Source organism: Asticcacaulis taihuensis, from assembly GCF_900100255.1.
In the GTDB taxonomy this organism is placed as follows: domain Bacteria; phylum Pseudomonadota; class Alphaproteobacteria; order Caulobacterales; family Caulobacteraceae; genus Asticcacaulis; species Asticcacaulis taihuensis.
On the sequence record NZ_FMTS01000005.1, the window covers coordinates 1 to 57671 of the forward strand.

51 protein-coding genes (1 of these 51 running past the window's edge) are annotated in these 57671 nt (G+C 59.8%); 23 read left to right on the forward strand and 28 right to left on the reverse strand.

Features of this window, described 5'->3' with window-relative positions:
- Positions 1-352: 352 nt before the first annotated feature.
- Entirely contained in the window at positions 353-973 is a 621-nt protein-coding gene (locus BLO49_RS12390; protein WP_090649065.1) for a hypothetical protein, read from the reverse strand.
- A 330-nt stretch (positions 974-1303) separates the two neighbouring features.
- Between BLO49_RS12390 and sdhC the strand changes: the two genes are divergently transcribed.
- From sdhC to BLO49_RS12415, 5 genes are all read left to right on the forward strand, one after another.
- On the forward strand, positions 1304-1717 hold the full coding sequence (gene sdhC / locus BLO49_RS12395; RefSeq protein WP_090649069.1) for a succinate dehydrogenase, cytochrome b556 subunit: 414 nt from the start codon (positions 1304-1306) through the stop codon (positions 1715-1717).
- Positions 1717-2103 (forward strand): succinate dehydrogenase, hydrophobic membrane anchor protein, encoded by a 387-nt coding sequence (sdhD, locus tag BLO49_RS12400; RefSeq protein ID WP_090649071.1) that lies wholly within the window; start codon positions 1717-1719, stop codon positions 2101-2103. The genes sdhC and sdhD overlap by 1 nt, the downstream gene beginning before the upstream one ends.
- A 3-nt stretch (positions 2104-2106) precedes the next feature.
- On the forward strand, positions 2107-3897 hold the full coding sequence (sdhA, locus tag BLO49_RS12405) for a succinate dehydrogenase flavoprotein subunit (RefSeq protein ID WP_090649074.1): 1791 nt from the start codon (positions 2107-2109) through the stop codon (positions 3895-3897).
- 13 nt (positions 3898-3910) lie between these two features.
- Entirely contained in the window at positions 3911-4684 is a 774-nt protein-coding gene (locus BLO49_RS12410; protein ID WP_090649077.1) for a succinate dehydrogenase iron-sulfur subunit, read from the forward strand.
- A gap of 142 nt (positions 4685-4826) precedes the next feature.
- Complete coding sequence (locus BLO49_RS12415) at positions 4827-5147, forward strand: 2Fe-2S iron-sulfur cluster-binding protein (protein ID WP_090649080.1); 321 nt, start codon at positions 4827-4829, stop codon at positions 5145-5147.
- A gap of 33 nt (positions 5148-5180) precedes the next feature.
- Here BLO49_RS12415 and BLO49_RS12420 read toward each other — a convergent pair whose 3' ends face one another.
- A complete protein-coding gene (locus tag BLO49_RS12420; protein ID WP_090649083.1) occupies positions 5181-6260 on the reverse strand; it encodes a glycosyltransferase family 4 protein in 1080 nt (359 codons plus the stop codon).
- Positions 6261-6534: 274 nt separating this feature from the next.
- On the opposite strand from BLO49_RS12420, the gene BLO49_RS12425 reads away from it, so the two are divergent.
- From BLO49_RS12425 to BLO49_RS12440, 4 genes are all read left to right on the forward strand, one after another.
- Positions 6535-7194, forward strand: coding sequence for a TetR/AcrR family transcriptional regulator (locus tag BLO49_RS12425; RefSeq protein ID WP_090649712.1), 660 nt, complete (start codon positions 6535-6537; stop codon positions 7192-7194).
- 101 nt (positions 7195-7295) lie between these two features.
- Positions 7296-7838: a hemerythrin domain-containing protein gene (locus BLO49_RS12430; RefSeq protein ID WP_090649086.1), complete on the forward strand. Its 543-nt coding sequence runs from the start codon at positions 7296-7298 to the stop codon at positions 7836-7838.
- Positions 7839-7932: 94 nt separating this feature from the next.
- Positions 7933-8310 carry an aspartate 1-decarboxylase gene (gene panD, locus BLO49_RS12435; RefSeq protein ID WP_090649089.1) on the forward strand — a complete coding sequence of 126 codons (378 nt, stop codon included), beginning with the start codon at positions 7933-7935 and terminating at the stop codon, positions 8308-8310.
- Between the two features lie 242 nt (positions 8311-8552).
- Entirely contained in the window at positions 8553-10424 is a 1872-nt protein-coding gene (locus tag BLO49_RS12440) for a ribonucleoside-diphosphate reductase subunit alpha (RefSeq protein ID WP_090649092.1), read from the forward strand.
- A gap of 169 nt (positions 10425-10593) precedes the next feature.
- Here BLO49_RS12440 and BLO49_RS12445 read toward each other — a convergent pair whose 3' ends face one another.
- From BLO49_RS12445 to BLO49_RS12490, 10 genes are all read right to left on the reverse strand, one after another.
- The gene (locus BLO49_RS12445; RefSeq protein ID WP_090649094.1) at positions 10594-11616 is read right to left on the reverse strand and encodes a type II secretion system F family protein; all 1023 of its coding nucleotides are present in this window, start codon (positions 11614-11616) and stop codon (positions 10594-10596) included.
- Positions 11617-11629: 13 nt separating this feature from the next.
- Positions 11630-12628 (reverse strand): type II secretion system F family protein, encoded by a 999-nt coding sequence (locus tag BLO49_RS12450; RefSeq protein ID WP_090649097.1) that lies wholly within the window; start codon positions 12626-12628, stop codon positions 11630-11632.
- 3 nt (positions 12629-12631) lie between these two features.
- A complete protein-coding gene (locus BLO49_RS12455) occupies positions 12632-14260 on the reverse strand; it encodes a TadA family conjugal transfer-associated ATPase (RefSeq protein ID WP_415500376.1) in 1629 nt (542 codons plus the stop codon).
- 10 nt (positions 14261-14270) lie between these two features.
- A complete protein-coding gene (locus BLO49_RS12460) occupies positions 14271-15773 on the reverse strand; it encodes a cellulose synthase operon protein YhjQ/BcsQ (RefSeq protein ID WP_090649100.1) in 1503 nt (500 codons plus the stop codon).
- Positions 15774-15786: 13 nt separating this feature from the next.
- A complete protein-coding gene (locus BLO49_RS12465; protein ID WP_090649103.1) occupies positions 15787-16491 on the reverse strand; it encodes a CpaD family pilus assembly protein in 705 nt (234 codons plus the stop codon).
- Between the two features lie 9 nt (positions 16492-16500).
- On the reverse strand, positions 16501-17943 hold the full coding sequence (locus BLO49_RS12470; RefSeq protein ID WP_090649715.1) for a type II and III secretion system protein family protein: 1443 nt from the start codon (positions 17941-17943) through the stop codon (positions 16501-16503).
- A 224-nt stretch (positions 17944-18167) separates the two neighbouring features.
- Positions 18168-19109: a Flp pilus assembly protein CpaB gene (gene cpaB, locus BLO49_RS12475; RefSeq protein WP_090649106.1), complete on the reverse strand. Its 942-nt coding sequence runs from the start codon at positions 19107-19109 to the stop codon at positions 18168-18170.
- 402 nt (positions 19110-19511) lie between these two features.
- Entirely contained in the window at positions 19512-20030 is a 519-nt protein-coding gene (locus tag BLO49_RS12480; RefSeq protein WP_170828332.1) for an A24 family peptidase, read from the reverse strand.
- A gap of 63 nt (positions 20031-20093) precedes the next feature.
- Positions 20094-20270 carry a Flp family type IVb pilin gene (locus BLO49_RS12485; RefSeq protein WP_090649112.1) on the reverse strand — a complete coding sequence of 59 codons (177 nt, stop codon included), beginning with the start codon at positions 20268-20270 and terminating at the stop codon, positions 20094-20096.
- Positions 20271-20379: 109 nt separating this feature from the next.
- The gene (locus BLO49_RS12490; RefSeq protein WP_090649115.1) at positions 20380-20562 is read right to left on the reverse strand and encodes a Flp family type IVb pilin; all 183 of its coding nucleotides are present in this window, start codon (positions 20560-20562) and stop codon (positions 20380-20382) included.
- 382 nt (positions 20563-20944) lie between these two features.
- Here BLO49_RS12490 and BLO49_RS12495 point away from each other — a divergent pair, with 382 nt between their 5' ends.
- From BLO49_RS12495 to BLO49_RS12505, 3 genes are all read left to right on the forward strand, one after another.
- Positions 20945-21403: a pilus assembly protein N-terminal domain-containing protein gene (locus BLO49_RS12495; protein ID WP_245679012.1), complete on the forward strand. Its 459-nt coding sequence runs from the start codon at positions 20945-20947 to the stop codon at positions 21401-21403.
- 176 nt (positions 21404-21579) lie between these two features.
- On the forward strand, positions 21580-22050 hold the full coding sequence (locus tag BLO49_RS12500; RefSeq protein ID WP_245679013.1) for a TadE/TadG family type IV pilus assembly protein: 471 nt from the start codon (positions 21580-21582) through the stop codon (positions 22048-22050).
- Position 22051: 1 nt separating this feature from the next.
- Positions 22052-22636, forward strand: a complete 585-nt coding sequence (locus BLO49_RS12505; RefSeq protein ID WP_090649121.1) for a TadE/TadG family type IV pilus assembly protein — start codon at positions 22052-22054, stop codon at positions 22634-22636.
- Here BLO49_RS12505 and BLO49_RS12510 read toward each other — a convergent pair.
- From BLO49_RS12510 to bioB, 4 genes are all read right to left on the reverse strand, one after another.
- Positions 22633-24018 (reverse strand): anthranilate synthase component I family protein, encoded by a 1386-nt coding sequence (locus BLO49_RS12510; RefSeq protein ID WP_090649124.1) that lies wholly within the window; start codon positions 24016-24018, stop codon positions 22633-22635. The genes BLO49_RS12505 and BLO49_RS12510 overlap by 4 nt on opposite strands.
- 326 nt (positions 24019-24344) lie before the next feature.
- Positions 24345-25862 carry an AMP nucleosidase gene (locus tag BLO49_RS12515; RefSeq protein WP_090649127.1) on the reverse strand — a complete coding sequence of 506 codons (1518 nt, stop codon included), beginning with the start codon at positions 25860-25862 and terminating at the stop codon, positions 24345-24347.
- 158 nt (positions 25863-26020) lie between these two features.
- Positions 26021-27382, reverse strand: coding sequence for a hypothetical protein (locus BLO49_RS12520; protein WP_090649130.1), 1362 nt, complete (start codon positions 27380-27382; stop codon positions 26021-26023).
- Positions 27383-27439: 57 nt separating this feature from the next.
- Positions 27440-28435 (reverse strand): biotin synthase BioB, encoded by a 996-nt coding sequence (gene bioB / locus BLO49_RS12525; protein WP_090649133.1) that lies wholly within the window; start codon positions 28433-28435, stop codon positions 27440-27442.
- Between the two features lie 89 nt (positions 28436-28524).
- On the opposite strand from bioB, the gene BLO49_RS12530 reads away from it, so the two are divergent.
- Together BLO49_RS12530 and ahcY are read left to right on the forward strand one after the other, a co-directional pair.
- Positions 28525-29376, forward strand: coding sequence for an aspartyl protease family protein (locus BLO49_RS12530; RefSeq protein WP_090649136.1), 852 nt, complete (start codon positions 28525-28527; stop codon positions 29374-29376).
- An 80-nt stretch (positions 29377-29456) separates the two neighbouring features.
- On the forward strand, positions 29457-30848 hold the full coding sequence (gene ahcY, locus BLO49_RS12535; RefSeq protein ID WP_090649139.1) for an adenosylhomocysteinase: 1392 nt from the start codon (positions 29457-29459) through the stop codon (positions 30846-30848).
- 107 nt (positions 30849-30955) lie between these two features.
- On the opposite strand, the gene phnD is transcribed toward ahcY, so the two are convergent.
- Positions 30956-31999: a phosphate/phosphite/phosphonate ABC transporter substrate-binding protein gene (phnD, locus tag BLO49_RS12540; protein WP_090649142.1), complete on the reverse strand. Its 1044-nt coding sequence runs from the start codon at positions 31997-31999 to the stop codon at positions 30956-30958.
- A gap of 310 nt (positions 32000-32309) precedes the next feature.
- On the opposite strand from phnD, the gene BLO49_RS12545 reads away from it, so the two are divergent.
- Positions 32310-33590 carry a type III PLP-dependent enzyme gene (locus BLO49_RS12545; protein WP_425388805.1) on the forward strand — a complete coding sequence of 427 codons (1281 nt, stop codon included), beginning with the start codon at positions 32310-32312 and terminating at the stop codon, positions 33588-33590.
- 125 nt (positions 33591-33715) lie between these two features.
- Here the strand turns inward: BLO49_RS12545 and BLO49_RS12550 are convergent, their stop codons facing one another.
- A complete protein-coding gene (locus BLO49_RS12550; protein ID WP_245679014.1) occupies positions 33716-34771 on the reverse strand; it encodes an AraC family transcriptional regulator in 1056 nt (351 codons plus the stop codon).
- Positions 34772-35308: 537 nt separating this feature from the next.
- Between BLO49_RS12550 and BLO49_RS12555 the strand changes: the two genes are divergently transcribed.
- Positions 35309-36364 (forward strand): 1,9-bis(guanidino)-5-aza-nonane synthase, encoded by a 1056-nt coding sequence (locus BLO49_RS12555; protein WP_090649148.1) that lies wholly within the window; start codon positions 35309-35311, stop codon positions 36362-36364.
- A 447-nt stretch (positions 36365-36811) separates the two neighbouring features.
- Here the strand turns inward: BLO49_RS12555 and BLO49_RS12560 are convergent, their stop codons facing one another.
- Positions 36812-38557, reverse strand: a complete 1746-nt coding sequence (locus BLO49_RS12560; RefSeq protein ID WP_139159687.1) for a hypothetical protein — start codon at positions 38555-38557, stop codon at positions 36812-36814.
- 329 nt (positions 38558-38886) lie between these two features.
- Between BLO49_RS12560 and BLO49_RS12570 the strand changes: the two genes are divergently transcribed.
- The 3 genes from BLO49_RS12570 (at position 38887) to BLO49_RS12580 (ending at position 44724) form a co-directional block, all read left to right on the forward strand.
- Entirely contained in the window at positions 38887-39909 is a 1023-nt protein-coding gene (locus BLO49_RS12570) for a LacI family DNA-binding transcriptional regulator (RefSeq protein WP_170828333.1), read from the forward strand.
- A gap of 403 nt (positions 39910-40312) precedes the next feature.
- Positions 40313-43111, forward strand: a complete 2799-nt coding sequence (locus BLO49_RS12575) for a TonB-dependent receptor (protein ID WP_090649157.1) — start codon at positions 40313-40315, stop codon at positions 43109-43111.
- Positions 43112-43206: 95 nt separating this feature from the next.
- Positions 43207-44724, forward strand: a complete 1518-nt coding sequence (locus BLO49_RS12580) for a tryptophan halogenase family protein (protein WP_090649160.1) — start codon at positions 43207-43209, stop codon at positions 44722-44724.
- Here BLO49_RS12580 and BLO49_RS12585 read toward each other — a convergent pair.
- Genes BLO49_RS12585 through BLO49_RS12595 form a run of 3 tightly spaced genes read right to left on the reverse strand, consistent with a single transcriptional unit; the run spans position 44721 to position 47678 of the window.
- The gene (locus tag BLO49_RS12585) at positions 44721-45563 is read right to left on the reverse strand and encodes an alpha/beta hydrolase (RefSeq protein ID WP_090649721.1); all 843 of its coding nucleotides are present in this window, start codon (positions 45561-45563) and stop codon (positions 44721-44723) included. The two genes, BLO49_RS12580 and BLO49_RS12585, sit on opposite strands and share 4 nt — an antisense overlap.
- 4 nt (positions 45564-45567) lie before the next feature.
- The gene (locus BLO49_RS12590) at positions 45568-46329 is read right to left on the reverse strand and encodes a DUF1365 domain-containing protein (protein WP_090649163.1); all 762 of its coding nucleotides are present in this window, start codon (positions 46327-46329) and stop codon (positions 45568-45570) included.
- On the reverse strand, positions 46329-47678 hold the full coding sequence (locus BLO49_RS12595) for an NAD(P)/FAD-dependent oxidoreductase (protein ID WP_090649166.1): 1350 nt from the start codon (positions 47676-47678) through the stop codon (positions 46329-46331). The genes BLO49_RS12590 and BLO49_RS12595 overlap by 1 nt, the downstream gene beginning before the upstream one ends.
- A gap of 155 nt (positions 47679-47833) precedes the next feature.
- Between BLO49_RS12595 and BLO49_RS12600 the strand changes: the two genes are divergently transcribed.
- From BLO49_RS12600 to BLO49_RS12610, 3 genes are read left to right on the forward strand one after another with little or no spacing between them, the layout of a single operon-like run.
- Positions 47834-48457: a sigma-70 family RNA polymerase sigma factor gene (locus BLO49_RS12600; protein WP_090649169.1), complete on the forward strand. Its 624-nt coding sequence runs from the start codon at positions 47834-47836 to the stop codon at positions 48455-48457.
- Positions 48454-49122 carry a ChrR family anti-sigma-E factor gene (locus BLO49_RS12605; RefSeq protein ID WP_090649172.1) on the forward strand — a complete coding sequence of 223 codons (669 nt, stop codon included), beginning with the start codon at positions 48454-48456 and terminating at the stop codon, positions 49120-49122. The genes BLO49_RS12600 and BLO49_RS12605 overlap by 4 nt, the downstream gene beginning before the upstream one ends.
- A gap of 3 nt (positions 49123-49125) precedes the next feature.
- A complete protein-coding gene (locus BLO49_RS12610; RefSeq protein ID WP_245679015.1) occupies positions 49126-49551 on the forward strand; it encodes a DUF2177 family protein in 426 nt (141 codons plus the stop codon).
- Here the strand turns inward: BLO49_RS12610 and BLO49_RS12615 are convergent.
- From BLO49_RS12615 to BLO49_RS12635, 5 genes are all read right to left on the reverse strand, one after another.
- Positions 49541-50446, reverse strand: coding sequence for a hydroxymethylglutaryl-CoA lyase (locus BLO49_RS12615; protein ID WP_090649177.1), 906 nt, complete (start codon positions 50444-50446; stop codon positions 49541-49543). The genes BLO49_RS12610 and BLO49_RS12615 overlap by 11 nt on opposite strands.
- 163 nt (positions 50447-50609) lie before the next feature.
- Positions 50610-51776 (reverse strand): isovaleryl-CoA dehydrogenase, encoded by a 1167-nt coding sequence (locus tag BLO49_RS12620; RefSeq protein ID WP_090649180.1) that lies wholly within the window; start codon positions 51774-51776, stop codon positions 50610-50612.
- 240 nt (positions 51777-52016) lie between these two features.
- Positions 52017-53726 (reverse strand): acetyl/propionyl/methylcrotonyl-CoA carboxylase subunit alpha, encoded by a 1710-nt coding sequence (locus tag BLO49_RS12625; RefSeq protein ID WP_090649182.1) that lies wholly within the window; start codon positions 53724-53726, stop codon positions 52017-52019.
- Positions 53726-54493: an enoyl-CoA hydratase-related protein gene (locus BLO49_RS12630; RefSeq protein WP_090649185.1), complete on the reverse strand. Its 768-nt coding sequence runs from the start codon at positions 54491-54493 to the stop codon at positions 53726-53728. The genes BLO49_RS12625 and BLO49_RS12630 overlap by 1 nt, the downstream gene beginning before the upstream one ends.
- Before the next feature lie 25 nt (positions 54494-54518).
- Positions 54519-56126, reverse strand: a complete 1608-nt coding sequence (locus BLO49_RS12635) for a carboxyl transferase domain-containing protein (protein WP_090649188.1) — start codon at positions 56124-56126, stop codon at positions 54519-54521.
- Positions 56127-56318: 192 nt separating this feature from the next.
- On the opposite strand from BLO49_RS12635, the gene BLO49_RS12640 reads away from it, so the two are divergent.
- Entirely contained in the window at positions 56319-57191 is an 873-nt protein-coding gene (locus BLO49_RS12640; protein ID WP_090649191.1) for a LysR family transcriptional regulator, read from the forward strand.
- On the opposite strand, the gene BLO49_RS12645 is transcribed toward BLO49_RS12640, so the two are convergent.
- Positions 57102-57671: the end of an SAM-dependent methyltransferase gene (locus BLO49_RS12645; protein ID WP_245679016.1), read on the reverse strand. 711 nt of this gene lie beyond the right edge of the window; only the last 570 of its 1281 coding nucleotides appear in the window; its start codon lies beyond the right edge, outside the window; the stop codon is at positions 57102-57104. The genes BLO49_RS12640 and BLO49_RS12645 overlap by 90 nt on opposite strands.

Here is a 57671-nt window from a genome sequence, read left to right on the forward strand (position 1 = left end):
GCCTGTAAGCGGACGACCAGACCATCGATCTCAGGCGCAGACTGACCGCAGGTAAAACTCTCACCCAAGGGACGCAGGTGAACATCCAGACGATCCTTGGACACATCGATACCAACATATATAAGCGTTTCCATCCTGACCCATCCTTGCATAATCGGGATCGGCAAGGCCGTCCCTGGCGACTGTTCGGGGTTGATGGAAAACGGAAGGCGACCTGGCTCCTAACGGGATGAAACCCCAAGGGGGACACGGTCTGCCTACCGCTTCCAGCGCTGTCCACAAAAGAACAGATGGAAATAACTTACAAGGGGGACCGCGCCGAAGGCGTGGTGGTGGGGTGTCTTACTTGAAATCAGTTCCCCATCCGGACCTGAGACATGGTCACCGGCGTCTTTATGCCCTTGGGATCAAGCAAATAGCCGCGCCACAGCGCATCGCCGCCCTGGGTCAGGTGCAGGAGCGTGGGCGAGCGCGCACCGCCGGCATAATAGGTGACCTCCATGTCGCGGCCGGTCATGTTGATGTCCGACACAAAGCCGGAACTGTTCATGCCGAAGCCCGCCAGCATGGAGCGCCACGCCCCTTCGATCCGGCCGCTGACGGCGTTTTCACTGCGCAGTTCGAGGCCAAGCAGCTTCTGGCCATCGGCACCGGCCACCACCCACGAGCCTTCCATATTGCCGATCTGGCTTTCCTTTGAGCGCAGGGCCGAAAGCAGGCCGGAATCGTAGCTCAGTTCGCGCGAATCCTTTGGGCCTTCGTAGTTGCGGCGGTAAGCATCAACACTGACGGCCGCGCTGGACATCGAGGTCTGCTGCGTTGGGGCCGGGGGTGTTGCGTTCGCTACGGCCGGGGCCTGTGGGGTCAGGGCCTGCTCCACCGTGGTGGCTGCGGGCTGGGTATCCGGCAGAAGATCGTCCTGGGCGGCGCTCGGCGTCATCAGGGCGGCGGAAAGGATCAGGGCGGAAATCACTAGGCTGTACTCTCTTACTGCGGCAATGTCGGAAGGGGGAAGCTGTGCGCGGTTCAGGATGAGCTAATCAGGCGCAACTTAAGAAGTTATTCATCAGATAAGCAAACCATAAAAATTTGTCCAAGCTGGGGCGAAAGGGGAATCACATCGTCGTGAAGCCTGTTAATGCGGATGCGAAGCGTTTGCGTAAATGATCTGCAAAAAACGACTTTTCGTATTCAAAGCTTGATTGACACAGCGCTTTCAGGGTCTAAAAGACCGGCAAGTGTAACGTTTCCGGCTACGGCTATTCTGCCGTCCCGTACAAGACATTGGTTAAGGCCACATCATATGTCTCAGACTCCTCCCCAAACGCCACCAAGACCTTTGTCACCCCATTTGCAGGTCTGGCGCTGGCATATCACCATGTTCAGTTCGATCATGCACCGCGTTACCGGCTCGGCTTCGGTCGCCGGCGCGATCCTGGTCGCCGCCTGGCTGGTCGCGCTCGCCGTGGGGCGCGAACACTATACCTGCTTCCTGACGCTGGCCTCGTCGCCGCTCGGTCTGCTGGTCTGGTTCGGCCTGTCGCTCGCCGGCTTCGTTCACCTGACCGGCGGCCTGCGCCATCTGATCTGGGATACGGGCGCCGGCTTCGAGCCTAAGAAGGCCGACCAGATCGCCCTGTGGACCATGATCCTCGGCGTCATCCTCACCCTCGCCTTCTGGGCGGTCCTCTTCACCACCGGCAAGGTGACCCTCTGATGACTACCGATCGTAATGTCGGCGCCAAGAGCGTCAAATCATGGAAACAATCGGCCCATCATGGCGCCGGAGAATGGCTGGCCGAACGCGGCACCTCGCTGGTCCTGATCCCGCTGACCCTGTGGGCGGCTTACGCGGCCTTCACTGTCGCCGGCGGCGGTTTTGATGCGGCCGTGGCCTTTGCCCGCGTCCCCCTTAATGCCGGCCTGATCGGCCTGACCATGCTGATCTCGGTGTGGCACATGTATATGGGCATTAAGGTCATTATCGATGACTACCTGCAAGGCGGCCTGCGCGGCTTCACACTGTTCCTCAATATTCTCCTGAGTGCGGCTCTCCTGATTGCCACCGGCTACGCGCTCTTCGTTCTGCACCAGGGGGCTTAACTCATGGCCAAACCGTACAACATTATCAATCACGACTATGATGTGGTCGTGGTCGGCGCCGGTGGGTCCGGCCTGCGGGCCGCGCTTGGCGCCGGTCAGGCCGGTCTGAAAACCGCCTGTATCACCAAGGTTTTCCCGACCCGCTCCCACACCGTGGCCGCCCAAGGTGGCGTCGCCGCGAGCTTAGGCAATATGGGCGAGGACAAGTGGGAATGGCACATGTACGACACCGTGAAGGGGTCGGACTGGCTGGGCGATCAGGACGCCATCGAATACCTGGTGCGTAACGCGCCCAAGGCCGTCTACGAACTGGAACACTGGGGCGTGCCCTTCTCGCGCACCGAAGAGGGCAAGATCTATCAGCGTCCGTTCGGCGGCATGACCCGCAACTACGGCGAAGGCCCGGTGCAGCGTACCTGCGCCGCCGCCGACCGCACCGGCCACGCCATGCTGCACACGCTTTACGGCCAATCCGTGCGCAACAATGTCGAATTCTTCATCGAGCATTTCGCGCTTGATCTGATCATGGACGACGGTGTGTGTCGCGGCGTGACCACCTGGCAGCTCGATAACGGCGACATCCACGTCTTCCGCGCCCACCTCGTCATTCTGGCCACCGGCGGCTATGGTCGTGCCTATTTCTCGGCCACCTCGGCCCACACCTGCACCGGTGACGGCAATGCCATGGTGCTGCGCGCCGGCCTGCCGCTCCAGGACATGGAATTCGTGCAGTTCCACCCCACCGGCATCTACGGCTCCGGCTGCCTGATCACCGAAGGCGCGCGCGGCGAAGGTGGCTACCTGACCAATTCGGCGGGCGAGCGCTTCATGGAACGCTACGCCCCCTCCGCCAAGGACCTGGCCTCGCGCGATGTCGTGTCGCGCTCGATGACCATGGAAATCCGCGAAGGCCGCGGCGTCGGCCCGAAGAAGGACCATATCTTCCTGCACCTCGATCACCTGCCGCCGGAAATCCTGCACAAGCGCCTGCCAGGCATCTCGGAATCGGCCAAGATCTTCGCCGGCGTCGATGTGACCAAGGAACCGATCCCGGTTATCCCGACCGTCCACTACAATATGGGCGGCATCCCGACCAATTATCACGGCGAAGTCCTGACCCTGAAGGACGGCAATCCCGATACGGTCGTGCCGGGCCTGATGGCTGTCGGCGAAGCGGCCTGCGTGTCGGTGCACGGCGCCAACCGCCTCGGCTCCAACTCGCTGATTGACCTCGTGGTCTTTGGCCGCGCCGCCGGCCTGCGCGCCAAGGAACTGGTGCAGCCGGGCGTCGCCCACAAGGATATCGGCACGGCGCAGGTCGACAAACACCTGGCCCGCCTCGATAAGTTCCGCAATGCCTCGGGCGCCACCCCCACTGCCAAACTGCGCCTGTCCATGCAGGAAGCCATGCAGAAGGACGCCGCCGTCTTCCGGACCGGCGAAACCCTCAAGGAAGGCGTCGCCCGCCTGGCTGAAATCCATGCCGCCTCGAAGGACATCGGCATCAAGGATCGCGGCCTGATCTGGAACACCGATCTGGTCGAGGCGCTGGAATATGACAACCTGATCAATCAGGCGGTCGTCACGGTCAATTCGGCCGTCAACCGTGAGGAAAGCCGTGGCGCCCACGCCCGCGAGGACTTCCCGAACCGCGACGACGAAAAGTGGATGAAGCACACCCTGATGTGGATCGATACCGATACCGGTCAGGTGAAGACGGACTTCCGTCCGGTCCATACCTACACCATGACGAATGATATCGCCTATATCCAGCCTAAAGCGCGCGTGTACTAGGAGCGTATGAGAAATGGTTGAACTGACACTTCCCCGCGATTCCAAGATCAAACAAGGCAAGCGCTTCAAGGCCGCGAAGAAGACCAAAACGACGCGCACCTACAAGATCTATCGCTTCGATCCGGATGCCGGCGAGAACCCGCGCTGGGATACCTATGAGGTCGACTCGGCCGATCACGGCCCGATGCTGCTCGACAGCCTGATCTACATCAAGAACAACATCGACTCGACCCTGGCTTTCCGCCGCTCATGCCGCGAAGGCATCTGCGGCTCGTGCGCCATGAATATCGGCGGCCGCAACACCCTGGCCTGCACCAAGGGCCACGATGAATTCTCCGGCGATATCACCATAGCCCCGCTGCCGCACATGCCGGTGGTCAAGGACCTGATCCCCGACCTGTCGGGTTTCTATAACCAGTACGCCTCGATCGAGCCGTGGCTGGAATCGAAGACCCCGGACCCGGAAAAGGAACGCCTGCAAACCCCGGCGAACCGCGACAAGCTCGACGGCCTTTATGAGTGTATCCTGTGCGCCTGCTGCTCAACCTCGTGCCCCAGCTACTGGTGGAACCAGGACAAGTATCTCGGGCCGGCGGCCCTGCTGCAAGCCTATCGCTGGATCGCCGACTCGCGCGACGAAAACACCAAGGCGCGCCTGGAGTCGCTCGAAGACCCGTTCAAGCTCTATCGCTGCCACACCATCATGAACTGCGCGCAGGTCTGCCCGAAGGGGCTCAACCCCGCCAAGGCGATCGCCGAAATCAAGAAGATGATGCCCGCGAAGTAAGGCATGGGGGAAACGATCTTTCCCCCATGTACCCCCTTTGCGATGTGGAAAAAATTTTCTCGGGGCGGCCCGTCGAAAATTTTTGCATTTTGCTTTAAGAGCCGAAGCCAGGCTTCGGCTCTATTTATTTGAAGTGACTATCATGGCCAAGATCACCTATATCGAACACGACGGCAAAGAACACATCATCGAGGTCAAGCCGGGCCAGAGCGTCATGGAAGGCGCGGTCAAGAACAATATCCCCGGCATCGATGCCGATTGCGGCGGCGCCTGCGCCTGCGCCACCTGCCACGTCTATGTAGATCCGGAATGGGCCGACAAGACCGGCACGGCTTCGGTTATGGAAGAATCCATGCTCGATTTCGCCAACGACCTGCAACCGACCTCGCGCCTGTCATGCCAGATCATCGTGTCGGATGCGCTCGATGGCCTGATCGTGCGGATGCCAGAGAACCAACACTAAAGAAAGCCAACACTAAAGCGAAACAGCCCTGAATCAGGCGGCGTTTGTCTTCTTGCGGCGGATTTTACGCGGCAACTGGCGCAGCTTCGTCCAAAGCTTGGTCTTTGCCGGTTCCGGATAGGGTTCGAGATTGCGGATAAATTCCGCGGCGCATTCCGGCCACGAAAACTTCTCGGCATAGGCGCGCACCGCCTTGCGGTCGATCTGCAACGCCTCTTCGATCGCCACCTTCAGGTCGTCATTGATGGCGCCGGCGCCGGAACCCGGAATGAGGTCGATGGGGCCATGCGCCGGGAAGGCCGCCACCGGCGTGCCGGCGGCCATGGCCTCGGTAATCACCAGGCCGAACGTATCGGTCAGAGACGGAAAGACGAAGACATCCGAGTCGGCATAGGAGCGCGCCAGGTCTTCGCCAAAGCGCGGGCCGGTAAAGACCACCTCCGGATATTTCGCCTTCAGTTCTTCCAGTTGCGGGCCTTTGCCGACAATCACCTTGGTGCCGGGCAGGTCGAGCTTCAGGAAGGCTTCGATGTTCTTTTCCACCGCCACGCGGCCGATATAGGTCATGATCGGGCGCGGCAAATCGCCGAAGATCGGCTCCAGGTTCGGACGGAAGGTGACCGTATCGACGCCGCGCGTCCATGGCGAGATATTGGTGAAGCCGCGCGATTCCAGGTCTTTTTGCAGGGTCGGCGTCGCCACCATCACCCGGCCGGAGGGCTTGTGGAACCAGCGCATGAAGGCATAGCCGACGCTTAAAGGTATAGGCAGGCGCGCCGAAACGTATTCCGGGAACTTGGTGTGATAGCTGGTGGTGAAGGGCAGCTTGAATTCCTGGCAGACGCGCCGGGCCGCCATGCCAACAAAGCCCTCGGTGGCTATATGAATGGCGTCCGGCTCGTAATCGAGGATGATTTCGCGCACCTCTTCATAGCAGCCGAGCGCCAGCTTGACCTCCGGATAGTCCGGCCAGGACACAGTCTTGAACTGGTTGTAGTCGATGATGTGGAACTCGTGGCCGAGCTTTTCGCACTCCTCGATGGTCCGCCTAAGCGTCGTCACCACGCCATTGACCTGGGGTTCCCATGCATCGGTTGCCAGCAAGATACGCAATTCGTCAGTCCTCAGGGCGTTTCGGATGTTCCGCCTTCAATGCCGGTTGTCTCGCTGTTTGGCAAGACCAAAGCCGGCGGCGACCGGATTGTCGTCACGCGAAGGCGAATTTTGCATTTGTGCGGCGCACAAACGCGAATTGTAAGGAAGCGATAAGGGAATTGATCGTTTGCCGCTTGCCTAAAGGTCAAAAAGCTTTATTTTTAAAGTCAGGAACCCCCTCAGGGCGCCGGATAATTCAAAGTGGTGCATGGGGCGGAAAAAACAGGCAATCATGGCAGAGCGAGCAAGAACAACGCAGGTGCGAGATAAGGATGGGGGCGCCAAGGATACGCCCAAATCACGGCGCACGCGCATCCAGATCCTGGAAACCGCCATGCGCCTCTTCGCCGAGCTAGGCTATGATCGCGCCGGCAATGCCGCCATTGCCGAAGCCTGCGGCTTGACACGCGGCGCCATGCTCTACCATTTCCCGACACGCGAAGACCTTGTCGAAGCCGCCGCCTGGCATATCCATGCCGCGCGCGAAGCCGCTTTCGAGGCCGAGGCCAAGAAGCTGAAACCCGGACAGGACGCGCTTGATGGCGCGATCGACGCCTATTGGCGCCTGCTCGATTCCGTGCCCTTTGCCGCCTTCCTGGCGCTTGAGCGTGCCGGCCGCCAGGATGCCGATGTCGCCAAGGCGATCAAACCGGCGCAGGAAGCCTTCGATAATGCCGCCATGGGCCGCGCCACGCCGGGCTTTATCATGGCCGGCAATGATGCCCGCTTCCAGGCCAGCCGCGACCTGGCCCGCTTTGCCCTCGATGGAATGCACCGCGCCGCCCTGACCTATGAAAATGAGGCGCGGATCGAGAACGTGCTGACCGTGATCAAGCGCGCGATCCATATGCTCAACCGGAAGGGCGACGTCACCGATCTGTGGGGCGAATAGCCCTCACCGGAAAATTATAATCGGCGTTCATATGCCCCACCGCTTTCCAACACATGAAGGCGTAGGGTCCGGGCTTCACCTTACATTGGGAGCCACATACCATGAGCACAACCGACGCCATCGCAATGCTGAAAGCCGATCACCGCGCCGTCAAGGAACTGTTCGAGCAGTTCGAAAAAGCCGAGACGAAGCGGGAAAAAGCCAAACTCGCCACCCAGGCTATGACCGAACTGAAGATCCACACCCAGATCGAGGAGGAACTCTTCTACCCGGCCGTGCGCAAGGCGCTGAACAAGGCCATCGGCAAAGCAGAGGCGACCAGCCTGATGGACGAAGCCGATGAAGAGCACCATGTCGCCAAGTTGCTTATCGCCGAACTGGGCACCATGAAGGCATCCGACGATCACTGGGAAGCCAAGTTCACCGTCCTGTCCGAAAACGTCCTGCACCATGTAAAGGAAGAAGAGGGCGAGATGTTCCCGCAGGCGCGCAAGCTGGATATCGATTATGACGCCCTGGGCGCCGAGATGGCGGCGCGCAAGGAAGAACTGAAGGCGGAGGGTGTTCCTACCTTTGCCGAGCAGACCCTCATTGCCGAATCCGGCATTGCCGATTCCCCGGCTGAAATGACGCGTATGCACTGACGATGATTATGCGCGCCCCAACCCCGAGAAACTTGACCCCGCGGGGTTGGGGCGCGCATAAGCGCGGCAGTCCTGTCACTGTCGAGTGTTTATCATGCGTCACGTCCTGCGTTCCAAGATCCACAATGCCTACGTCACCGAAGCCAACCTCGCCTATATCGGCTCCATCACCATAGATGAGGCCCTGATGGAGGCGGCCGGGCTGTGGGAAGGCGAGCGCGTTCTGGTGGTTTCCAATACCTCCGGTCACCGACTGGAGACCTATGTCATCCGGGGGGAGCGCGATTCCGGCGTCATAGCCATGAACGGGGCGGCGGCACATCTGATCAATGAGTCGGAACAGATCATCATCATGGGGTTCGAACTGTCGGACAAGCCGATTATCCCCAATGTCGTGCTCGTCGACAGGCACAACAGACTTGACCGCTATCTGTCAGAAACGCCGCATACGATTCTCCCACAGGAATCGTGAATGAGGCGAAAAAGCGTCCGGCTTTCGCAAGCCCTTGAGCGGTATGGAAAAAGCCGAAATTTAACTTCTCATTAACGAAAAAGTTCGCCAAAACATCGACTTGATCCTTGACGAAAACTCTGGCCTATGGCCCCTTATATAGACGGGCGGGCTGACGCAGACACTAGATATAGTTGTTAACGTCTCCCATATGGGTAGCTCCGGGTCCGGAGCGATTTCGAGATTTCAAGGGTAGAGTGACAATGTCAGCGAACGAAGCAGTCAAGCGTGAAACAGTGGCCGCCGGTAAGGTTAACATGGCTGTCCGCCCGAAGGAGCGCGCCGAGTTCAAGCTGGTCACCAAGGTTGTCACCGATCCGTCGCGCGATGCGCTGCTGACCGACTTCGGCAAGACCACGCTCGATGACCGTTACCTGATGCCGGGTGAAACCTACCAGGACATGTTCGCCCGCGTCGCCACCACCTATGCCGACGACGCCGATCACGCCCAGCGCATCTATGATTATATCTCGCGCCTGTGGTTCATGCCTGCCACGCCGGTGCTCTCCAATGGCGGCGCCAAGCGCGGCCTGCCGATCTCGTGCTTCCTCAACGCCGTGCCCGATAATCTCGAAGGCATCGTCTCGGTGTGGAACGAAAACGTTGCCCTGGCCTCTAACGGCGGCGGCATTGGCACCTACTGGGGCGGCGTCCGCTCGATCGGTGAAAAGGTCAAGGGCGCCGGCCAGACCTCCGGCATCATCCCCTTCATCCGCGTCATGGATTCGCTGACCCTCGCCATTTCGCAGGGTTCCCTGCGCCGCGGGTCTGCCGCCGTGTATATCGACGTCTTCCACCCGGAAATCGAAGAGTTCCTCGAAATCCGCAAGGCATCGGGTGACTTCAACCGCAAATCGCTGAACCTGCACCACGGCATCGGCATCACCGATGAATTCATGGAAGCCGTGCGTGATGGCGCCCAGTTCGGCCTGCGCTCACCCAAGAACAACGAAATCGTCCGCTTTATCGACGCCCGTTCGCTGTGGCAGAAAATTCTGGAAATCCGCCTGCAGACCGGTGAGCCCTACCTGATCTTCTCTGACACCGTGAACCGCGCCATGCCGGCGCACCAGCGTGAGCTGGGGCTGAAGGTCCGTCAGTCGAACCTGTGCTCGGAAATCATGCTGCATACCGGCATCGACCACAAGGGCCGCGACCGTACCGCCGTCTGCTGCCTGTCGTCGGTCAATGCCGAGACCTTCCTGGAATGGCGCGACCAGCCGGGCTTCGTCGAAGACATCATGCGCTTCCTCGATAACGTGCTGGAGGATTTCATCCAGTGCGCGCCGTCCTCGATGGACAACGCCGTCTATTCCGCCATGCGCGAACGCTCGGTCGGTCTCGGCCTGATGGGCTTCCACTCCTTCCTGCAAAGCCAAGGCGTGGCCTTTGAATCGGCCATGGCCAAGTCGTGGAACATGCGCCTGTTCAAGCACCTGCGCCGCGAAGCCGACAAGGCGTCGGTCAAGCTGGCCGAAGAGCGCGGCGCCTGCATGGATGCCGAAGAGCGCGGCGTCATGGAGCGCTTCTCGCACAAGCTGGCCATCGCCCCGACCGCCTCGATCTCGATCATCTGCGGCGGCACCTCGGCCGGCATCGAGCCAATCCCGGCCAATATCTATACCCACAAGACGCTCTCCGGCTCCTTCGCCGTCAAGAATCCGTATCTGGTCGATCTGCTGGAAGAAAAGGGCCTGAATACTTCGGAGGTGTGGGATTCGATCGTCCAGCACGAAGGTTCCGTCCAGCACCTGGACGCCCTGTCGCAGGATGAAAAGGACGTCTTCAAGACCGCCTTTGAAATCGATCAGCGCTGGGTAGTTGAACTGGCCGCCGACCGCACGCCGGAAATCTGCCAGTCGCAGTCGCTGAACATCTTCCTGCCCGGCGATGTCGACAAGTGGGATCTGCATATGCTGCACTGGACGGCGTGGGAGCAGGGCGTCAAGTCGCTCTATTATCTGCGCTCCAAGTCAGTCCAGCGCGCCTCGCACGCCGGCAGCGACACCAAGGAAGCCGTCGAAAAGATGGACACGCCGAAGACGGACTATGAGGAATGCCTGGCCTGCCAGTAAGTTGAAAGACGCGGGGTCACGGACCCCGCACCCCGTAGGCCAGTCAGAGCTTGATCCAACTTTATAATTCAATAAAAAAGGGCCTCCAAATGAGGCCCTTTTTTATTGAATTGCATAGACGATCCAGACTTGGTCGACTTACGGGGTGTGGGGCCTGTGGCCCCACGTCTTATTTCTTCTGCTCGGCTGCCGGGCGGTCGCCGATCATCGGCGCGGCATGATCTTTCTTCTGCATGTCGGTAATGCGCAGGACGACAGGGCCCAGAATGACCAGGAACAGCACCGGCAGGAAGAAGACGATCATCGGCACGGTCAGCTGGGCCGGCAGGGCGGCGGCTTTCTTCTCCGCCGCCGAAAGGCGCATTTCGCGGTTTTCCTTGGCCATGACGCGCAGGGCGGTGCCTAGTGGGGTGCCGTATTTCTCGGCCTGGACCATGGCGGTACACACGGCCTTGATGCCGGGGTGGTTGGTGCGTTTGGACAGCCCCTCATAGGCCATCCGGCGTTCCGGCAGGTAAGAGAGTTCGGCCACCAGCAGGGAGAGTTCCTCGGCCAGTTCGATGGAGGACGGCCCCATTTCGGCGGCCACCTTTTGCAGGGCGGTTTCGATCGACATGCCGGCTTCGACCGAAATCAGCAGCAGGTCGAGCGAATCGGGAAACGCCTGCATGATCGAGGTCCGGCGCTTGGTGGCCAGGTTCTTGATATAGATATTCGGCGCATAATAGCCGATGACGAAGGCGCCGACCGTAATCAGCAGCTTGATCTGTACCGGATAGTGACCGATATCAATCACGAACATCTCAAAGGCGGCGATGGCGCCCAGCACGAACGGCATGGCGAAGCGGAAGAAGTAGAAGGTCGAGACCGGCTTGGGACCGCGAAAACCGGCCGTGGCCAGGTTATCGACCACCTTGGGATCTTCCAGCAGAGTCTTGAGGTTCAGCTTCTCGACCAGGGCGCGATACGGGCTGGTGTCGGTATGGCGCAGGCTGGAACCTTCCTTGACGGTTTGGCGCGAGAGGCGGCGCAGTTCGTCGCGGCGGGTGGCCACGGACTTCATGCGCTTATCGAGCTGGTCGCCAGAGGTCAGGCTCTGGCCGAGCGTCAGCAGGCTAAAAAAGGCGAGGACGGCGACGAAACCGAAGACCAGGTTGCCCGGCGTCATGATAAAGGCGGCGAAATCGGTCATGTGTGTGCCCGCCCTAGAATTTGAAGTTGATCATCTTGCGCATCATCATGATGCCCATGAACATCCAGGTCGCGCCGCCGAGCAGCATCAGTTGCCCGCGCGTATCGGTAAACATCGGCGCAATATATTCCGGACGCACGACCGAGATCATGATGCCGACGCCCGGTGGCAGCACACCGATGATCGAGGCCGAGGCAATGGCTTCGGAGGAGAGTGCCTTGATCTTTTCACGCATCATCTTGCGGGCGCGCAGCACGGCCGACAGGTTGCCGAGCGCTTCGGAGAGGTTGCCGCCTGTCTTCGCCTGGATAGCGATGACGATGGTGAAGAAGCGCAGTTCCGGCGCGGGAATATGCTCGCTCATCTTTTCAAGCGCGCCGTCAAGCGACATGCCGACACCGACATTTTCGACCAGGCGCTGGAATTCCGGGCCAAGCGGCGCGCTGCATTCCTTGGCCACCAGCTTCAGGCCGTCGTTGACCGGCAGGCCGGACTTGATGCCGCGGGTAATGATATCCATGGCGTTGGGAAATTCTTCGGTGAATTTCTTGATGCGTCGCGCCGCCATCATGCCGAGCACCCAGCGCGGCAGGCCATAGCAGGCGGCGAAAGCGGCGCCGCAGGCGATCAGCAGGCGCAGCAGGAAAGGCATGTGCCCCAGCGCCAGCAGCGGAATGACGAAGGCCACGGCGCCGAGGATGCCGCTGTAGAGCCAGAACTTGGTAATATCCGGGCTCACACCGGCGTGCAGCATCCGCGCGCGCAGGGTCAGGCGCGCCTTGCGTTCGCGCTTGTCGGCTTCCTTGAGCTGCTCGGTGATCTGCCGGCGGCGCTCTTCGGGTGTCTTGGCCTGGGCCTTCTGGCGCTGTTTGGTGCGGGTATTGCTGCCGAGGCCGATAGTCTGGGTTCGTTTGGTCAGTGCCGCCGAACCTCCGCCCCCGCCGGTGAAGGCGAAGCCGAGGCTGGCGATGATCACGAAGCCCAGAAAGGCGATCAGGATGGTCATGAGCATGGGCTATTCCGATGCATCCAAGGCTTCGGCCAGTTCACGCTCAAGGCCGTAATATTTGGCGCGGTCCCAGAAGCGCGGGCGGCCGATGCCGGTGGAGCGGTGGCGACCGATGATCTTGCCCTGCTTGTCCTCGCCCTCGATTTCATAGACGAACAGATCCTGGGTAACGATGACATCGCCTTCCAGGCCCAGTACCTCAGTGATGTGGGTGATGCGGCGCGAGCCGTCGCGCAGGCGGGCGGCCTGGACGATGACATCGATCGAGCCGACAATCATCTCGCGGATGGTGCGCGAGGGCAGGCCGTAGCCGCCCATGGTGATCATCGATTCCAGACGCGATACGGCTTCGCGCGGGGAGTTGGCGTGCAGCGTGCCCATCGAGCCGTCGTGGCCGGTATTCATGGCCTGGAGCAGGTCAAAGGCTTCCGGGCCGCGGACTTCGCCGACGATGATGCGTTCGGGGCGCATCCGCAGACAGTTCTTGACCAGGTCGCGCATGGTGATCGTGCCCTGGCCTTCGAGATTGGGAGGGCGCGTTTCCAGACGCACCACATGCGGCTGCTGGAGCTGGAGTTCGGCGGCGTCTTCGCAGGTGATGACGCGTTCGGTCGGATCGATGAAGGCGGTCAGGGTATTGAGCAGGGTGGTCTTGCCGGAGCCCGTACCGCCGGAAATCAGCACATTGCAGCGCGAGGCGCCGATGACGCCCAGCACGCGCGCCCCTTCCGGGCTGATGGAGGCGAACTCCACCAGGTTGCGCATGGTCAGCTTGTCTTTCTTGAACTTCCGGATGGTGAGCGTGGGGCCATCGAGCGCCAGCGGCGGCGCGATGACGTTGACGCGGGAACCATCGGGCAGACGGGCGTCACACACCGGCGAACTTTCATCGACGCGACGGCCGACCTGCGACACGATGCGCTGGCAGATATTCATCAGTTGCTGGTTGTCGCGGAAGCGCACATTGGTGAGCTGCACCTTGCCGCCGACTTCGATGAAGACGCGTGTGGCGCCATTGACCATGATGTCGGCGATGTCGTCGCGCGCCAGAAGCGGTTCCAGCGGGCCGTAGCCCAGAACGTCGTTGATGATGTCCTGGACGAGATTGTCCTGTTCGGCCACCGACATGGAGACGTTCTTGATCGCCACCAGTTCGGCAACGATATCGCGGATTTCCTCGGAAGCCGCCTTGTGATCGAGCGAGGCAAGCTGGCTCAGATCGATGGTATTAAGCAGGGCATTGAAGATCGCCGTCTTGGTGGCGTGGTAATAGTCAGACTGCTCACGGACGATTTCGGTGACCGCCTGCGCCTGGTGCATCTGCTCCAGGCCCTTGCTCAGTTTGTTGGGGGCGAGTTTTGCCTTGGCGGCCGCAGCGCCAGTATCCGCACCGACACGTTTTTCCTGACTGAGTTCGGGCAGGGCGGTGCGCGGCGTGGCGGTATTCTGGGCGGGCGTCTTGCCATCCAGGGTCTGCGGGCGCGTGGCGATATCCGACCGGGCCGAGGCGGGCGGCGGGGCCGCACTCAGAGCCTGGGCGCGGATCTCCAGCTGCGACGGGCCGGACCGGGCCGCATCGGCGAGGGCGCGCGTGCCTGCCCCTTGAGCCCCTTCGGTCGGACGTTTACCAAACACGTTCAGAACCTCACTTCTTAAACAGATTGCCCAGGAAGGAGGACGATTTCTTGGTTTTAGGTTCCGGATTGCGGCCGGTGATGCGGGCCGTCAGTTGCGCCATGGCGTCGGCCACCTTGCCGGCGGGCGCCACCTCGCTCAGCATCTGGCCGTTGTTCGACGCCTGGCCGAACAGCTTGGCATCGAAGGGAATCAGGGCGCAGGGCTCGATACCGAGCGCGGCGGTGAAATCCTTGACCGGAATTTCCGGACGGCCCGGCATCTCGGTCTGGTTCAGCACCAGTTTCGGCGCGGCGTCATTGGGGCGCGAATGCTTGAGCAGGTCGATGATGTTCTTGGCATTGCGCAAGCTCGCCAGGTCCGGCGTGGCCACGATGACGACCTCATCGGCGGCGATCAGATTCGCTTTCAGCCAGGGTGACCACAGGTGCGGCAGGTCCATGACGATATAGGGCGCGGCCGAGCGCACCTTGCGCGTCACCTCGTCATAGGCGTCCTGGTCGGCGGTGTAGTCCTGGTCGAGGGCGGCCGGCGCCGAGAACAGCGACAGGCGGTCGGTGCATTTAGCGAGCATCCGGTCGAGCAGCACGGAATCGAGACGATCCGGTTCGTTCAGCGCCTCGGCCATGCCCTGCAGCGGGTCCTGGTTGAAATCGAGGCCGGCGGTGCCGAACGGCAGGTCGTAATCGACGATGACCGTATTCGACTGCATCTGTTCGCTGAGATTGTAGGCGAAGTTGTGGGCGATGGAGGAAGAACCAGCGCCGCCGCGCGCGCCGACAAAGGCGATGGTGCGGCCGACGAAGGGCGTTTCCGGATCGTTGAAAAGGGTGGCGATCGACTTGATCAGTTGCATCGGCTGGACAGGTGCAACCAGATAGTCGCTGACGCCCTGGCGGATCAGTTCGCGGTATAGGGAAATGTCGTTGTGTGCGCCGATGACCACCACCTTGGTATTGGCGTCGCACACCTCGGCAAGCTGGCCCAACTGATCGAGCAGGTCGCGGCCGCGCGCGGCGCTTTCGACGAAGATCAGCGAGGGCGTGGGTTCGTGGCGATAGGTTTCGATCGCCTCGGCAATGCCGCCGCGCCGGACCAGTGACTGGGCGCGTGTCATGCGGCGGTCGAGTGCCGCCGCGTCACAGGCCGCGACCGAGGCTTCATTGTCCGGGAAGAAATGAATGGCGATGCGCGGAATGGAAATCGCGCCGATATCCTCGTCATCATGGCTGAAATGCAGGCCGGCCGGCTCGCGCAGGCTCAAAGGGGCGGCTGACCCGGAGGCCGGGGCCGCGAAAGCCTGGCGTTGCAGATCGGCAGGCAGCGCTTCCGGCTCGTCATCGAACGCGTCGGCGAACGGATCGCGCGCCGGGGTTTCCGCCGCATACGAGGCCGCGTAGCTGTCCACGGCATAGTCGTCCTCGGCATCGAGCCTGGCCTTGTAGTCGACGAACTCGTCGTCGAGGTCATCAAGGCTGTCGAAGGGGTCATTATGTTTGGCGGGATTTGCCATGATCTGCCTTGCTCTACTTGATCGCGTTGGAAATGGCGCCCGTGGCGTTGTCATCCTTCGCCGAAGACGTGACGTCGCCCTTGCGGTACTTGTCGAACACCACGGAGCGACGTCCCATGTCCGCCGATGTGGCGGCCCTCGGTGTCTGAAGATCGCGCGGATCGGCGATCTGGGCGGCCAGGTTGGAAGAAACGGCGCAGCCGAAGTTCTGGTAAGGCGTGTTGTTGCGCGTGGCCGCCAGGTTTTCCCAGGTCTGACCGCAGGCATAGGTGCGGGCGCGGTAATCGACGATATTGACTGTGACAATATCGGCGGCTTGGCCCGCCTGGCTCAGTTGCGACAAGCTGGTTGCGGCGACATCGTGATCGACCAGATAATCGCCGACCGTGCGTCCGGCGGCGATAGCGGCCGGATCGCCACTGGTGATGATTTCGACATTTACCGGCGCGCCGGAGGTCCAGCCTGCCTTTTGGGCGATCTGGTCGAGCGCCGTGCGCTGGTTGCCCGACAGGCCGTTCGGATTGATGCGCAGATTGATGGTCTTTGTCATCGTCTGCGCTTGGAGCGGATACTGCTCGGTGGGCGTCGGCGCCGTCAGGGCCATGCCGCCCGCCGTGCCGGAATCGGTGGCGCAGCCGGTCAGCGACAGAACCGCCAGTGAGGCGGTGAGCGATAAGGCTAAAGGACGTAAGACCAAAGAACGTAAAAGATGTGTCATGTCTGTGTCCTATTCAATCACGTAGCCGACGGGCGCCTGATAAGGTTCGGGTGCCTGCCCGGAAGCAACGGCGGCCGGTTTGACGATCTTGTTGAGCGTGCCCATGAAGGTGGCGCTCATGTCGCCGGCGGCCTGCAGGTTGTCGGCCGGGGTCTGCATGGCGTCGGGGTTGGTGGGGTCGACGATATAGGGCGTGACCAGCACGACCATTTCGGTTTCGTCATTGAGGAAGTCACGCGAACGGAACAGCGAGCCCAGAACCGGCAGGGAGGTCATGCCCGGCAGGGAATCGAGGCTTTCCTTGAATTTCGATTGCAGCAGACCGGCGATCATCAGGGAAGACCCCGACTGCATTTCGACGCTGGTTTCCGCGCGCCGGACGCTGAGCGCCGGAACGGTGACGCCGCCGGAAACGGTGAAGGCGCCGGTATTGGTCAGTTCGGAAACCTCGGTTGATATCTTGAGCGAGATGCGGCCGCCAGAAAGCACGACCGGTGTAAAGCCGAGACCGACACCAAACGGCTTAAATTCGATACTGACGCGGCCCTGGTCGTCTTCGCCGGTCGGCACGGGGAATTCACCGCCGGCCAGGAACTTGGCCGATTCGCCGGAAACCGCCGTCAGATTGGGTTCGGCCAGGGTGCGGGCCAAACCGGCATGTTCAAACGCTTCGAGGCAGGCATTGCTGCTGGTGCCATAGTTCAGTTTGCCGGCATTGGTAACCGTGGTGGTCGTGCCGCCGTTCGTGGTTGTGGTGGTCGTAGAGCCGTCAAGGGTCGCCGTCTTGGCCTGTCCATAGCAAAGGCCCTTGCTGCCCTGATAACCGCCATTGGCGCCATAGGAATTGGAACGGCCAAAGGAATAGGATTTGGTGCCGTCATTATAGGTAATGGAACTGGACAAGCCCAGTTGCTTGATCGAGGAGCGGTTGACCTCGACAATACGCACCTTGAGCGTCACCTGATCCTTGCCGGCTATGGTCATCAGGTTGAGCACATTATCCGGAGAGCCGGCGAAACTGGCGGCCAGGCGGCCGATCTGGTCGGATTCGCCGGCATCATGCGCAATGCCCGACAGGACGACATGGCCATTGACGCTCTGGACCTCGACATGGGTGCCGGGGAAGAGGCGCTGGACCGCGTCGGCCAGGCCGTCGGTCGGGGCATCGACTATGATCGAGAGGTTGAGGATCTGGCGGCCCATGCCGTCGAAGAAGATGGCGTCGGACTGGCCATTGGCCACACCCAGCACGAAGATGCGGCGCGGCGTGCGCAGCACGGCATCGGCGACGGCGGGATTGGAGACGAAGACATCGCTGGCGTCGACCGGCAGGTCGATGACCGCCGACCGGCCTTTGGAGAGGTTCAGAACCTGCGTCTTGACCGAAGCGGTTTGGGTATGGACCTGAAGGCCGCCGGCGGACGCCGCCGCGGCCATGCCAGGTAAGGCCATGCCGAAGAGGGCCGTGCCAAGGATGAGGCTAGTAAGGACAGTCTTGATCCTCCCCTGCGCAGCGGGAACCTTCGTTCCGAAGGAGGTGTCGAGCAAGCGAAGCGCGTCGAGACGGAGGGGGGCTTTCCACCGTCGATTTGCCCCCTCCGTCACGGACAAGCCGTGACACCTCCCCCGCTGCGCAGGGGAGGATGAAGGGGATTCGCTCTTTTTCCACGGATATCTCATCGTGACACCATTACCTCTGTGGTCTGGTCGGGTCGGAAGACGCGCACCGACTTGTCGCCGGCGCCGGTGGGCGCAGCGGCCACCGCACCGGAGGGACCGGCGGCATCGGCATAGGAGCGCAGCATAAGGGACAGGGTGCCGGACGCCTTGGCCAGGGTGACGACCTGGCCGTCCGAGGGCGATACTTCGAGCGTGGCGGTGGCGCCGATGACGCTCTGCTTGCCTTCCTCAACATTGACCTGCTGATCGATGGCCAGCACGCGGATATTGCGCAGGACCGGCTGGACCGAATCGATCGTGCCGCCGCCCGTCGTGCGCGGCGTCTGGTGGGTGACCAGGATATCGACGCGGTCGCCGGGCAGGATGAAGCCGCCGGCGGTATTATCGACGCTCACCGGCACGGCCAGGGCGCGCATACCGGGGCTGAGCATGACGGCCATATAGCCGCCCTCGTCGGCGCGGACGATCTTGGCGTCGATGATCGGCTCATTGGCGAGAATGGCTTCGCGCGTCACACCGCCAACATAGGCTTCCTTGGTGGGAGACGGCGCTACCTTGTCGGCAACAGCCTGAACCAGTTCACTGCCGGGCTTCTTGACGGCGACCGGGCCATCCTTAGGGGCGCCCTTCTTGGCCGCCGCATCTTCGCTGCCGGCAGCCGGGGTCGCGGCGGGCGCGCCGCCATCGACAATATAGGCGGGGTTCAGGGTATTGACCGGCCAGTCCTGCCAGTTGAGATCGGCCTCGGTGATGCGGGCGCCGGCGGGCAGATCGCGGGCGGCGACGAGCACACGGACGGTCGGTTGCGCCGGTGGCGCCTGGACGGAGGCTTCGGCCTTGTGCGATCCGTTGCCGGCCATCATGCCGCGCACCAGAAAGGCCAGGATCAGCGCCGCGATGGCCGCGAGACCGATAACGGCGTAGCGTGACGTCTTCATTGACCCCATATCCCCTGAGAAAATCTGACTCTGAGAAAATCCGGCAATCCGCGCCATGCGGGCCAAATCATCTGCGAAATTGAACTTAAGGAATCTTCGCTTAAGGTTAGTTAACGTCCGCCTAAAGAAAGTGTGCGGGGGCATAATTCTTTAGATTCATGGAGATTCCCGGATTTTGGCATCCGGGACAGAAATCTAACATCTGATGATTTTGAGTTCGCTCATTCTTGATCCTCCCCTGTCGCGCAGCGAACGGGGGAGGTGGCGGCGCGAAGTCGCCGACGGAGCGGGCAATCTCCCGCCGGCTTGCCCCCTCCGTCACGGCCATGAAAAGAGCATGGCCGTGACACCTCCCCCGCTTCGCAGGGGAGGATCAAGAGACCTATCCAAAATCGTCACACCTTAGAGCGTTGGCAGCGGCAGCAGGCCGCTCATGAAATCGCTCTGCCACAGGGCGGCGATGCCGCCGACACAGATGGCGATGCCATAGGGGATGCCGCCTTTTGGCTCCAGGTGCTGACCGAGCCAGTGCGGCAGTTTGGGGGCGTACAGCGAAAAGAACTGACGCAGGGCCAGCAGGCCCAGGGTCAGGACGCCGCCGAAGATCGCCGTATAGAGAAGCAGGGCGACAAAGCCGTGAAGGCCAAGCCACAAAGAGGCCGCCGCGATCAGCTTGGCGTCGCCGCCGCCCATGAAGCGCAGGGCGAAAAGCGTCATGCCAAGCACCAGCCCGGCGAGACCAAGGCCGAGATGGATACCCCATTGCGACAGGCTGAGATGGGCCAGCAGGCCGACCGGCACGAAAAGCACCGCCAGGCCAAGGGTCAGGCGGTTGGGAATGGTCATGGTGGTGAGATCAGATACCGCAGCCCAGAATAGCGCGATCGGATACAGACAGGCCAGCAGTATAGTTATTGACACGGACAATACCTCGAACGGGTTGGGTGGCCGTGTATGAGTAGCAGCTCCGGGTTAAGGATGTGCTTATTTGGCAGCTTGTGTAGCGGTGGCGACGGTATCACCGATCTTGTTATATAAGATCCCCGTGGCCTCGGTATAGTGATGTATGGTCGTGACAATGGCCAGAAAGATCAGGCCGGCGATCAGGCCGTATTCGATTGCTGTTGCGCCACTTTCATCCGCCAGGAATTGCTTGAACATCGGTCTGCACCTGCAAGTGTAGGGGCTAAAAGAACAGGCCGCAGACAATTGCTCGTCTGCGGCCTGCGTCGGTTAATCCATCTGGATCGACCTAGTAAAACGCTTAAGCTTAGGCTGCAGCGTTTGCATTTGTGACCTTGGTCGAAATCTTGTCGAATGTCACGCCGAGGTTGGAGCCGACAGCGCCCAGAACGGTGATCAGGGCGACGGCGATCAGAGCGGCGATCAGGCCATACTCGATGGCGGTGGCGCCGGATTCGTCCTTGGCAAAGCGATTGAAGAACTTGGTCATGTGATTTCTCCTGGATAGATTTTAAAGCAAGTGAACCATTTCGTATCGGGTACCGAGTAAACGGCTCATTTGCCCCCGAACACGAGATCAAATTAGCAAGCCATGATTAAAGTGAAGTAAACAATCAAATGAAAATAAAATTATTCTATAGTTAATCTGCAGTTACTATTAAATTGAATTAACCTTAATTTGATTTAACGATATTTATCGTTGTATTAACGGGAATTTTTTCGCATTAATATTACGTTTAGCAAATTTAAACAAATCTTATTTAGCCTGTTTCCTAACGCGGGCCTTACGCATGATCCTTATAAAGACACTCAAAGGACCGAAACGGTTTCGGGCGACCTGCGAAAAACGAGCCATTTGGATAATGAGACACATGAATATCAAATCGACTGGCATGATGGCTTTGGTATTGGCCGCCGCTTTCCTCTGTTTGGGCATGGCTTCGAACGCTTCCGCCGCCCAGCGCCTGGTGGTCGAGAAAAACCATTCGGCACGCATATCGCTGAGTGGTGCGGCGGGTTCGGTCATTGTCGCCAATCCGGATATTGCCGATGTCAATGTCATCGATTCCCGCACTGTATATATTGTCGGCAAGGGCTTCGGTAATTCCAGCGTCATCATTACCGACCAGATGGGCCGGCCGCTGTTCGATGGCGAGGTGGTGGTCACCGCTTCGCAAAAGGGAGCCATCACCGTTTATAAGGGGTTGACCCCGTCATTGATGGTCTGCTCGACGATCTGTACCTCTGAAGAGGGCGGCAGCAGCAATGCCGGCGCCACCTCGCCGGTTGCGTTCGGCACGATCGCGGCGGCAACGGGCGTTACGCCGTAAGTCCTGTCTCCCCAATCGGTGACAATTGTAAACCGGTTTTAACGGACTATTGACCGAGACCCTGTAATCTGGGCGCGACTATTGAGAACAGGGGCGCGAAAACCATTATGCGAGCCAGGCTTGCGGACCTTTGTAGGGCCATTCGGGGCCTGAAAGACACGCGCGGTTCCACCGCCGTGGAATTCGCGCTCGTGGCCGGTCCACTGATCTTCCTGATCTGTGCCTGTGCCGAACTGGCGCTGATCTTCCTGGTGTCGGTGACGCTCGATAATGCCACGGACAGGGCCTCGCGGGATATCCGCACCGGCCTGACCACCAATGCCAATACCAGCGTTGAACAGTTCAAGCAGAAGATATGCGACAATATGAGCTGGCTGGGCGGCAACTGCATCAGCAGCCTTCAGGTCGACGTTCAGACCTACAGCAGCTTCGCCGACCTGTCGAATGCGCCGCCGCCGATCGAGGACGGCAAGTTCAAGGCATCCAGTTTCAACTTCAACATCGGTCCGGGCTCCAGAATCCAGATGGTGCGGGTCTATTATGAATGGCCGCTGATCACGCCCATGCTCGATGGCGCCCTTTCCAAGCTGGGTAATAACGATGCGGTTGTCTCCGCCAAAGCCGTTTTCAGAAACGAGCCGTTTTAACATGCTCTCCCTGCGCCGCCTCAACCGTATCGTCACGCTGAAAGCCTTCGGCAAGCGCTTTGCCGGCGATGGCAAGGGTGTGTCAGCCATTGAATTCGCCCTGGTCGCACCGGTCCTGATCCTGCTTTATCTTGGCATGGCCGAACTGACGCTGGGCATGATGGCTGCACGCCGCGTCTCGCATCTGGCAGCCACGGTGGGCGACCTAGCGGCGCAGTCGCAGACCCTGACGCCGACCAATATCACCGATCTGTGGGCGATCGGCGCCAACATGCTGGATCCTTTCCCGACCAGCGGCACTTCCTTGAGAATCCGCCTGACATCGGTAACCATGCAAAGCACGAAAAAGGCGACGGTGGACTGGAGCGAGCCTTCCAACTGGACCAAGCATACCAACAGTGACAAGGCGATCACGGATATAACAACTGATCAGATTGCGGTCGGTGAAAGCCTGATCCTGACCGAGGTGGAATACGATTACGATTCACCCATCGGCAATTTCTTCAAAACGGGCACCGTCTTCAAGGACACCTTCATGCACCATCCGCGCAATGGCTCGGAGGTCACCTGCCCGTTGTGTCCCTAACTTTCAAGAACCGACCTGATCAGGGACAACTTGGTTTCGGTCTCGATGCGTTCGGCTATCGGATCGCTGTCAGCCACTATGCCGCCCCCGGCCGCCGCGCGAAAATGCCAGCCCGCATCGTCCTTTTCCAGAGCCAGGGTGCGGATCAGCACGTTTGAATCCATCGCGCCGCCGGCGTCGATAAAGAACAGCGATCCGCAATAGGGGCCACGCGCCGCCTCCATCTCGCAGATCACCTTCATGGCCTGCACCTTGGGCGCGCCGGAAATAGAGCCGGGCGGGAAGGTGGCGCACAACACATCCGCCGCCGTCTTTCCGGGCTGAAGTTGTGCCGTGACGGTCGAGACGAGATGGTGGACATTGGGATAGGACTCCAGCGCGTTCAGCGCGGTGACCTTTACGCTGCCGATCTCGGCTACCTTGGAGAGATCATGGCGCATCAGGTCGACGATCATCAGGTTTTCGGCACGGTCTTTTGCGCTGGCGGTCAGTTCGCGGGCGAGGGCCGTGTCTTCATCCGGCGTTTTGCCGCGCGGGCGGGTGCCCTTGATCGGGCGGGTTTCCATATGGCCCAACGCATCCAGCGCGATAAAGCGTTCCGGGCTGTTGGACAGGACCGCCCGATCACCGAGGGTCACAAAACCGCCGAAAGGGGCTGCGCCCCGGTTATGCAGCGCCGCCATCAACCGTCCAGGTGTGGCGTTGCGGGCCAGCCGGCCGCTCCAGCCACGCGCCAGGTTGGCCTGGAACAGGTCGCCGGCATGTATCTGCCGCACCAGCGCCGCCACCTTGTCTTCATGCACCTCGTCCGGCGTTTCAAGATCGAGCGGTCTTTCGGTAAAAGGCGCAGTGTGCGGATCGGATGCGGGTGTTGCGGCATAAAGCGCCGCCAGGGCGTCGCGCGCGGCTTCGGCGTCGGCCAGTGTGGCGCCGCGTCCGATAGCGGTCAGGGTGCGTTCATGATGATCGAAAGCCAGAACCGCCGGATAGCACAGCATGATCAGTTCGGGCCACGGCTGGCGGCCTTCGATGCGGAACGGCCGGCGCTTCATGCCCTCCAGCCGCAGGCCCAACTCGAAGGAGGCCATGCCGACCAGACCGCCGGAAAACGGCGGCAGATCACTCCGGTAGAGATCGGCCGTGATGGGGGCGGTCGCTTCGCGCAGAAACTCAGCCGTTTCGCGCGGATCGTCATGTGCGAGCTGCCACTTCGCAGCGGGTTGTGCCACCAGGTAGCTGTACCGGCCGAGGGCACCGCCATCGGACAGGAAGCCGGCCGCAAAGGCGTGCTCCAGCCAGCCTTCCAGCCGTGCGCTCACCGCCTCGTAAGGCAGGTTTTTTTGCGCAGCAATAGAAAGGGAGACGGCCGAAAACGGCAACATTCACAGCAACTTGATTCGATAGTGAGGGCCAGAAGGCGCACAATGATATCAGGATTTAACCCCTGTCGACAAGCCCGCGTCAGATGACGCCCGCCCGCACCGGTTAAGTCCTATGGATGGAGGTCCATTGATCTGACTGGAGCGGTTTGCCTTAACAGCAACCCGCTCCTTTTTCTTTTGATCCTCCCCTCTTGGAGGGGAGGTGTCGAGCAAGCGTTAGCTAAGTCGAGACGGAGGGGTAAAACCACAAATGCCGTTGCCTGTTGTTTACCCCTCCACCGCTTCGCGGTCCCCCTCCCCTCCAAGAGGGGAGGAGCTTAATGAAATTACCTGAACGGCGGCTCGTCGAAGGCCCTGAGCTTGCGGCTGTGCAGCTTCGGGCCGAAATCGCGCAATATGCCGACCGTCTCGATACCGATCCGGATATGTTCGGCGATTGCGCGCTCATAGAAATGATTGGCCTGGCCCGGCAGCTTCAGTTCGCCATGCAGCGGTTTGTCGGACACGCAGAGAAGCGTGCCGTAGGGGACACGGAAGCGATAGCCCTGCGCCGCCAATGTGGCCGATTCCATGTCGATGGCGATGGCGCGTGACTGCGAAAACCGCCGGGCCGACAGCGAATATTTCAGTTCCCAGTTCCGGTCATCGGTAGTGACGACGGTGCCGGTGCGCAGGCGCTTTTTCAGGTCTTCGCCATCCTGACCGGTGACGCGCACCGCCGCCTGATGGAAGGCTTGTTGCACTTCGGCGATCGGTGGGATGGGAATTTCGATCGGCAACACATCGTCCATCACATGATCGTCGCGCAAGTAAGCGTGGGCCAGCACATAGTCGCCGATGCTCTGTGAGGCACGCAGGCCCCCGCAATGGCCGATCATGAGCCAGGCGTGCGGACGCATGACGGCCAGATGATCGGTGATGTTCTTGGCGTTGGACGGGCCAACGCCGATATTGACCAGCGAAATGCCCTGCCGGCCAGGCGCCATCAGGTGATAGGCCGGCATCTGGTGCTTGCGCCACGAGGAGCTGGCGATCAGGGCCTCCGGATCGGGCGTGTCCCTGGTGATGGTGAAATTGCCGCAGCAGGAGAGCGCGGTATAGGGGCTGTCTGGTTTTTTCAACTGCTCCAGCGCGTAGGCGACGAAGACATCGACATAGCGGTTATAGTTGGTCAGCAGGATATAGCCCTGGGTGTGCTCGGCCGGGGTGCCGGTATAATGCTTCAGGCGGGCGATGGAAAAGTCGCTGCGCAGGCCGTCGAACAGCACCAGCGGATGGTGGCCTTCGGCGTCGATAAACGAAATGCCGTCGGCTACCTCATTGCCGATCAGGGCCAGTTCGGTGGCCGGGAAATGGCGGGAGAGGTCAATGGCCGAGACGCTGTTGAGATCGAGTCCGGCGCCATCGAGCACATACGGATAGGGGATTTCCTGATCGGACAGCGAAACTGTGCATTCGGCGCCATAGTCGCGGATCAAAAGATCGAGCTGTTCCTCGATATAGTCGCCGAAAATATCCGGGCGGGTGATCGAGGAGGAATAGGTGCCGGGACGCGAGAAACGGGCATAGGCCCTGTTGACCTCCGGATGGCGGTTGGCCATGACCAGCGCCTCGTCTTCGTCATCGAGTACACCCTTCCAGACGATGGCCAGCTTGGGATAGCAGTAACGCCCGGCATCGCGTAAGGGCCGCGAAGGCTTCTGGCGGGTGGCGAGATAGGCTTGCAGGTCGGCCTGGAGGGCGGCCACGGCCTCGTCATAGATCTGGCGCAACTGGCGGACAATTTCGCTTGCAGCGATTTGGGGGGAAGTCTGCGGCGTAGTCGTTTTCTTTTCTTTTTTCATGCCTTTTGCATAGCACGCCGAACGTCAATTTTCTATGACGCCCATCGGCCGCAGGCGCAGTTCGCGCAGCAAATGGACGTCGGTGCAGGGCACTATTTGATAAAATAATCAGGAAGAAAGAGTCTCAGCTTGACGGCTAATTTCACTTTATAATAGACTCACTGAGCGCTCAACTTCATAACGAAGTCGATGATTGGTTTGATCCAATATAGAAAGGCATATTTTTCACTGAAAGCAATTATAGTCGCACTGTTATTTATCAGCCAACTCAGCGCCAAAATGCCAATAGTACTTTTCATGCCATCTTTAGCAATTTCTCCAAACAAGGAAGCGGCCTTTCGCGGAACCGATGAAATGTACCTAAGTCCCTGGCGGCAAACCTCTGATATAACATTGGAAATGCCTTGAAAGATACCGTAATCTAGTTTGCTTGAATTGCCTAAATCTCGCTTATCCGCTTTTAACTCGTCGAGTAATTCAAGAATATCATGATCGAACAGCGGCACTTCCAAAAGCCCATAAAATACCTCAAGAATCTCCGTACTATCTTTTATTTGCTCAATTTCAGCAGATTCAGCATATTGCTGCCAAGCTTCAAAATTTCTTAGAAAAATTTCGCATTGTAGAATCGCGCTAACAACTTGTCGCGACAAGAAAGCCCCGAACTCTTCTGAAATTGCATCCTTAAAGGATTCCGCAACCCCTACATACACCCCGAATCGGATCGGTGAAAATGTCGTCGACTCCTTAGATATTTCATTCACGCACTTTTCGAAGGCTTTTAGCACACGTTTATCGCAGTTGGAGCGATTCAATTCCTCCAATGTGTCGGTTAAAACTTCACCCAGTGCCGATGCGGCGTCAGTAATTGAGGCATTGCTAACGCGAGATTGAAACCTTGCTGGTACTTTGCGCTTGAATGCATGTTTAGTCGCAACTACTTCGAGCGGAGCTGGCCGTTGTGGCGGAAGAGTCTGAAGTAATTCTGATAACTCGCCTACTTGGAGTTCAGTCACATCGATTTCAATTAGTTCCTCGGCGATATCGAACAACGCTTCTAATGAATCTTCTAAATTTTCTAAAAACGAAGCGCCTGAATCTAATATAGATTCATTTGAATCAAAAATATTTAAAACTATACCTGAAGCGTTTAACTCAGTAATGACTTCATTCAAAGTAGATACGCAGGTTTCAATTTTTGAGAAAAAGTACTCTTTATGATCGCTGTATCCATGCTTGGCGACAATATGATCCACTTTTTCACGAGCATTATCAATATCAGATAGATAATTCCAGAAAGCGACATCAAATTCGTCAAACTGACCTGTGAACGCGCTAACATCTTTAAATATACGCTTAGCCACTTCGTAGCTTGTTTGATCATTCGCCCCAGCTAAGCTTCTCCTTACCCATTCGTAAAGAGTTCGGTAGCCGTCAAAGACAGCAGTTTGCATCTCTATAAAGCGAGCAACTTTACTTCCAATTTCGCTTTGATTTGATGTTTTTATTTGAGTAGCCATTGGAGGCTCCTGACCACTTGGTGCGCTTGGTAAGTAGCTCCATCTGCGAATCAAATGCTATGAAATATTCGCATTTGTAGCCATTCTCATTGGCTTGAGATTGAGCACCTGCAGCAAATGGGCGTCGGTGCCGGGCTGCGGATTGGGCGTGGTCAGGAGGGTGTCACCGATAAAGATCGAGTTGGCGCCGGCCAGGAAACACAGGGCCTGAAGTTCCTCGCTCATTTCGTTGCGACCGGCCGAAAGGCGCACCATAGACTTCGGGCAGAGAATACGCGCCACAGCGATGGTGCGGACAAACTCGATGCCGGAAATGCCACCATCGTTGCCGACCTTATCCCCCAGAGGTGTACCCGAAATGGCAACCAGGTTATTGATCGGAATGGAATCCGGATGGTGAGGCAGCGTGGCCAGTTGATGCAGGAACGACACCCGGTCCGCGCGCGCCTCGCCCATCCCCATGATGCCACCGCAGCAGGTCTTCATGCCGACATCGGAAACCGCCTGAAGCGTATCCAGCCGTTCCTGATAGGTGCGGGTGGTGACCACCTGATCGTAGTATTCCGGCGAGGTATCGAGATTGTGGTTGTAATAGTCGAGCCCAGCCTCTTTCAGGGCACGTGCCTGATCCGGGGTGATCATGCCGAGCGTGGCGCAGGTCTCCAGACCCATTGCCTTGACTCCGCCGATCATGGCGGCGAGCGCCGGCACATCGCGGTCCTTCAGGTCGCGCCACGCCGCACCCATGCAGAAGCGCTGTGCGCCACCCTCTTTCGCGGTCCGCGCTTCGGATAGTACCTTCTCGACCGCCATCAGCTTGCCGGCTTTCAGGCCGGTATCGAAATGGGCCGATTGCGAACAGTAGCCGCAGTTTTCGGCGCAGCCGCCGGTTTTCACCGAAAGCAGTTGCGACAACTGAACTTCCGATGGATCGAAACTCTGGCGATGCACGCTTGCCGCCTGGAAGACCAGTTCCATGAAAGGCAGGTCGAAAAGGGCAGCGATCTCGTCCTTGGACCAATCGTGGCGGAGTGTAAAAGCGGGTGCGTTCATCATCAAATCCTTAGCTTTGCGCCTTGATTAGTCCAATTGCGCCATGCCGGCACCCAAATTCTGCTCATTTCCGTCGATAACCTGCTGTCATGACCCTCGATCGCCGCCAAATTCTGACCACCCTTACAGCCATTGGTTTTATGGCGCCTGCGGTTCGCGCCGAGGAACTGGGCTTTAATCTGCGCCTGACCAATGAGGGGCTGGTCATGCCGGTAATGGTCCGCAGGCAACCCTTACGGGGTATCCTCGATTGTGGGGCCAGCGCCACCCTGATGGATGCCGGCGTCGCTGAAAAACTGGGCCTGATCGCTGTCAGTGAACGCCGCGGGCAAGCGGTCTATGGTCAGATCACCGCCGGAGAAAGTGCGCCCGTGGTTATTCGTGCCGGCGATGCCGCCTATACCGTGCCGGTCATGATCCTGCCGATGAAACAGGCAGGCCTCACTTCGGACATGCTGATCGGCCGCGATATTCTGAACCACTATCCGCTCGATCTTGATGGCCCCGCACGCCGGGCCAGTTTCCGCCGCCCGCGGCCCGCCGTCGGCATGAGGGGCCTTGACCTGTCGCGGAGTCCGAACGGCGCCCTTGTGGTGGATATGGAATTGGAGGGCCGTCCGGTCCGCGCCAGCCTCGATACCGGGGTCAGTGCTCCCCTGATCTTAAAACGCGACTGGGCCGAGCGTCACGGCCTGCTGGCGGGGCGCCCGCAATCGACGACCCTGGGCGGCGATGTCAATGGCCTGCGTGAACTGATCCTTAGCCCGGTGCGCAATATCCAGATTGGCGGCACAGCCTTCCATGATCTCACTGCGGAAATTTCCGACAATGTGCTGGAACATGATGTCACGGTCGGGCTCGATGTGCTGCGCCGCCTGCATACCTACTGGGATGTGCCGGCCGGAAAGCTGTGGCTGGCCCCTTCTGCCGGGCACATATAAAGATATCTTTATATGTTTATTGCCAATTCGCTGCCGGATCGCTATAAGCCGTCTCATATCTCTTGAAACGGAATCCGATCATGGCCGACTTTATTGTAAAAGACCTCTCGCTCGCCGCCTTTGGCCGCAAGGAAATCGACATCGCCGAGGGCGAAATGCCGGGCCTGATGGCCACGCGCGAGGAGTTCGGCAAGGACAAGCCGCTGAAGGGCGCGCGCATCGCCGGTTCGCTGCACATGACGATCCAGACCGCCGTGCTGATCGAAACCCTGCAGGCCTTGGGCGCCGAAGTGCGCTGGGCCTCGTGCAACATCTTCTCGACGCAGGACCATGCCGCCGCCGCCATCGCCGCCAAAGGTACGCCGGTCTTCGCCATCAAGGGTGAAACCCTTGAAGAATACTGGGACTATGCGCACAAGATCTTTGAATGGCACGACGGCGGCTATCCCAACCTTATCCTCGATGACGGCGGCGACGCCACGCTTCTCTGCGTTTTGGGCCCGAAGGCCGAACAGAACCCGGCCCTGCTGGACAATCCGCAGAACGAGGAAGAGGAAGCGCTCTACAAGGTCATGAAGCGCTACCTGAAGGAAAAGCCGGGCTTCTATTCGGCCATCCGTGACGCCATCAAGGGCGTTTCCGAGGAAACCACCACGGGCGTTCACCGCCTCTATGCCATGGCGCAGAAGGGCGACCTGCCGTTCCCGGCCATCAATGTCAATGACTCGGTCACCAAGTCGAAGTTCGACAACCTCTATGGCTGCCGCGAATCCCTGGTCGACGCTATCCGCCGCGCCACCGATGTCATGCTCGCCGGCAAGGTCGCCGTGGTGCTCGGCTATGGCGATGTCGGCAAGGGCTCAGCCGCTTCGTTGCGCAATGGCGGCGCCCGCGTCATCGTCACCGAAGTCGACCCCATCTGCGCACTGCAGGCCGCGATGGAAGGCTATGAGGTCCGCACGGTTGAAGAGGTGGCCTCAACTGCCGATATCTTTGTCACCTGCACCGGCAACAAGGACGTGCTGCGCCTGGAACATATGCGCGAAATGAAGCACAACGCCATCGTCTGCAACATCGGTCACTTCGACTCGGAAATCCAGATCGCCGCCCTGCGCAATTTCAAGTGGGACGAGATCAAGCCGCAGGTCCACCATGTCGAATTCCCGGATGGCAAGAAGATCATCGTGCTCTCCGAAGGCCGCCTCGTGAACCTGGGCAATGCCACCGGCCATCCGTCCTTCGTGATGTCGGCTTCGTTCACCAACCAGACCTTGGCGCAGATCGAGCTGTGGGTGAACGGCAAGACCTATGACAAGTCGGTCTATACCCTGCCGAAGCACCTCGATGAAAAGGTGGCCCTGCTGCACCTGGCCAAGCTGGGTGCGAAACTGACCGTGCTGAACCAGGAACAGGCCGACTATATCGGCGTGCCGGTCGATGGCCCGTTCAAGCCGGATCACTACCGTTACTAAGCCGGCATGGACCGGTGCAAAGGTGAACGCCTTTGCACCGGTGATTTGCTTGCGCTCTTCTGTGGCGAACGGCCACCAGGGGGCACACTGACCTCGATGGCTTAGCCTCAGTTCGCAGATAAAGAGGCCGGCCGCGCATCGGCGGGTGCCTGCGGGGCGGTGGCGGCGTCCGCGGCGCGTTTGTCAGCGCGGGCTTTTTCCAGCCGCTCTTTTGCCCTGGCGATCAGCGCCTTGTTTTCGGCCCGCTCGGCCTGCATCAGCTCGACCGACGCCTTCATCAGCCGGATGGGAATGAAGTGGTCGTCGTCCTCCGGCGCGAAGCCCCCCAGTTCCAGCGCTTTCAGGATATTGCGCTGCCGGTCGCCTTCCGCGCCCGGCGACCGGCCATAGCTCAGGAAGAAGGAACGCAGCTTTTCACGTGTTACCGGGTCGAGATCATCCCGATAGATCAGCACGTCTTCCGGCAGGGCCTCTGACGCCCAGATGACCTTCACCCTGGCAAAGCGCTCTGGGGCGTTTTTCCGCAGGGCCTGGAGGATATCGGTATCGACGGCCACGGCATTCAGCTTGCCGGATATCACGCCGTCGATGTTTTCATCCGCCGTGCCGGTCATCACAGCCTTGAAGCAGGTCTTCATATTGATCCGGTTCGGCTGGAAGAAATAGTAGAGCGGCGCCTGTCCCGAAGCGGCGGCCCGGCGTTCACCAAGGCCAAGGGTGAGCTTGCGATTGCATTTCAGCAGGTCTTCCGCCTTCAACTTCGAGGCGGCCGGCACAATGATCAGGCTCTGGTAGGCGGTGATCCCTTCCGCTCCGGCGAAAACAGCGCCATGGCCGCGCCCCAGCACCTCGGCGCCGCTCAGGTTGGTGAACCAGCCCGCCTGGGCCTTTTTCGTCTGGAACGTCAGCACCTGGGCGTCGTAATTGGCGGAAGGGACAATTTTCACCTTCAGACCGGTCTGTTTTTGAAGGTCCGCCACGACGGGCGCCCACAGGGCCTGGGTTCGCACGTCATCGCTGGAGAGGACGGAAAAGGCGATTTCGCGGCGGGCTTCGATGCCGTTTCCCAGACGCTCGCACGCGGACAGGCCAAGGCACGCCGTGATCAGCGCGCCCGCCAGGGCCTTATGTGATAAAGCGTACAAGGTCATGAACCGCCATCCCCCTCCCGTTTGAAACCTGACCGGCCCGAATTAGATCGCCCCCGGAATCATATGGGGCATCTTACCCTGCTGGCAACCGGTTTGATGGGCGTGCGGCCGGTCCGGTGCAAATTTTACATCCGGGTCGGGTTTATCCCTTTACATGCGCAACTATTCCACTATTTTATGCGCCACTTCCGGCGGACCCCGAGTTCAAATGGTCCTGCCTCATTTCCTTCGCAAAGATATTGTATCTTTGAGAGAATTGAGGCTCAGGCATCGCTGCTAACGCCGGTCTGGGTTTAACTTATCTAAGGGTATGCTGGTGGAAAACTACCAAACAGCCCTGGACCTGGTCCGCAAGCAGCCTCCGGAACGTCCCGTCGCCCTCGTGCGACGCGCGCCCGTCACAGTTGCCGCGCAATGGTTTCAGGCAAATTTCAAAGGCGATGTGTTCTACGCCGTAAAGGCCAATCCGTCCGTCTGGGTTCTGGAAACCCTGTGGGCCGCCGGTGTGCGTTCCTTCGATGTCGCCTCGATCCAGGAAGTCGAACTCGTCCGCTCCACCCTGCCGGCGGCGCGCCTGGCCTTCATGCACCCGGTCAAGAGCCGCGTGTCGATCGCCCGCGCCTATTTCGATTTCGGCGTCCGCACCTTTTCACTGGATACGCACGAAGAACTGGCCAAGATCCTGGAGGCCACGGGCAATGCCAAGGATCTGAACCTGGTTGTCCGCCTCGCCACCTCCGGCGAAGGCTCGAACCTGCCACTCACCAACAAGTTTGGCGCTCAGACGCACGAAGCGCCATCCCTGCTGCTGGCCACCCGCCAGGCGACGCAGGACATGATGGGCATCTCCTTCCACGTCGGCTCGCAATGTATGCGCCCTACCGCCTATGCCGCCGCCATGGCCGCCGCCTCGCGGTCGCTGGTCCGCGCGGGTGTGTTTGCTGATATCGTCGATGTCGGCGGTGGCTTCCCGTCAGTCTATCCCGGCATGATCCCGCCCGCGCTTTCGGAATATATGGACACCATCAACCGCGCCTTCAACGAGATGAAGGTGCATGAGGAAACCCAGCTCTGGGCCGAGCCCGGCCGCGCCCTCGTGGCGGAATCGACCTCGGTCCTGACCAAGGTGGAACTGCGCAAGGGCGACGCGCTCTATCTCAATGACGGCTCCTACGGCAATCTGTTCGACGCCACCCACGCCAAGTGGCCCTTCCCGGTACGCCTGCATCGGCCTGATGAGACGCATGATGACGAGCAGTTGAAGCCCTTCCGCTTTTACGGCCCGACCTGTGATTCCATCGATTCCATGCCGGGTCCGTTCTGGCTGCCGGCGGATGTCAATGAAGGCGACTATGTCGAGATCGGCATGTTGGGCGCCTACGGCGTCACCATGGGCACGCGTTTCAATGGCTATGGTGAGACGGAAACCGTCTTCCTCGATGACGCGCCGATGGCCTCGCTGTTCGGCCTGGGGCCGCGCAGCCTGACCAATCCGCGCGGCTTCATGGAATCCGACGACAACAAGGTCGTCCGCCTCAACCGCCCGAAAGGCGGCAAGCGCGGCAAGAAGCGCGTCAAGGCGAAGGCATAACTTATGGGGTTTGGGGTCCGTGACCCCAAGTCCTGTCCTGCCCATTAAAAAAGCCTCGCCTTTAGGGCGGGGCTTTTTTAATGGATAGAAGAAGATGTGGGGCCATAGGCCCCACGCCCCATAAGTCAGCCGGCGCCAGGCCCCTTGCGCCGCGTCTGCGAGGGCGACTCCCCGAACAACTGCGTATAATACTGCGCAAAGCGGCCAGCGTGCGGAAAACCGTGATCCGCCGCCACCTCGGCAATCGGCCGCGTATCATTCGGATCGCTCAGCGCCTCGCGCGCCATTTTCAGGCGCAGGGTGCGCAGGTAGGCGTGCGGCGTCACATCCATATGCTGGCGGAAGCTGGTTTCCAGCGTGCGGACGCTGATATTCGCCGCCCGCGCCACAGCCACCATGCTCGGATTGCTGCGCGCCTCGCGGTGCATGAAATCTCGCGCCAGTCGCAGATAGTTCGGCATCGGACCGCCCTTATTGGCCTGCATACGTTCGCTGTAGCGATGCGGAATGCTTTCAAGCAGCAGGTGACTGAAGGTTTCGACCAGGCGATGCTGCAACGACCCCGACAGGTCGCGGCTCTGGGCTGTGAAGGCATCCGAACACAGGGTCTCCACCAGCCGCGACAGAACCCGCGCCTTTGGCGTGGCCAGGTCGATCACCGGACCCAGGTGCAGATCACGCTCGACCGGCAACTGAAGGATATCGAACAGGAAACGCTGGACCCACGCATAGGACAGCTTGATGAGGTAGACCTCGCAGGTCTCGCCATCGGCGGCATGAGAAATGCGCGTCTCGGTCATCGGCTGATAGATGATGGCATGACCGGGCGCTATCTTCTGCACCGCCGCGTCCTTGTGTTGCAGCGATAAGGCGCCTTTGACCGGCATGACGATCACCACGTCATAGCTGGCCTCGCTCTGCAACTGGACAAAGCCGGAGCTTGAAATCAGCCGCGCCATGATGGCGTGGGCAGCCGCCCCGGTGTCATGCGGCTTGAGCACGCCCAGATACATCTGCCAGGTGAAATCGGGACCATCCAGATCGCGCGCGCAGCTCCAGTCGAAGAACTTGCAGATACTTTTCTGGAAGCTGTCGAAGTCACTGCCTTCGCATTGCCAGGTCTCAATGGAATCCAAAGGATTGCCCTGCATGCGGTTTCGTTCCAGCCCGTAATCTGTCATCTGGCACCTCGCCAGAAAGAATCGATATGGAAGTAAATCAAAAGAACCTCCCTTGAAAGGGAACGGCTATCCGATAATAAACCGGGAAGGCCGTATTCCGAAAAAAACGTCTAGTCTTCCGGAATAATCCACAGCACCATTAAGTACAATTCGATCTACGATCGTAATTTAAAGCAATTTTCCTAAATTATCCATAAAACGAATGCGTTTATCCAAATTTCGTCTGACATTTCTTATATATATTAAATTCACTCAAATAAAGACGATCACACTGTTTTAACGCCAACTTATACGCCCGGCTTGAGGCAAGATAATGACTTACCATTTCCTTATAAAGTAGGACCGCATTGCCCGACCGCGTCGATCACACCGACGCCACAAACATATGTCACAAGAATTGCAAAACAGCCGGCTATGGTCTATAGGCCGCCACTTCTGAATACCCTCCCCATCGCACCGTCTGGGGGATAGCGGGTAAATGACGGGCGTCCACCTTTATCCACCCCGCACCGGGGCGCTTCTCAAAGGAACGCAAACATGAGCGCAGATACCACTCCCCAATCCAACATGAAGGCATCGCTGCTGGCCGAAACGGTCGAGCACGTCGATATCACTTCGTATGACGCCCGTCCGATCATCGACTCGATGCGCAAGATGTCGTTCTCGTCGCGCGATACAGCCCGCGCCGCCGACATCTTCAACATGGCCCTGGCTGACAAGGGTTGCTCGACCTGGCTGATCCTGGCCGGCTCCACCTCGGCCGGCGGCTGTATGCACGTCTACCGTGACATGGTGAAGTTCGGCATGATCGACGCCGTGGTCGCCACCGGCGCCTCGATCGTCGACATGGATTTCTTTGAAGCGCTCGGCTTCAAGCACTATCAGGCCGCCGGTCCGGTGGACGACAATGTGCTGCGCGACAACTATATCGACCGCATCTACGACACCTATATCGACGAAGAAGAACTGCAGAACTGCGACCACACGATCCTGGAAATCTGCAACCAGTTGGAACCGCGCCCCTATTCGTCGCGCGAATTCATCTGGGAGATGGGCAAGTGGCTGGCCGCCGGCAATGCCAAGAAGGAAGGCTCGCTGATCCAGACCGCCTATGAGAATGGCGTGCCGATCTTCTGCCCGGCCTTCGTCGATTCCTCCGCCGGTTTCGGCCTGGTCAAGCACCAGAAGGAACGCATCGCCGCCAAGCAACCCTACCTGACCATCGATGCCGTGGCCGATTTCCGCGAGTTGACCGACATCAAGATCGCCGCCGGCACCACCGGCCTGTTCATGGTCGGCGGCGGCGTGCCGAAGAACTTCGCCCAGGACACCGTCGTTTGTGCCGAGATTTTGGGGGTCGAAGCCGACATGCACAAATATGCCGTGCAGATCACCGTGGCCGATGTTCGTGACGGCGCCTGCTCGTCCTCGACGCTGAAGGAAGCCGCCTCGTGGGGCAAGGTCTCGACCACCTATGAGCAGATGGTCTTCGCCGAAGCCACCACCGTTGTGCCGCTGATCGGTTCCGACGCCTATCACCGCGGCGCCTGGCAGGGCCGTGAAAAGCCGCGCTGGGCGAAACTGTTCGCTTAAGAGGCGATTCCGGCCTCACGCAATATTCTGTTCAAAAAAGCGTGAGACCGGGAGATTATCCAATAAAATGCGGAGATATTTTGTGCATCGCACTAGCATTTTCCGCATAAAGTATTAAGTAAGGGTTCGAAGCTATAACTCATAATATGAGCAGGCTTTACTGCCTGATAGCTATAAGTTCGTCACCGGGATCATCCCCCCCCTCGAAACCGGTGGCATGCGACGGAGACCATTGCCCCCCAATGGTCTCCGTTTTGCGTTTAGCGTATGCGGCAATGGTCGTGACCGTTGCGTCCCATCAGGGTCTCGCTAACGTTTTGCGTTTTTGGACCATTGCGCCCCATCAGGGTCTCTCTGACGTTTTGCGTTTATGGGTTATGGTCGATGGAGATCATTGAACTCAGGGTCTCACTCAATTTTTGCGTTTCGCCATCTAAAAGCGCCTCGCTACGGCTTGCGGCGATAGATTGTGAAATTGTCCCAGTCCCCCGATACGCGCGACACGGCCCGGTAATGTCGGGCCAGTTCGTCGGTAATCGCGGCCTCGCGCTCGGGCAACCGGCAGCCCATGAAAAAGCCCCTGTCTGAGACCACCAAGAAATCCGGCTGCGTGGAAAAAGCCACCGCCAGCGGATCCTTGTCGGGCGTCGGAAAGGTACACATCAGGTGCATGGCATTGAAATATTTTGCTTTCGGCAAGGCGCCCGCCATAAGATAGACGTAATGACCTCGACCGGTGACCAGCAGATTGTCGCCCGGCTTCAGGCCGTTTGCCTTCAGACTTTCGGCCGCGCGCACATTGCCACGATAATCCGGCGGGCCGAAGGGCCCAGGATTGAAAAGCGTGTAACCCTCGACAACGAAGGGCTGAATGACAGCGGCCAATAGATAGAGCCCTATCCCGATGACGCGCCACTGCGCCTTGAAGCCTATTCCGTGATACAATACGGCGCAGAACAGAATCAGGGTCGGCGGCACAAGTGTAAAGCCGTACCAGATGACCAGTGACTGATTGACCAATATGCCCGCCACAGCGGTCACATACCAGATTATGATCAAATGTATGAATGAGGAAGACAGAGCCGTTTTCAGTCGCGGCAAGCGCATTACCGCCAGCAAAGCCCCCACCGTGATGACCAGCATGGGCTTGTAAAAAGCGGGAAAATGCCAGAGCCGAAGCAGGAAGCCCAGGTGCAGGGTGTCAGGCTTTTCGGACATATCGACCTGGGACCGGTCAAGCGCCGTCAAAACGACGGTATCGAAAGCGTCTCTAAAGTGTCCGATTGCCGCAAAATAGAGGCCAAAGGCAATAGTTGGCACTGCCCCCATGACACAGAAAAGGGCAAGAGATTTAAAATCCCTTTGGCGCCATGAATGCCAGGCCACCCAGCCGAACAAGCCAAGGGCTGTAAAGGCCGCTGTCTGCTTGACCATAACGGCGCCCCCCATCATGAGAGCGGCCAGGGCCAGCGCAATGAGGTGCTTTCGGTAAACCTCCCCCTCGACCCTGCCAATCTGGGCAAAGGCTTCGATGGTGAAGGCCGCCTCAATCAGTTGCGTGGGCGAGGATACGCCCATCAGGAAAAGGGAATAGAGCGGGTAAAGGGCAGCCACAAGCAGGGCCAGCCGCCTTGAGCTGGCGTGGGCGACCAGCCTGAACAGCCCAAACGCCCCCCACAGCGTAGTGAGCATCTCAACCGCTTTGATGACGATCAGATGGGCACCAAACAAGACCTGAAAGCCCGCCAGTATTGCGAATATGCCAGGTGCCTTAATGTCATAACTGGCGATATAGGGCGGCTCTCCGTTGAGCCAGCGCGAGGCAACCACGCTGTAGAACGCCTCATCGTCGTGGATCACATGCAAAAAAGGCAGGCGCACGATCAGCGTCCAGAGCAGCAGGACAATAAAGACCCACAAATAAGGCCGGCCGGAAACCCTTTGTCGTGCAGTAACAAAAAGACTTTGGAGACTGGACATGACACCTGCGACGGAAAGAATTGACCGCCATATGCGCAGAAAAACGTAAAAATTTAGGGTCGATAGCAGGGCCCCTAAGCCGCAGATAATTAACCCGGCCTTAAAATGCGTTAACCATTTAAATACCTGATTCTGTGTAGGGTTCAGGCATGACCACACCCATCCGGCCCTCCCTTGCCCAAATGCTGAATCCGCAGCCACCCGCAGCCGCAAAACCGGCGCCGGCCGCAACCGGATTTGCCAACGCGCTCCAGGCGCAGAAAGCCTTTTTTCAGCAGGTTAGCGCGCCCAAAATCACGCCCGCCACCTATACGGCGGCCGATGTCGCCAAGGCCACCGGAAGTGCCTCCCCTGCGCCGGCGCAGCCGCCCGTCGCGCAGGACACCAGCCAGCCTCTGCGCCGGCCCGGCTCTTACCTCAACATCGTGGTTTAGCCAGTTTTAGCGTAGCGCATTTTTTTCAAAAGATTGAAAGCGCTTGCTTTCGCAAGGAAAATTGTGTTCTCTAAACGGAAATCCGCTTAAGCGGACGGGGATTTAGGGATGATGGACACCATATCAGGCAAGGTCAGGCTTGAAGATATCGCACGGATCGCCGGCGTATCGGTCGCCACGGTTTCGCGCGCCCTGAACGATTCCCCCGCCGTCAACCGCGTCACCAAACGGCGTGTCTGGAAGATCGCCCGCGACCACAATTACGTCCTGAACCAGGACATGCCGATGTCGATGTCCGGCTCGCAGGCCACCATCGCCATTGTCATCCCGCCGCCGCATGGCCGCGAAGGCCGGTTTTCCGATCCCTTCTATCAGGAACTGATTTCGGCGGTGGGCGAGGCCGCGCGCGATATGGGCTGCGACCTCCTGCTGTCACACCTGACGCCGAGAAGCCAGAACGACCTCGCCACCCTGATGGCCAATATCAAGGCCGACGGCGTCATCTTCCTTGGCCAGAGCTACCTGCACGACCGCTTCAATCACCTGGCCAACTCAACCAACAAGTTTATTGTCTGGGGTCAGGAAATCCCCGGCCAGAAATACTGCACGGTTGGTTCCAATAACCTTCAGGGCGGCACGCGCGCCACCTCCCACCTGGTACGCCTGGGGCGCAAACGTATCGCCTATTTCGGCGAGACGGAAGGCGTGGAGATGAAGCTGCGCTATCAGGGCTACCTCAATGTCCTGTCGGAGAATGACCTGGCGCCCGATCCGCGCCTGGTTGTTTCGACCCATTTCGAAATCGCCTCCGCCGAGGCCGCCGTCCTTAACCTGATCAACAAGGGGATCAAATTCGACGGCCTCTTCGCCTGCTCCGATATCATCGCCTTCGGCGCTATCCGCGGCCTGATGCGCGCCGGCCTGCGCGTACCGGAAGATGTCTCCGTGGTGGGGTATGACAATATCACCCTGGCCAGCCTCACCCATCCGTCTCTGACCACCATATCCCAGGATCTGGCGCGCGCCGGCAAGCTGATGGTCTCCAAGCTGATCGGCTCCATTTCCAATGATGAGAGCCATTCGGAAATCGTCTCCACGGAGCTGGTTGTCCGCGAATCCTGCGGCGGCTGACATCTCACATTCGTTCCGTCAGCGGTAAACGCTGTCATGACCCGTAGGATGTTAGCGCTATCTTTTGCATATTTTTGCAATTTTTTGCGATTTTCGTCAAAAACAAATCGACAGACTTCCGCCCGCATATAGCGTAATAATCGGGATATTATACGATATTTTCGCCTAAATATGCCCCAAATTTCTCAATTTCGTATCTTGAAAGCCACATGATTACGAAATGTACAGGTTTCCGTCTGCAAAATTTTGCAAGGCATTGCAAAAAGAACCGCGTTGTATAGATACTCACGTTCAACAGGCGCCGTCAGAGTGCCGTGAGGGTTGAGATGTCTAAAGGCGAATGTCCTGCATTGAGAACAGGGCAAGCGTTGAAGATCGAAACGCAACACCAGGAGGAAACCTTATGCGTAATTCCAAGGGTCAAAATGCAGCGCTGCGTACGCGCCTGCTGACCTGTGGCGCCACCGCGGCCATTGCAACGGCCTGCGCTTTCGCCGTCCCCGTTATGGCCCAGGATACGGCCGCCGCCCCCGCACCTGCTGAAGATACCACCACGATCGTGGTCACCGGTATCCGCCGCGGCATCCAGGACGCCATCTCGGCCAAGAAGAAGTCATCCCAAATCGTTGAAGCCGTTTCGGCCGAAGACATCGGCAAGCTGCCGGACGCCTCGATCGCTGAATCGATCGCCCGCCTGCCGGGCATCGCCGCCCAGCGCACCAATGGCCGCGCCCAGACGCTCAGCATCCGCGGCCTTGGCCCGGACTTCACCCTGACCACGTTGAATGGCCGCGAGCAGGTGTCTACCAACGACAACCGCTCGGTCGAATTCGACCAGTATCCGTCCGAACTGATCAGCCAGGTCGTGGTCTACAAGACACCGAACGCCGGCATGGTGGCGCAAGGGTTGTCCGGCACCGCCGACCTGCAGACCGTGCGCCCGCTGGCCTATGGCAAGAAAGCCTTCGCCGTCAACCTGCGCGGTGAAATGAACTCGGAAGATGCGGCCATCGGCGGCATGAAGAATACCGGCAACCGCTTCTCGGCGATGTATATCGACCAGTTCGCCAACAAGACCATCGGCCTGGCGCTCGGCTATGCACACACCGACTCGCCTTACCAGACCCAGAAGAAGGAATCCTGGGGCTTCCCGTCCTGCTCGGCCTGTCTGCCGGCGGATCAGTCGCTGTTGATTACCGGCGGTGAAAAGGATGCCGTCGATTCGTCGAACCTGAAGCGTGACGGCTATATGGGCGTCCTGGAATTCAAGCCGAATGACCAGTTGCACGTTACCCTCGATGCCTATCACTCGGATTTCAACGAGTTGCAGCGTATCGCCCGCCTCGAATATCCGCTGGCCTGGGGCGCCAACCAGCTTCAGCCCGGCTACACGACCAATGACGAGTTCGTCACTCATGGCGTCTTCACCGGCGTCAAGACCGTGGTTGAAAACTACATCAACCAGCGCAAGTCCAAGCTCGATTCGTTCGGTGCCAATGTCAATTACGACCTGAACGATCACTGGTCGCTGATGGCCGATCTCAGCACCTCCAAGGTGGTGCGTGACGACGCCCTGATCGAATCCACCGCCGGCACCGGCCCCAGCGGTTCGGGCGCGACCGACACCATCACTTTCGACCAGGGCGCCTATGGCCTGACCACTATCTCTGGCGTGGTCGACTACAGCGATTTCGACACGGTCTTCCTGACGGATCCCGGTGGCTGGGGCGGTCCGCTGGCCAACCGCGCCGGCTATGTCAAGACGCCGCACATCACCGACGAAATCAAGGCGGCCAAGGTCGCGGCGTCGCGCAAATTCGACAACGGCTTCCTGAGCGGCGTCACCTTCGGTTTCAACCACACCGAACACACCAAGGCCAAGGTCGGGGTTGAAGGCTATATCGGCATCAAGGGCGCCGCCTACGCCGTGGTTCCGGAAGCCTACCGCACCGGCACCACCGATGCGAACTTCCTCGGCAACAACAGCGGCATGATCTCCTATGATGCCCTTGGCCTCTACGAATCCGGCTTCTTCGCCTTCAAGGAAGACACCACCACGGCCTCGCTGCAGAAGACCTGGTCGGTGACGGAAAAGATCGACTACGCCTATATTCGTGCCGATATCGACACCACCCTGTTCAATATCCCGGTGACCGGCAATATCGGCGTCATGTCTGAACACGCCGACCAGAAGGCCGTGTCGCTCTATACCACCGGCGGCGGCGATTCCGCGCCCGTCACCGGCGGTACGAACTATACCGACCTCCTGCCGTCGCTCTCGCTGAACTTCGCCGTGGCGGACGACACCACCCTGCGCTTCGGCGCCGGCACCACCATTGCCCGTCCGCGCATGGACGACATGGCGGCGGGCACCGGCTTCAGCGTGGTGACCGACGGCAATACCTCGGGCAGCACGATCAACGGCCAGCCTGTTTACTGGACCGGCGGCGGCGGCAACCCGAACATCAAGCCGTGGAAGTCGAACAACTACGACCTGTCGCTGGAAAAATATTTCGGCCGCAAGGGTTATGTGTCGGCAGCAGTCTTCTACAAAGACCTGACCACCTTCATTTTCAACCAGTCGATCATCCACGACTATACCGGCGTACCACTGCCGAGCTACTGTACGGTGACCAGCGGCACAACAACGACCTTCGTGTGTAACAATGCCGACGCAAACCGCATCGGCCTGACGACGGCCCAGGCCAACGGCCAGGGTGGTTACATCAAGGGCCTGGAATTGTCGGCCTCCGTCCCCGGCGAACTGCTGTGGGCGCCGCTCGATGGCTTCGGCGTGATCGTATCGGGTTCGTTCAACGATTCGAGCATCAACCCGACCGGCCATGCCAATATGGATGTGCCGGGCCTTTCCAAGCGCGTGATCAATGCCACGCTCTACTATGAAAAGTACGGCTTCTCCGCCCGTATCAGCGGCCGCAACCGTGCCGACTTCCTGGGCGAGGTGCCGAACTACACCAACACCCTGGAAAACCAGTGGGTGCATGGCGAAACGGTGTATGATGCCCAGCTCGGCTATGCCTTCGAGAATGGTCCGCTCAAGGGCTTCTCGCTGTCGCTCTCGGCGCAGAACATCACCAACGAACCCTTCACCCTCTATCAGGGCAAGGGCCAGCGCGACCATACCATCCGCGAGGAAAAATATGGCAGCACCTACCTCTTCGGTGTCAACTACCGCTACTAAAACCTGACCCATGTCAGAACGCATCCGCCGGTCTTCGGATCGGCGGATGTTTTTGTTTGGGAAGTGTGTAATCTACGAAAAAAACGGGGATATCCATGCCAGCAGAACCCATCCGAAAACTCGTCATTCTGGGCGGCGGCACGGCCGGCTGGATGGCGGCGGCCATGGCCTCACGGACCTGGGGCAAGCGCCTCAACATCACCCTGGTCGAATCCGAGGCCATAGGCACGGTCGGGGTCGGGGAAGCGACCATCCCGCCCCTGATCAAGCTGCTGCGGTTCTTAGGACTCGATGAAGACGTGACCCTGCGAAATATCCAGGGCACGTTCAAGTTCGGCATCGAATTCGACGGCTGGCGGCGCAAGGGCGAAAGCTACATGCATTCCTTCGGTACGCCGGGCGCCCCCATCGGCATCGTCCCCTTTTATCAGTACTGGCTGCGCCGTCATCTAGCCGGCGAGGACTGCGGGTCTCTGTGGGATTACAGCCTGAATACGCAGGTTTCCTATGCCGGGAAAATGTCGCGCGAGCCACGGATCGAAGGCAATCTGCCGGGGCCGGAACGCGCCTTCCATTTCGATGCCGGCCTGCTGGCGCAGTTCATGCGCCGCGGTTGCGAGGCATCGGGCGTGGTGCGGCACGAGGGCAAGGTCTCCGGCGTCAACCTGCGGCCGGAAGACGGCTTTATCGAGAGCCTGACCCTGGACAGCGGCGAAGTCATTGCCGGCGATATGTTCATTGACTGCTCCGGCTTTGTCGGCGTCCTGATCGAGGGCGCGCTGAAGGCCGGTTATGAGGACTGGACGCACTGGCTGCCCTGCGACCGCGCGGTGGCCGTGCCCTGCACTTTGCCAGCGGATAAATCTGTCGGAATCCTGCCCTATACGCGCTCCACGGCCCATGTGGCGGGCTGGCAATGGCGCATTCCGTTGCAGCACCGCACCGGCAATGGTCATGTCTTCTGCTCTGGCGCCATGACTAATGACGAAGCCACGCGCATCCTGCTGGAAAACCTCGATGGCGAACCGCTGGCCGACCCGCGCGTCATCGGTTTCCGCACCGGACGGCGCAAGGCGACCTGGGTCAAGAATTGTGTCGCGCTGGGCCTGGCTTCCGGCTTCATGGAGCCGCTGGAATCGACCTCCATCCATCTGGTCCAGTCGGTCATGACGCGCTTTCTCGACTTCTTCCCGGACAAGGACTTCAATCCGGTCGAGATCGAGGAGTTCAATCGCCGTTGCCGTCGGGAATACGAATATATCCGCGACTTCCTGGTGCTGCACTACCACGCCAACGAACGCGACGAACCCTTCTGGCGCGACTGCCGCACCATGGCCATACCGGACTCGCTGGCGCACAAGATGGACTATTTCCGGCAACACGGGCGGCTGCTGGTCGAGGAGGGCGATCTGTTCCGTGAGGATAGCTGGGTGCAGGTGCTGATCGGCCAGGGCATCATGCCGAAGGCGGCCTCGCCGCTGACAGAAACCGTGGGGCAGGAGGCGCTAGCCAGTTTCATGAGCGGCATGAAGATGGCCATGGACAAGGCCGTGACGGCCATGCCGTCGCACGATGCGTTTATCGCGCGCCACTGCGCAGCCACTACCGTTTAAAGATTGGCCTTAAGCCAATCGGCCGCATCGGCGCGCAGCGGCGCCTTTTTACGGAAGGGCACGGAGAAGACCGCCGCTGTATCCGGATGGGTCAGGTTGTCGTAGAGCCTGAGCGTCACGTCGGTGCCGGCCGTCTTCAGTCGGGTATCGAGATTGACCGCATTGTGGACGCCGACCACCGTGTCGGCGCGGCTCTGCATCAGCAGGAAGCGCGTATCCAGCTTGCGCGCATAAGTCACAGGTTGCGTCTCCTCCGGTCTCGGCCACTGGCCGAAGGCCTCTTTTGAGGCCGGCACATCGAACGGATAGAAATCGTAGGGCCCGGCAATCCCGACGCACGCTTTCACAGGTGACGGTTCGCCCAGGTAACGCGGATCGAGCACCATCATGGCCGCTTCATAGCCACCAGCGGAATGGCCGATCACGGCCAGACGCCGGATATTACCGCCATAGGCGCCGGCGTGAGCTATGACATGCTTCATGGCCAGGGCATTGTCTTCGAGGAAGACCGGGTAAAGCACCTGCGGCACCAGACGGTAATCCGGGATGACCACCAGATAGCCCAGGGCTGCCAGGGAATGCCCCATCCACACATAGTCGGCTTTCGAGCCTGAATTCCAGCCGCCGCCATAGAAGAAGACCAGCACCGGCAGATCATGACCGCTGCCTTTCGGCGCATAGATATCCAGCTTTTGCCGTGGATCGTCGCCAAACGGCACATCGCGCGCCACACGCGTGGCCTCGTCCTTCGGCGTGAAGGTGTTGAACAGGGACAGGGTGTTGCAGGCGGCCAGAAGCGGCGCGAGGCCCAGCACGGCGAGCAGGGAACGTCTGGCCATGCGCTCAGGCATTTAAACTGACGCTGGATTTTTCGGTCGGCGGCTTCGGCCGCAGGCGCATACCCTTGAGGAACAGCAACAACGCCTCCCAGTGAATGCCCCAGACAACACCGAGCGTCATCAGCGGCATGGTAAAAAAGAGATACAGCAGGGTTTGGTCACGCAGTGGTTTTCGCAAGGCTGTAAAACCGGCGAACAGAACTTGCTGATCGCCTTTTTTCAGGTCAATTTTCAATGCGAAGGTCTCGGCCGGTTCGATCAGGTCGAAGCTGTAGGCCATGTCCATATCCATGAAGGGCGAGACATGCAGTCGCTTTTCACTGGCCTGGCGGATGCGCTTACCCGCCTGCCGGACCGGCAGGACATAGGAATGGCGGTCGCCAAAGGTGTTATTGACCTCATAAACCACCGCCTTCATGACACCATCGCCTGATTGCAGGAAATAGAGGCTGATCGGATTGAAGACAAAACCGAGCACGCGCGGCATGGCCATCAGGAACAACCGGTCACCGCGAGCATATAGTCCGTGTCCGGATAATAACTTCGCCACCCGATCACGCAGCGGCGCTGTCCGGGCCTGCGCCTTGTCCGGCCCATGGTTGCGGTCATGAAAGCTGAACAGGTTGAAGCGATTATGGGAGAAGAAACGCGTCTCTTTGGGCTCATCGAGATCGATCAGCATCTGGAAAATGCGGTAGCTCAGGCGGTGGGCCTTCGGCACAAACCGCTGATGGATGACCTCACCTGTGTAAATCCCACTTTTCACTATTCTGCCGCCTCACGCACCGGTTCTTCCCACGGATTGTAGGCAATGCGGCTCTGGCGCCAGTCGAAATCCCACGGCCGGCGTTTACCCGTGATCGCCTCGGCAACGGCCAGGCCCGATTGCAGGCCGTCCTCATGGAAGCCGGAGCCGAAATAGGCGCCGCAGAACCAGCTATGGTTATGGCCCTGCAAATCCCCCAGCCGACTTTGTGCCGCTATTGCGCGGGCATTGAACAGCGGATGCTCGAACACGATGCGCTTGATGACTTTCGCCGGGTCTACCGCGTGTGTCGGGTTGAGGGTAACGAAATAGTTTCGGTCGGTTTTCAGCACCTGCAACAGGTTCATCCAGTAGGTGACGCAAAGCTGCTGCTCATTGGACGCCGAACGTTCGCCCATATAGTTCCAGCTCGACCAGGCCGCCCGGCGCCGTGGCATGAAGGCGGCATCGGTGTGCAGCACTACCTCGTTGGGGGTATAGGTAAAGGCGCCGAGGGTTTCGCTCTCATCTGCCGTGGCATCGGCCAGCATTTTCAGCGTGACATCGGCATGGGTGGCGAAAACCACCTGGTCGAACAGATGACTGACGCCATTCTGATCGTGAAGCACCACGCCTTTCGGGCCGCGCGTCACGCGCCTGATGGCCGTCTGGGTGCGGATACGATCAGCAAACGGCGCGACCAGTTTTGTCACATAGGCTTGCGCACCGCCGATGACGCTGCGCCACAGGATGCGATCCATGATCTGCAACAGGCCGTGGTTCTCGAAAAAGGCGATAAAGGCGCGGAACGGGTAGTCCATGATCTGACTGGCCGAGGTCGACCAGATGGCGGCGGCCTGCGGCAACAGGTGATCGTCGATAAAGGCGCGGCCGTAATTGCGGTCCTTTAGGTAATCGCCCAGCCGGTAGTTCTCGCGGGCGCGGGCCGCATGGTCTTTCGGCGCCTCACGGTAGAAGCGCATAATGTCGAGCAGCAGGGAGAGGAAGCGTGGACGGAACAGGTTGCGCGTCTGGGCGAACAGCCCTTTCAGGCCCAGGCTCGAATATTCCAGCCGGCCCTTGTCGATCGAGACGCCGAACGACATGTCGGAAAGCTGGTGCGGCACATCCAGATGTTTGAACAATTGCACGAGATTAGGATAGCAGGGCTCATTGAAAACGATAAACCCCATATCCACCCACAGCGGATTATCCGCCGTGCCGACATTGACGGAATGGCTGTGGCCACCGACCTCGGCCTCGCTTTCAAAAACGGTGATATCGCAGGTGTCATTCAGCATCCAGGCCGCTGACAGGCCGGCAATACCGGTGCCGATAATGGCGATTTTGGACTTCGCGGGGGTAACCATTGAACTGCCGTTGTGCTTGCTTTTGATATGCAGGGTTTACGCCCGCCCCGGCCGCATGGATCACCGGGGTGTGATCCAGTCCCTGTGACGCGCCGTAGAAGCAGCAGATACGCGAAAACAACCCGCCTGATAGCTGAATTCCTGAAACGGACAAAATGCACTTTGACCGCGCCCTCACAATCGGCTCTTCTGTCCGCATGATATCGCCGGACTCGAAAAACTGCGCCGAAACGCCCGAAGCGCTCATCACGCGCATTGCCGGCACAAGGGACCGCGCCGCCTATGCCACCCTGTTCACCCGTTTCGCGCCCCGGATCAAGGCCTTTGTCATGGGCCAGGGGATGACGGCGCAGGAGGCCGAAGACCTGGCGCAGGAAGCTCTGCTCAATGTCTGGCGCAAGGCGCACATGTTCGACGCCTCCAAAGCCTCGGCGGTGACATGGATCTATTCCATTGCCCGCAACCTGCGAATCGATGCCGCGCGCAAGGCCAAACGGGTCAGGGAACTGCCCGAAGACCTGTGGCAAGGCGATGGCGACAAGGCGGCCGACGAGCAGATTGTCGACACGCAATCGGCGCAGATTATTAAGAAGATGCTGGATGCCCTGCCGCCCGAACAGAAGGATATCCTGCGCTTGTCCTTCTATGAAGACCTGTCGCAAAGCGATATCGCCAAGACCCTGTCCATTCCGCTGGGAACCGTTAAATCCCGCCTGCGCCTGGCCATGACGCGCCTGCGCACCGCCATGGACGGCAAGAGTACCGGAGTAAAATCATGAGTGCCATTCACCATCCGGGTGAAGACCTTTTGTGGGACTATTTCCGCGGCGCGCTGGCGCCCGGCCTGCGCCTGAGCGTCAGCACACACCTCGACCTTTGCCCGCAGTGCCGGGATGACCTGCGGGTCTTCACAGCGATCGGCGGCGCCCTGCTGGAAACGACGGAAGGCGTGGCGATGTCGGATAATGCGCTGGACCTGGCCCTGGCCCGGATTGAAAGACCGGTCGACCTTCCGGAAGTGAGCGATGCGCCCGCCCCGGCCAGGCGGCCGGCGTTTCTCGAAGGCTTCGAGTTGCCGCCCTCGCTGCAAAGCGCCGAAATCCGTGGCCGTTATTTTGTGGCGCCCGGTGTCTGGATGGCGCCCATCGCCTTGCCGGGTGAGCCCAGAGCGGCGAAGACCTATCTGATGTGCGTAAAAGCCGGCATGGAAATGCCCGAGCATACCCATCGCGGACGGGAAATTACCGTCATGCTCCAGGGGCAATACCGGGACCACAAGGGGCTTTACCAGCGCGGCGATTTCACCCAGTGCGACGAGGCTGATGACCGCCATATGCCAGTCATGATGGGTGATGTCGATTGCCTGTGCCTGGTGGCGCAGGAAGCCGCGATCATCCCCAAGACCTGGCTGGGCTGGCTGCTGAAGCCCATTGCGAGGATCTAGGCCATGATCCGAGCTTTTATGGTCACGCTCTTACTCGTGCTGGTCATCATGCTGGCCCTGGATTTTGCCTGGCTCAGCCTGACGGCCGAATCCCTTTACCGCCCCAACATGGCCGGCCTGATGCGTGCAAAGCCCGATCTTGTTCCGGCGGCGGCCTTTTACGGGCTTTACGGCGTTAGCCTGACCTGGCTGGTCCTGTTTCCGGTGCTTTTCGGTGGCCGCGGCCGCCCCTCTCTCATCGATCTGTCGATAAAGTCCGCCCTGTTCGGCCTGGCAGCTTACGGCACCTATGACCTGACGGCCCTGGCGGTGATCCGGGACTGGCCGCTGCGCCTGAGCCTGATCGATATGGCCTGGGGTATGGTTATCACCCTGACCACGGCGCTGCTGACAGCGGGCGTGCTTAAGCTCCTGAAGCTCAGACTTTAGGCCGGCCTTTCGCCACCGCCACCTTCGAGCGCGGCGGACGGCCCAGCACATCCGATATCTGCCAGGCCGCCGGTACGATGGCATCGAGATCAACACCGGTCTCAATGCCCAGTCCATTCAGCATATAGAGCACATCCTCGGTCGCCACATTGCCTGATGCGCCCGGCGCATAGGGGCAGCCGCCCAGACCGCCCACCGAGGAATCGATGGTGGCAATACCGTAATCCAGGCTGGTCAGGATATTGGCCAGGGCCTGGCCGTAGGTATCATGGAAATGCACGGCCAGTTTGTCCGCCGGTATGACCTTCAGCACCGTATCGAGCAGGCGCGCCACATCTCCAGGCGTCCCGACACCGATCGTATCACCCAGCGAAATTTCATAGCAGCCCATGTCGAGCATCCGTTCCGCCACCCGCACCACGGCTTCGGGCTGGACCGGCCCTTCATAGGGACAGGCGATGACAGTCGAGACATAGCCGCGCACCCGAATATGGTCGCGCGCTGCCGACTCCATCACGAAGCCAAAGCGTTCCAGGCTTTCCTCTATCGAACAGTTGATATTCTTCTGACTGAAGGCTTCCGACGCGGCGCCAAAAATAGCCACGACCTGAGCGTTAGCATCCCGCGCGGCTTCATAGCCTTTCAGATTGGGCGTCAGGACCGGATAGGTCACGCCTGGCGCGCGGGTGATACCGGCCATGACCTCGGCCGCATCGGCCATCTGCGGCACCCATTTCGACGAAACGAAACTGGTGGCCTCGATATGTGTCAATCCGGAGGCGGACAATTGATCGATCAGCGCAATCTTGTCGACGGTCGAAACACCCTCCGCTTCCGCCTGCAAGCCATCGCGCGGGCCGACCTCATAAAGGGTGACGTGCCTGGGGCGTGTCATAGCTTAAGTGCCTCCTCTGTCGCGGACTTAGCCGCAATACCTCCCCCGCACGCCACGCTACTGGGAAGGAGGTAAACGATCCTCCCCTGCGAAGCGGGGGAGGTGTCAGCGCGAAGCCCTTCAGGGCTGGTGTCGCTGACGGAGGGGGCTTTCATATCCACCATCACTTGGTTTCCTCAAACAATTCGCGCCCGATCAGCATCCGCCGGATTTCTGAAGTACCGGCGCCGATCTCATAGAGCTTGGCGTCGCGCCACAGCCGCCCGACCGGAAAATCATTGGTGTAGCCGTTGCCGCCCAGGCACTGGATGGCTTCACCGGCCATCCAGGTCGCCTTTTCGGCGGCATAGAGGATGCAACCGGCGGCGTCCTTGCGCGTCGTCTCGCCGCGATCGCAGGCCGCGGCGACGGCATAAACGTAGGCGCGGCAGGCGGCCCAGGTTGAATACATGTCGGCCAGCTTGCCCTGCATCAACTGGAAGGTGCCGATGGGACTACCGAACTGTTCGCGCTCATGAATATAGGGAATGACCACATCGAGACAGGCCCGCATGATGCCGAGCGGTCCGCCGGACAGCACCACGCGCTCGTAATCGAGGCCCGACATCAGCACGCCTGCGCCACGCCCTTCCGTACCCAGCACATTCTCGGCCGGCACCTCGCAGTCGGCGAAGACCAGTTCGCCGGTATGCGAGCCGCGCATCCCCAACTTGTCGAGCTTCTGCGCCACCGAGAAGCCGGCAAAACCCTTTTCGATCAGGAAAGCGGTCATGCCTTTCGAGCCGGCGGCAGGGTCGGTCTTGGCATAGACGACCAGAATGTCCGCGTCCGGACCATTGGTGATCCACATCTTGCTGCCATTTAGGATATAGCGGTCGCCGCGCTTGTCGGCGCGCAGTTTCATCGACACCACATCCGAGCCCGCGCCGGTTTCCGACATGGCCAGCGCCCCGACATGTTCGCCGGAGATCAGTTTCGGCAGGTATTTCGCCTTCTGCGTCTCCGTACCGTTCCGGGTGATCTGGTTGACGCACAGGTTGGAATGCGCGCCATAGGAAAGCCCGATCGAGGCCGAGGCGCGGGAGATTTCTTCCATGGCGATGGTGTGGGCGAGATAGCCCATGTTCGCGCCGCCATAGGCTTCCGGTGCCGTCAGGCCGAGCACGCCCATCTCGCCTATCTTGCGCCACAGGGGCATGGGAAACTGGTCGTCACGGTCTGCGGCCTCGGCCAGCGGCGCGATCTCGATTTCGGCGAACTTGCGCACGCCTTCGCGCAAGGAGTCTATGTCCTCGCCATGGCCGAATTGCAGATGCGGAAAATCGATCATTATTCCTCCTTATACCTCCCCAACTTGTTGGGGAGGGGGACCATCCGGCGCAGCCTTTAGGCGGAGACGGATGGTGGTGGGGTTTCTTACCTGAAGGAAGGGAATCCACAGATTACACAGATTAACACAGATTTTTCAGAGCCTTATTGTCTTCCCATTCGCCAGTTCACTTGCTCTCTTGAGCGCGGTAGCGCTCTCCTTAATCTGTGTTAATCTGTGTAATCTGTGGATTCCCTTCCCTTACTCTATCTCTACCAGCAGAGCCTTGTCGGCCACCTGATCACCAGCCGCCGCATGGACCGCCCGGACCACGCCCGCCATCGGCGCCTTCATGGTGTGTTCAATCTTCATGGCGCCCATGATCAGCAGCTTCTGGCCCTTCTCCACCGCCTCACCCACGGACACGAACACATCGATCAGCTTGCCCGGCATGGGCGCCTTGATGTCGCCGGAAACCACGGCTGCCTCACCGGCTTCCGACTTCAGGTTCAGCGGCACCTGCGGCGGCAGATTGAGCCGCCAGCCGGTGATGTCGTTCCATGGCGAGGTCGGATCGGCCGCCGAGGGCATTATCTCGCTGTCGGGCCAGGGCAGGAGCAGGCGATCCTGATGGCGGGCGATAAAGCCGGTATCGATCTCCGCCGCCGCAAACGCCGCGTCGGAAACCACCCGGCGCAGGAAGCTCAGGTTTGTCGCCAGGCCGCGCAGTTTCGTCTCGATCAGGGCTTCGCGCATCCGGTCCAGGGCCTGTTTTCGGTCCTTGCCGTGAACCACGATCTTGGCGATCATCGGATCATAAAACGGGCTGACAGTATCGCCAGCCTCGACGGCCGATTCAATGCGCGCCGCCGCCGGAAAATCGAGCCGTTCGAGCGTGCCGATGGCGGGCAGGAAATCGTTCTGCGGATCTTCGGCATAGAGCCGCGCCTCGATGGCATGGCCGGTGATGGCCAGTTCAGCTTGCGTCCTCGGCAGGAGCTCGCCCGCCGCCACGCGCAACTGCCATTCGACCAGATCAAGCCCGGTGATTTCCTCGGTCACCGGATGCTCGACCTGAAGTCGCGTGTTCATCTCCATGAAATAGAAGGGCGCACCTTCAATGCCTTTCGAGACATCGACGATGAACTCCACCGTCCCGGCCCCTCTATATTTGATGGCCTGTGCCGCCTTTACCGCCGCCTCCCCCATGGCGCGGCGCATGGCTTCCGGCAGGCCCGGCGCCGGGGCTTCCTCGATGACCTTCTGGTGGCGGCGTTGCAGCGAACAGTCGCGCTCGAACAGATGGACGACGCTCCCATGTTCGTCTGCAAACAGCTGAATCTCGATATGGCGCGGCACCTCGATATATTTCTCGATCAGCACCTTGGGATCGGAAAAGGCATTCAGCCCCTCGCGTTGCGCCGATATCAGGGCATCGGCGAAATCCTCGGCCCGATCGACCCGCCGCATCCCCTTGCCGCCGCCACCGGCCACCGCCTTGATCAACACGGGATAGCCGATGCGCGCGGCCTCCGCTGCCAGATGCTCCGCGTTCTGATCATCGCCATGATAGCCGGGCGTTACCGGCACGCCGGCGACGGTCATCAGGGCCTTGGCAGCGCCTTTCAGGGCCATGGCGCGGATGGCATCCGGCCGCGGACCGATAAAGACCAGCCCGGCATCCTCGCAGGCTTCCGCGAATTCGGCGTTTTCCGACAGGAAGCCGTAACCGGGGTGGATGGCTTCGGCGCCGGTTTCCAGCGCCGCGGCGATGATCCGGTCGCCACGCAGATAGCTGTCACTGGCCGCCGCCGGCCCGATCAATACGGCGCGATCTGCCTCGCGCACAAATGCCGCACGGGCATCGGCATCGGAATAGACCGCGACGGTCTCTACATTCATCCGTTTACAGCTACGGATAATACGTCGGGCGATTTCCCCGCGATTGGCGATCAGAATGCGTTTGAACATCAGGTCGTCCAGTGGGGTTTGCGTTTGCCGAGGAAAGCGGCAATGCCTTCGCGGCCTTCATCCGAGGCCCGGCGCGTGGCGATGCGGTGAGCGGTCAGTTCTCCCTTGTCGTCCATCTTCGTGATATCGGCGATCAGATCCTTGGCATCGGCAATGGCTTCCGGACCGCCGGCCAGCAAGGCTTCGACCACCTTGGCGCCCTCGGCTTCCAGGGCAGGGCTCACCTCGTGGATCAGACCGATACGCAGGGCCTCGGCAGCGGTGAAGCGCTCGCCTGTCAGCATGTAGCGCCGTGCCGCCGACTGTCCCACCTTGGCAATGACGAAGGGCGAGATCACCGCCGGGATAAGGCCCAGCCGTACCTCGGTCATGCCGAAACTGACCTCCGGCTGAGCGATCACGACATCACAACAGGCGACCAGCCCGACGCCGCCGCCGAGTGTCGCGCCGTGGACCAGTCCGACCACCGGCTTCGGGCAGGTATTGAGGGTGTCGAACATCTTCGCCAGGGCCAGGGCGTCCTCGCGGTTGGCATATTCGTCCTGTTCGGCGGCACGCTTCATCCAGTTGAGATCGGCGCCGGCGCTGAAACTGGCGCCATTGCCGGCCAGGACGATGACGCGAACACCATCCTGCTTGCCCAGATCGGCGAAAGCGTCGGTCAGTTCGCCGATCATGCCTTCATTGAAGGCATTATGAACGGCGGGGCGGTTGAGGGTGACGCGGACTACGCCGCGTTCGTCGGCCTCTACGGTGATATCCTGCATGGTGGGCTCCTTTGTCATTCGGCGGTTACATCCTGAAGACACCAAACCTGGTGGGGGCAATCGGAGCATTCAATGCGGCGGATAGTCCCAGGCCCAGTACGCGGCGGGTATCCGCGGGGTCGATGACGCCGTCGTCCCACAGCCGGGCGGAAGCGTAATAGGGATGCCCCTGCGCCTCGTAGGTTTCGCGGATCGGCGCCTTGAAGGCGGCCTCGTCCTCGGCGCTCCATTCGCCGCCCTTCGCCTCGATGCCGTCGCGCTTGACTGTGGCCAGCACATTGGACGCCTGTTCGCCACCCATGACCGAAATCCGCGCATTGGGCCACATCCACAGGAACCGCGGATCGTAGGCGCGGCCGCACATACCGTAGTTTCCGGCGCCATAAGATCCGCCGATGATGACGGTCAGTTTCGGCACATTGGCGCAGGCCACCGCCGTGACCATCTTGGCGCCATGGCGGGCAATGCCTTCGTTCTCATATTGGCGGCCGACCATGAAGCCGGTGATATTTTGCAGGAAAATTAGCGGGATACCGCGCTGGCAGCACAGTTCTATGAAATGCGCGCCTTTCAGCGCGCTTTCGGAAAACAGCACGCCGTTATTGGCGATGATGCCGACCGGATAGCCGTAGAGATGAGCGAAACCACAGACGAGCGTCTCGCCATACAGCTTCTTGAACTCATCGAATTCGGAGCCATCCACCAGGCGGGCAATGATTTCGCGCACATCGAAGGGCTGGCGTGTATCGGCCGGAATGATGCCGTAGATTTCCTCGGCCTCGTGAAGCGGTTCAACCACCGGCCGTGTCGCCAGCGATACCTGTTTCGGGCGATTGAGATGGCCGACAATGCGGCGGGCAATGCGCAGGGCATCGGCATCATCGGCCGCCAGGTGATCGACCACACCGGAGACGCGGGCATGGACATCGCCGCCGCCGAGGTCTTCGGCGCTCACCACTTCCCCGGTGGCCGCCTTTACCAGCGGCGGTCCGGCGAGGAAGATGGTGCCCTGATTCCGGACGATGATGGATTCATCCGACATGGCCGGCACATAGGCCCCGCCGGCAGTGCAGGAGCCCATGACCACGGCGATCTGCGGGATATCGCTGGCCGACATTTGCGCCTGATTGAAGAAGATGCGGCCGAAATCGTCCTTGTCCGGAAAGACCTCGTCCTGGTTGGGCAGGTTGGCGCCGCCGGAATCAACCAGATAGACGCAGGGCAGGTTGTTGGTCTGCGCGATCTCCTGCGCCCGCAGGTGCTTTTTGACCGTCAGCGGATAATAGGTGCCCCCCTTCACCGTGGCGTCGTTGCAGACAATAACGCATTCCGTGCCGCTGATGCGGCCAATGCCGGTGATCAGGCCCGCTGCCGGCACCTCGTCATCGTAAACCCTGTGCGCTGCCAGGGCGGAAAATTCGAGAAACGACGAGCCCGGATCGATCAGTCCGGCAACACGATCGCGGGGCAGAAGCTTGCCGCGCGCCGTGTGTTTCTCGCGTGCCGATGGCGATCCGCCTTGGGCGATTTGCGCGGTCAGGCTTCGCAGGTCATCCACCAGCGTCTGCATCCGCGCGGCATTGGCGCGAAACTCATCCGAGCCTGTGTCGATCTCGTTCCTGAAGGCGGTCATATGATCCCTGTCTCACGTTTTCAGGGGAGGATAGTACGCGCCTGACCTCAATTGGAAAAATTGATAGTCACAATTCTGTGCATAGACAATATCTATGAATAGACGCTTCCATATTGACGAAGGCAATATGGCAAGGGCGACTGCTCGCCCGAGCTGATGCGAGGAGAGCCTTAGTGGCGACTGAACGATAAAATGGAACTGTACCTTCTGCGCTATTTTCTGGCCGTGGTCGAAACCGGCAGTTTCACCAAGGCGGCGGCCGCTTGCTTGATCACCCAGCCGACGCTTTCGGCCGGCATCAAGCGGCTGGAAGAGCAATTGGGCGTCGGTCTGTTCGTTCGCAACAACAAACGCGTTTTCCTGACCACGGCGGGTACGCGCTTCCTGCCGCGTGCCAAGGCGATCCTGCATGAGGTTAATATGGCCGCGGCCGAGATCGCGCGGACCGAGACCGCCGATGTGTTGCGGCTGGGCGTGCTGCAAACCCTGCCGGCGGCCCTGGTGGCGCGATTGCTGGCCGGTTTCTCGGCGGCGCATCCCGGCATCCGCTTCGATCTTTATGATGGCAGCGAACAGGAACTGCTCAATCGCCTGGATGAACGCGGCCTGGACTATGCGCTTTCCCTGCGCCGAGTAGATGACGATAGCAGCCTGCCGCTATTTGAGGAAGGCTACAAGTTGGCCCTGCCTGTCACGCACTGTCTGGCGGGCGAGGCCGTCATACGCGGCGAAGACCTGGCCAATGACTCGATGATCGTCCGCTCGCGCTGCGAGGTGCTCAGCGAAACCAGCCGGCACTTTACCGATCGCAATGTCCGTCCACCGCTGGTCTATCGCACGGCGCAGGACGAGCGCGCGCTCAGCATGGTTGGCGCCGGTGTCGGCATCACCGTCATGCCGGAAAGCTACCAGTCGCCCGATGTCGTGCGGATACCCATGCGCGATTTCAATCCGCGCCGTACCGTGGCGCTGTTCTTACCCCGCTTCGCCTTGCCGGATCGCCTGACCGGCGCGGGCAAAGCCTTTCAGCGTTTCGCTGGCGGCTTCTTCGGCCACGCGGGCTGAGGCTTGCGGCATCATGTAGTCGCGGGTGATCGGCAGGGTATCGAGCCGCTTGGCCAGTTGCACCTGGAAAACCATCAGATCGCCATAGCGGAAACCCAGTTCGCACCAGCAGAGATAAAACTCCCACATGCGGCAGAAACGCTCGTCATAGAGGGCGGCGATCTCCTCGCGGTGCGCCAGGAAGCGCGCGCGCCAGTGACGCAGGGTTTCGGCATAGTGCAGACGCAGGGGCTCGATATCAGTGATGAACAGGCCGGATTTTTCCACTGAATCCGTTATTTCCGACAAACTCGGAATATAACCGCCGGGGAAGATAAATTTGTTGAGCCAGGCCGAACGCCCGCCGGTCTTGCCACGCCGGCCGATTGTATGGATCAGCGCTACGCCGTCCTCCTTCAGCCGGTCGGCCACGGTCTGGAAATAACCATCGAAGCCCGCCAACCCGACGTGCTCGAACATGCCGACACTGACAATGCGATC

Coding starts and splice junctions, on each gene's coding strand:
- sdhC (WP_090649069.1), top strand. CDS start 1,304: ATGTCTCAGACTCCTCCCCAAACGCCACCAAGACCTTTGTCACCCCAT.
- sdhD (WP_090649071.1), top strand. CDS start 1,717: ATGACTACCGATCGTAATGTCGGCGCCAAGAGCGTCAAATCATGGAAA.
- sdhA (WP_090649074.1), top strand. CDS start 2,107: ATGGCCAAACCGTACAACATTATCAATCACGACTATGATGTGGTCGTG.
- BLO49_RS12410 (WP_090649077.1), top strand. CDS start 3,911: ATGGTTGAACTGACACTTCCCCGCGATTCCAAGATCAAACAAGGCAAG.
- BLO49_RS12415 (WP_090649080.1), top strand. CDS start 4,827: ATGGCCAAGATCACCTATATCGAACACGACGGCAAAGAACACATCATC.
- BLO49_RS12425 (WP_090649712.1), top strand. CDS start 6,535: ATGGCAGAGCGAGCAAGAACAACGCAGGTGCGAGATAAGGATGGGGGC.
- BLO49_RS12430 (WP_090649086.1), top strand. CDS start 7,296: ATGAGCACAACCGACGCCATCGCAATGCTGAAAGCCGATCACCGCGCC.
- panD (WP_090649089.1), top strand. CDS start 7,933: ATGCGTCACGTCCTGCGTTCCAAGATCCACAATGCCTACGTCACCGAA.
- BLO49_RS12440 (WP_090649092.1), top strand. CDS start 8,553: ATGTCAGCGAACGAAGCAGTCAAGCGTGAAACAGTGGCCGCCGGTAAG.
- BLO49_RS12445 (WP_090649094.1), bottom strand. CDS start 11,616: ATGACCGATTTCGCCGCCTTTATCATGACGCCGGGCAACCTGGTCTTC.
- BLO49_RS12450 (WP_090649097.1), bottom strand. CDS start 12,628: ATGCTCATGACCATCCTGATCGCCTTTCTGGGCTTCGTGATCATCGCC.
- BLO49_RS12460 (WP_090649100.1), bottom strand. CDS start 15,773: ATGGCAAATCCCGCCAAACATAATGACCCCTTCGACAGCCTTGATGAC.
- BLO49_RS12465 (WP_090649103.1), bottom strand. CDS start 16,491: ATGACACATCTTTTACGTTCTTTGGTCTTACGTCCTTTAGCCTTATCG.
- BLO49_RS12470 (WP_090649715.1), bottom strand. CDS start 17,943: ATGGCCTTACCTGGCATGGCCGCGGCGGCGTCCGCCGGCGGCCTTCAG.
- cpaB (WP_090649106.1), bottom strand. CDS start 19,109: ATGAAGACGTCACGCTACGCCGTTATCGGTCTCGCGGCCATCGCGGCG.
- BLO49_RS12485 (WP_090649112.1), bottom strand. CDS start 20,270: ATGTTCAAGCAATTCCTGGCGGATGAAAGTGGCGCAACAGCAATCGAA.
- BLO49_RS12490 (WP_090649115.1), bottom strand. CDS start 20,562: ATGACCAAGTTCTTCAATCGCTTTGCCAAGGACGAATCCGGCGCCACC.
- BLO49_RS12495 (WP_245679012.1), top strand. CDS start 20,945: ATGAATATCAAATCGACTGGCATGATGGCTTTGGTATTGGCCGCCGCT.
- BLO49_RS12505 (WP_090649121.1), top strand. CDS start 22,052: ATGCTCTCCCTGCGCCGCCTCAACCGTATCGTCACGCTGAAAGCCTTC.
- BLO49_RS12510 (WP_090649124.1), bottom strand. CDS start 24,018: ATGTTGCCGTTTTCGGCCGTCTCCCTTTCTATTGCTGCGCAAAAAAAC.
- BLO49_RS12515 (WP_090649127.1), bottom strand. CDS start 25,862: ATGAAAAAAGAAAAGAAAACGACTACGCCGCAGACTTCCCCCCAAATC.
- BLO49_RS12520 (WP_090649130.1), bottom strand. CDS start 27,382: ATGGCTACTCAAATAAAAACATCAAATCAAAGCGAAATTGGAAGTAAA.
- bioB (WP_090649133.1), bottom strand. CDS start 28,435: ATGAACGCACCCGCTTTTACACTCCGCCACGATTGGTCCAAGGACGAG.
- BLO49_RS12530 (WP_090649136.1), top strand. CDS start 28,525: ATGACCCTCGATCGCCGCCAAATTCTGACCACCCTTACAGCCATTGGT.
- ahcY (WP_090649139.1), top strand. CDS start 29,457: ATGGCCGACTTTATTGTAAAAGACCTCTCGCTCGCCGCCTTTGGCCGC.
- phnD (WP_090649142.1), bottom strand. CDS start 31,999: ATGACCTTGTACGCTTTATCACATAAGGCCCTGGCGGGCGCGCTGATC.
- BLO49_RS12545 (WP_425388805.1), top strand. CDS start 32,310: ATGCTGGTGGAAAACTACCAAACAGCCCTGGACCTGGTCCGCAAGCAG.
- BLO49_RS12550 (WP_245679014.1), bottom strand. CDS start 34,771: ATGACAGATTACGGGCTGGAACGAAACCGCATGCAGGGCAATCCTTTG.
- BLO49_RS12555 (WP_090649148.1), top strand. CDS start 35,309: ATGAGCGCAGATACCACTCCCCAATCCAACATGAAGGCATCGCTGCTG.
- BLO49_RS12570 (WP_170828333.1), top strand. CDS start 38,887: ATGATGGACACCATATCAGGCAAGGTCAGGCTTGAAGATATCGCACGG.
- BLO49_RS12575 (WP_090649157.1), top strand. CDS start 40,313: ATGCGTAATTCCAAGGGTCAAAATGCAGCGCTGCGTACGCGCCTGCTG.
- BLO49_RS12580 (WP_090649160.1), top strand. CDS start 43,207: ATGCCAGCAGAACCCATCCGAAAACTCGTCATTCTGGGCGGCGGCACG.
- BLO49_RS12585 (WP_090649721.1), bottom strand. CDS start 45,563: ATGGCCAGACGTTCCCTGCTCGCCGTGCTGGGCCTCGCGCCGCTTCTG.
- BLO49_RS12595 (WP_090649166.1), bottom strand. CDS start 47,678: ATGGTTACCCCCGCGAAGTCCAAAATCGCCATTATCGGCACCGGTATT.
- BLO49_RS12600 (WP_090649169.1), top strand. CDS start 47,834: ATGCACTTTGACCGCGCCCTCACAATCGGCTCTTCTGTCCGCATGATA.
- BLO49_RS12605 (WP_090649172.1), top strand. CDS start 48,454: ATGAGTGCCATTCACCATCCGGGTGAAGACCTTTTGTGGGACTATTTC.
- BLO49_RS12610 (WP_245679015.1), top strand. CDS start 49,126: ATGATCCGAGCTTTTATGGTCACGCTCTTACTCGTGCTGGTCATCATG.
- BLO49_RS12615 (WP_090649177.1), bottom strand. CDS start 50,446: ATGACACGCCCCAGGCACGTCACCCTTTATGAGGTCGGCCCGCGCGAT.
- BLO49_RS12620 (WP_090649180.1), bottom strand. CDS start 51,776: ATGATCGATTTTCCGCATCTGCAATTCGGCCATGGCGAGGACATAGAC.
- BLO49_RS12625 (WP_090649182.1), bottom strand. CDS start 53,726: ATGTTCAAACGCATTCTGATCGCCAATCGCGGGGAAATCGCCCGACGT.
- BLO49_RS12630 (WP_090649185.1), bottom strand. CDS start 54,493: ATGCAGGATATCACCGTAGAGGCCGACGAACGCGGCGTAGTCCGCGTC.
- BLO49_RS12635 (WP_090649188.1), bottom strand. CDS start 56,126: ATGACCGCCTTCAGGAACGAGATCGACACAGGCTCGGATGAGTTTCGC.
- BLO49_RS12640 (WP_090649191.1), top strand. CDS start 56,319: ATGGAACTGTACCTTCTGCGCTATTTTCTGGCCGTGGTCGAAACCGGC.